The organism is Ottowia beijingensis, from assembly GCF_013423955.1.
In the GTDB taxonomy this organism is placed as follows: Bacteria; Pseudomonadota; Gammaproteobacteria; order Burkholderiales; family Burkholderiaceae_C; genus Ottowia; species Ottowia beijingensis.
Map to the genome: position 1 here is coordinate 2,607,319 of NZ_JACCKX010000001.1, position 56,186 is coordinate 2,663,504.

Here is a 56,186-nt window from a genome sequence, read left to right on the forward strand (position 1 = left end):
TAGACCAGGACGTTGATAGGCTGGGTGTGGAAGTGCAGTAATGCATTAAGCTAACCAGTACTAATTGCTCGTGCGGCTTGACCCTATAACTTTGATCGACGATCAAGGTTGTTATGCCAAGTGACGCATTCAAGATAAGCTGATTTGCTCTATGAATTGGTCGTCCAGCCAAGCACTGCGGTGCGGCTGGATGGCAACAAGTTATGCCTGATGACCATAGCGAGGTGGTACCACTCCTTCCCATCCCGAACAGGACAGTGAAACGCCTTAGCGCCGATGATAGTGCGGATTCCCGTGTGAAAGTAGGACATTGTCAGGCTATTACAGCGAGAAACGCCCAGTCAGAAATGACTGGGCGTTTTCTTTGGGCAACGTTTTGGGTGTCGGCGGAGGGGGCAGAAGTCGCGCGCCAACCGCAAAGAATCCACGCACATCCTACAATCCAGCCATGATTTCCAGAAGCAGCACGATTGAGCGTTTGGCGACGGCTAATGATTTGCTATTGGCGCCATTTGGGTTGACCGAGGTGGATTTAGGCAAGACGCTGGGCATCATCGGACAGCGTCAGATCGATGACGCGGATCTCTACTTTCAGTACACGCGCGCAGAAGGCTGGAGCCTGGAAGAGGGCATTGTCAAGACCGGCAGCTTTTCGATTGACCAAGGTGTGGGCGTGCGCGCGGTAACGGGCGAAAAAACCGCATTTGCGTACGCCGATGACATCTCGGCCGCCTCCCTCAACGATGCGGCGCACACCGTGCGTGCCATCTCGACGGCGGCCCGCAGTGACCGAATCAAGCTTCCACGTCGGACTGTGGCCAAAAGTCGCAGGCTTTATGACTCGCTTGATCCGATTGGATCTCTCGATAGCACAGCCAAGGTCACCTTGCTTGAAAGGGTCGAGCAGATGGCGCGGGCCGTGGACCCACGGATTGTCCAGGTGATGGCCGGCTTGGCCAGTGAGTACGATGTGGTGTTGGTCGCGCGTCTCGATGGAAGCTTGGCAGCCGATGTGCGTCCGTTGGTCCGACTCTCCGTGACCGTGATCGCCGAACAGAATGGTCGGCGCGAAGTTGGTTCATTCGGCGGTGGAGGGCGGTTCGGCCTATCGTATTTCGACGACGCGCTGGTCAAGAGCTATGTGGACGAGGCGGTGACCGCTGCGCTCACCAACCTTGAATCCAGGCCTGCACCTGCCGGTGAGATGACCGTGGTGCTCGGTCCGGGCTGGCCGGGCGTGCTGTTGCATGAGGCGGTTGGTCACGGCCTGGAGGGTGATTTCAACCGGAAGGGGTCGAGCGCGTTCAGTGGCCGCATCGGCCAGCGCGTGGCGGCCAAGGGTGTCACCGTGCTGGATGACGGAACGATTCCTGATCGGCGCGGCAGCCTCAACGTGGACGACGAAGGTCACGCCACGCAGCGCAACGTATTGATCGAGGACGGCATCCTGAAGGGCTACATCCAGGACGCGATGAACGCGCGCTTGATGAGAGTGAAGCCCACCGGCAATGCCCGGCGCGAGAGCTATGCGCACATTCCGATGCCGCGCATGACCAATACCTACATGCTCGGCGGCGACACGGACCCGCGTGAAATCGTGGCCAGCATCAAGAAAGGTCTGTACGCCACCAACTTCGGCGGCGGCCAAGTCGACATCACCAGCGGCAAGTTCGTGTTCTCTGCCAGCGAGGCCTTCTGGGTCGAGAACGGCAAGATCCAGTACCCGGTGAAGGGTGCGACCATCGTGGGCAGCGGCCCCGAGTCGCTCAAGCGCATCACGATGATCGGCAACGACATGCGGCTCGATTCCGGCGTGGGCGTGTGCGGCAAGGAAGGGCAGAGTGTGCCGGTGGGCGTGGGGCAGCCGACGCTGCGGCTGGACGGCCTCACCGTCGGTGGAACGGGTTGAGTTGCATTTTTAATGAATTTGCCCTGAAGCCGTCGACTGTCAAGCGCTTCCAGCTATTAATTTGTGAGTAAGCGACGGTATGTAACCGCCCGGCCCGTGCCCGTCATCGGCCCGTCACGCTGCTTGTGCTACATTCGCTGGGTCATGAAAACGCGTGTCGCTTTCGGTTTTTACTTTTGGTTCTCAGTCCTCGGCGGACGAGAGGCGAACGTGTAACCCAAGCGCACTTCCCGACAAGACCGCCGACGCGATGAGCCCGGCGGTTTTTTGTGCCCGAACACCACCGTCAACACCTATTCATTTCAAAGGAAGAAGCCATGAACGCGAAAGCCGTGCAGGCCGCCGTCGAGGCCTGGCAACCGTCGCAGGAACGCACCAGCCAGACCGACGACCAACGCATCAAGGACATCACCGTGCTGCCCCCACCCGAGCACCTGATCCGCTTCTTCCCGATTCGTGGCACCGCGGTCGAAACGCTGATCGGCGAAACCCGCAAGTCGATCCGCCGCATCATGTCGGGCAAGGATGATCGCCTGCTGGTCGTCATCGGTCCGTGTTCCATCCACGATCCGGCGGCGGCGCTGGACTACGCGCGGCGCGTGAAGCCGCTGCGCGATCTTTACGCCGATTCGCTCGAGATCGTGATGCGCGTGTATTTCGAGAAGCCGCGCACCACCGTGGGCTGGAAGGGTCTCATCAACGACCCCTACCTGGACGAGAGCTACCGCATCGACGAAGGCCTGCGCATCGCGCGCCAGCTGCTGATCGAAATCAACCGCCTGGGCCTGCCGGCGGGCAGCGAATTCCTCGACGTGATTTCGCCGCAGTACATCGGCGATCTGATCAGCTGGGGCGCCATCGGCGCGCGCACCACCGAAAGCCAGGTGCACCGCGAGCTGGCCAGTGGGCTGTCGGCCCCGATCGGCTTCAAGAACGGCACCGACGGCAACATCCGCATCGCCACCGACGCCATCCAGTCCGCCAGCCGCGGCCACCACTTCCTGTCGGTGCACAAGAACGGCCAGGTCGCCATCGTCCACACCGACGGCAACAAGGACTGCCACGTGATCCTGCGTGGCGGCAAGGCGCCCAACTACGATGCCGAAAGCGTGACCGCCGCCTGCAAGGAGCTGGAGGCCGCCAAGCTGCCCCCACGCTGATGGTCGACTGCAGCCACGCCAACAGCAGCAAGCAGCACGAGAAGCAGCTGGACGTGGCGCGCGAGGTGGCTGCCCAGGTGTCGGGCGGCTCGCGCTGCGTGTTCGGCGTGATGGTGGAAAGCCACATCCACGGCGGGGCGCAGAAGTTCACGCCCGGCAAGGATGACGTGAACGCGCTCGAATACGGCAAGAGCATCACCGACGCCTGCATCGGCTGGGACGGCACGCAGACTATCCTGCAAGTGCTGTCGGACGCGGTGCGGGCGCGGCGCAAGCGCTGATCGACGTCAAGGGCGGCCGCTTCGGATCGACTACAGTCACGGGGCGTGCCGCGGTCGCGGGGCGCATGCAGACTGCATCCCCCGCCTTCAGGAGACCCACCGATCATGCAAAGCGAAGTCCGCGTCATCCAGGACGAGCGCACCGAATGGCGCTTCGATCTCGAACCCGCCGCGCCGATGGGCAACGCCGAGGCACGCGACTGGCTCGACGCGCAGTTCACCCAGCTGGGCAGCGAGCCGCTGCGCCCCACCGGCAAGCTGCTGCTGGCCGACAAGGTGCTGGTGGTGGCGCGCGACGCCGGCCCGCGGCTGCTGAACGACCCGCAGTGGAGCCGCGAATTCGCGCGCGCCGCCAGTGCTGCGCTCGACAAGCCCGTGGTGCGCATCGACCTGGGCGCGATGACGGTTTCTTACTGATGCGGCAGCACGCTGCCGAGGCGGCAGGTTCTTGGTCAAATTGGCCGCTAACGCTTGCTGGGTAAGCGCGAGCAGCTATTGTTTTTGCTTGACTATCAAGAAGTCTCAGACCCTGTTGTGGGAGCGGGCTTGCCCGCGATGAGACGTCTCGCCGCAATCAACGCTTGATCGCGGGCAAGCCCGCTCCTGCAACACTGTCTGAGACTCGTTGCTCATCGGTGTTTTTGAAGTTCTTCCATCAGCTTCGTGTGCACGCCGCCGAAGCCGCCATTGCTCATGCACAGCAGGTGGTCGCCCGGGCGCGCCGCGGCGATGACCTGACGCACGATCTCGTCCACGCTGGCGGCCACCTGCGCGTGCGCGCCTAGGGGCGCCAGCGCGGCGGCCGCGTCCCAATCCAGCCCGCCGGTGTGGCAGAAGCTCAGGTCGGCGTGCTCCAGTGACCAGGGCAGTTGCGATTTCATCGTGCCCAGCTTCATCGTGTTGCTGCGCGGCTCGAAGATGGCGAGGATGCGCTCGCTTCGCTTGCCGGCCGCATCCAGCTGGCGGCGCAAGCCGTCCACCGTGGTGCGAATCGCCGTGGGGTGGTGGGCGAATCATCGTACACCGTGATCTCGGCGCCGCCGGCTTGGGCCACGCGGCCACGCACCTCCATGCGGCGGCGCACGTTCTGAAAGCTGGCCAGCGCCGCGCAGGCCTCGGCCGGGGCCACGCCCACATGCTCGGCCGCGGCGATGGCGGCCAGCGCGTTGAGTTGGTTGTGGGTGCCCGACAGATCCCAGCGCACGCGGCCCACGGGCTGGCCACGCAGTTGCACCTCGAAATCCGACGCGTCGCCGTGCGCGGTGAAATCGCTCACCGCCGCACCAAAGCTGCGCTGCCCGCTCCAGCAGCCCTGCGCCAGCACGCGCTGCAGGCTTTCTTCCAGCCCGTTGACCACCACGCGGCCCGAGGGCGGCACGGTGCGCACCAGGTGGTGGAACTGCCGCTCGATCGCCGCCAGGTCGTCGAAGATGTCGGCGTGGTCGAACTCCAGGTTGTTCAGCACCGCCGTGCGCGGGCGGTAGTGCACGAACTTGCTGCGCTTGTCGAAGAAGGCGGTGTCGTATTCGTCGGCTTCAATCACGAACAAGGGCCGTGCGGGAGATGTTGCTCCCTCGCCCCTCTGGGGAGAGCTTGCCCCGGACTTGATCCGGGGCTGGGGTGAGGGCTCGCGGGCGCGGGGGCAAGGCCGTCGGCCCTCACCCCAATCCTCTCCCGCTCCCGGGAGAGGGAGCCAGACCCATCCGATGGGGTGGTGGAGCCCAGCCGTGCGCTGATGCCGAAGTTGAGCGGCACCCCACCGACCAGGAAGCCGGGCGCGAGGCCCGCGCTCTCCAGAATCCAGGCCAGCATCGACGTGGTCGTCGTCTTGCCGTGCGTGCCCGCCACGGCCAGCACGTGGCGGCCCTGCAGCACGTTCTCCAGCAGCCACTGCGGGCCGCTGATGTAGGGCGCGCCGGCGTCGAGAATGGCTTCCATCAGCGGAAACTTCGGTGAACCGTCCGTCAGCCGCGCGCGGCTGACCACGTTGCCGATCACGAACACGTCGGGCTTCAGCGCGATCTGCTCGGCGCCATAGCCCTCGATCAGCTCGATGCCCAGCGCGCGCAACTGGTCGCTCATCGGCGGGTACACGCCCGCGTCGCAGCCGGTGACGGTGTGGCCCGCCTCGCGCGCCAGCGCGGCCAGCCCGCCCATGAAGGTGCCGCAGATGCCCAGGATGTGAATATGCATGGGGCTGGATTCTACGGCTGAATTGCAAGCCTTTTCGGCCTCTGGCGCCCGTGGGGAAAGCGCGAGCAGCTATTCAAAATATAGTGACTGGGATGCGGCAACATGTGCGCCACACGGACTGAGCGACCCTGCGCCTGTGTGCCACGCGGTGGGCGGCTGGCGGGCAATCAGGATGCGCCTGCCGGCCTGCCTTGTGCGGCGCGCGCGGCCGCCTCCTGCGGCGAGATCACCTCGATCGGCACGTCGGCGTCGTTGGTGCGTATCCAGGGCTTTCCAGAACTCAGCATGATGGTTTCAGATAAGTGAATCCTGAAATGCGCCGGGCCGCTGTAACCAGGATCGGCGGTGTAGAAGAATTCATCGTTCTCGCCGCGCACGGCCGTGCCGTGCGTGTGTTCGTGCACCCGGTAATCGGTGATCTTGATGCGATCCAGTTTGTGGAAACCTTCACAGGAACCTTGTATCGAGCACAGCCCCTCGCGCAAATTGAGCCGCGTCTTCTCGCCCGCCACCACCACATAGGCGTTGTGCAGGAGGCGAGGGCCGTGGCTCAGCGGCTTGGCATAGCGCGCGTTCACGTCGCGCACCTGCGCCAGCAACTCGGGCGAGACGGTGCCAGGCTGCATGGGGGCGCCGGCTCGATGCGCAGGCCCTTCGGCACCTTGGCCGACGCGCGCTTGAACCAGCCGTCCCAATAGCCCTGGGGTGGCGCCGGGCCAAAGCTCTCGCCGGGCGGCGGGTCGGTGTACAGCGGGCCTACGCCGAAGGTCATCACGCTGCCGTCGGCGCAGGTGGCTTTCAGTTCGCCCTCCACCACCCACAGGCGGCGCTCAAGGGTGGTCGTCGGGCCGCCGCTCCTGACTTTCACCGTCCGCTGGTGCAATTGGGCCGGGCAGCGCTGCACCAGGTGGTAGAGCTGCCTCTGCACCATTGCGCCCACGCCGCCAGCCACGAAGGTGTTCTTGAATTGCTGCTCCAGATAAGGTGCGGGCTTGGCAGGCAAGGAATGGCGAAAGGCAGTTGTGTCTTCCAGCATGAAGACGCCACTTCCCCTCCCAGCACGAGTTCAGAGCCACAGCGCGGGTCAAGATGTCCATCCTTATTGCGCCAGGATGCCACGCTGACATCGTTGATGGGGTAATAGAACCAGCTACCCGTCTTCAGGCCGACGACGCCGCTTTCGACGTCACAACTGTTCTCCATCTTGAGGCATTTAAAGAAGCGACCGTCTTGGGGTCTGCGGTATCCCACCCAGAACCAGATGGGCCCCATGTCCTTCGTGATCGTCGTGGCGTCCGTATCGAGTATGTACTTGCGCACAGTCACGATGTCGCCAATCTGCACCGCCTCGCCAGCGCCCGCCTGTAGCACGTAGGGTTTCACGAACACGGCGTTGGGTTGGCCGGGGTCGACAACTTCCCACGGCCCGGGTTCTTCGCGGATGCCCGAGACCACCTGCAGGCCATCGGCCTGCAGGCTCTGCCCATCATGAACAACCCCACGGTGTAGGGCCAGAACAGCACGGCCAGGGCGACGGCGACGCCGCTGGCGATGAGCAGGACACGTTTCATGGGGCGGCCAAGGGGTGCATGAACGACGGCGACGCTGAGCAGGGCGTGATTGTCGCGCTGAATCTGGTTCAGAGTCTTTTTGGCCTCTAGCGCCCGCCAATAAAGCGCAAGCAGCTATAAAAACAAGAGTTTGATCTGCTTGCGCGACCCTCGTTCACCGATCGCAAGGCCGCGGAGCAGGCCACGCCAGAACGCCGTGGCCGGACCTGCGCCGGCCACCGGCGTTGTCCCCAGTGGGGGCTGAGGTCTGCGGCTCCAGACCTGCCTGCGCAGGTCTGGACAGACCGAAGAGCCGCCGCCTCTGGCGGCGAGCACGTGGCGTCCAGCGGCTCAGGGGAGCTTATCCAGGAAACTGCTCCCGCAGCTTCAGCTTCCAGAACTTGCCCGTCGACGTGCGCGGCACGGCGTCGATGAACTCGTAGCGCTCGGGCAGTTGCCACTTGGCGAAGCTCCGCTCCAGCAGCCATTCGTTCAGTTCATCCGGCGTGGCCTGCTCGCCGGCGATCAGCACCGCGCAGGCCAGCGGGCGCTCGCTCCACTTCTCGTCGGGGATGGCGATGACGGCGGCCTCGGCGATGGCAGGGTGGGCCATGAGGGCGTTTTCCAGATCGACCGAGCTGATCCATTCGCCGCCGGACTTGATCAGGTCCTTGGTGCGGTCGCTGATCTTGACGAAGCCGAGATCATCCACGCTGGCCACGTCGCCCGTGCGCAGCCAGCCGTCGGGCGTGAACTTGTCGGACGGCGAGCCGACCGCGTAATAGCCGCCGGTGATGAAGGGGCCGCGCACCTGAATCTCGCCCACGCTGCGGCCGTCCCAGGGCTGGTTGGTACCGTCGTCGCCGCGCGCGCAGATCGACCAGCGGCACCGGCGATCCGGCCAGCGCGGCGCGGCGGTACTTCTCGTCGGCGGACATGTCGCGCAACTCGGCGCGCTGGTAGCTGACGGTGGCGATGGGGCTGGTCTCGGTCATGCCCCAGCCCTGCTGGATCCAGATGCCGTGCGCGTCGAAGGCGCGGATCAGGCTCTCGGGCACGGCGGCGCCGCCGACGAACGAGCGCATGCCGCGCGGCAGCTTCCAGCGCCCGGCATGGGGCGAGCCGGGCTTCAGCGAGGCGTCGTAGGTCTGGATCAGCGACAGCCAGATGGTGGGCACGCCCAGCGACAGCGTGGGCGGCTCGGCCGTCATCAGGTCGAGCAGGTCGTCGGGGTGCAGGTGCGGGCCGGGGAAGACCAGCTTGGCGCCCATCATCACCGAGATGTAGGGCATGCCCCAGCTGTTGGCGTGGAACATGGGCGTGACGGGCAGCACCACGTCGGTGGAGCGGACGGCCGCGAAATCGGCCAGGCCGGCGACCAGCGAATGCAGCACGGTGGAGCGGTGCGAGTACACCACGCCCTTGGGCTTGCCGGTGGTGCCGCTGGTGTAGCACATGCTGACCGGGTCGTCCTCATCGTGCGGCACGTACTGGAAGCCGTCCGGGTCGGCGCCGGCCAGCAGGGCTTCGTAGTCGGTGAAGGCCGGCGCAACCGGGGCACCGGAGAAGGGAAACACGATCACCTTGTCGAACTTGTGCAGGTGCTTGAACTTCTCGTACAGCGGCAGCAGCACGTCGTCGATGATGAGAAAGCGGTCCCCGGCGTCGTTGGCGATCCAGCCGATCTCGTCGGGCGCCAGGCGCAGGTTGAGCGTGTGCATCACGCCGCCGGCGGCGGGAATGCCGAAGTAGCACTCCAGGTGCGCGTGGTGGTTCCAGCACAGGGTGGCCACGCGGTCGCCCTTGCGCAGCCCGAGCCTTTGCAGCGCGCTGCCCAATGCGCGCGTGCGGCGATGAAACTCGCCATAGCTGTGGCGCCGCAGCGACTTGTCGGGCAGGCGCGAGACGACTTCGTTGTTCCTGAACAGCATGCCCGCGCGATCCAGCAGGTGGTTGAGCGACAGCGGCACATTCATCATCGTCGTTTGCATGATGGGGAGGGTCTCCTGGCGAGGTTGTGAGTGCGATACAAGCCACTTTACGGCAACGGCTTGCCCTGGCAAGGCAGAATGCGATCCATGGAAACCCTGACGCACGAGATGGCCGCGCACGCTGCGCGCCTGGTGGTGGAAGAGGGGCTGGATTACGGCGCCGCCAAGCGCCGGGCGCTGAAGGTCATGGGCGTGCCGCCGCGCACGGCCTTGCCGGACAACGATCTGGTCGAGTCCGAGGTGCGGGCCTATCTGGCGCTGTTCCATGCCGACACGCAACCGGCCGAACTGGCCGCGCTGCGCCGGCTGGCCCTGTCGTGGATGGAGCGGCTGGCCGAATTCCGCCCCCACATCGCCGGTGCGGTGTGGAACGGCACCGCCACGCGGCTGTCGGACATTTATCTGCAGCTGTTTTGCGACGATCCCAAATCCGCCGAGATCGCCCTCATCGACCATCGGGTGGCCTACCAGCCGCGCAGCGTGGCCGGCTTCAACGGCATGCAGGTGGATGCGCTGAGCTTTTCCAGCCACTGCGCCGAACTGGGTGAGTCCATCGGCGTGCACCTGATGATTCACGACCACGACGATTTGCGCGGTGCGCTGAAGCCCGGGCGCCAGGGGCAGCCGCTGCGCGGCGACCGCCGGGCGCTGGCACATCGGCTGCAGGAGGATGAGCAGACATGAATTCACCCGACGATTTATCGACCCCGCCAGCCGCCGCCGCCAAGGCGGCGCGGCCGACGGGCCGGCGCCTGGCGCTGGCCGCCGTGGCACTGGCCGCCGCGGGTGCCGGTGCGCTGTTCAGCGCGCGCCGGCTGGCACTGGACGAGCCGGACACCACGGGTCTTTGGGACCGCAGCTTTCCAGCTCCGGATGGCAGTGCACTGGCGCTGGCCACGCTGCGCGGCCGCCCGCTGCTGGTCAACTTCTGGGCCACGTGGTGCCCGCCCTGTGTCGAGGAACTGCCGTTATTGAGCAGCTTCTACAACGAAAACAAGGCCAATGGCTGGCAATTGATCGGTTTGGCGGTTGACAAGCCCGAGCCGGTCGCGCGCTTCCTGGCCAAGTCGCCGGTCAGCTTTCCGGTGGCCCTGGCGGGCCTCGAAGGGGTCGAACTAACGCGCGCGCTGGGCAATGCGGCCGGCGGCCTGCCGTTCAGCGTGCTGTTCGACGCCACGGGCCAGTTGCGCGACCGCAAACTGGGCCAGTTGCACGCGCGCGATCTGGCGGCCTGGCGCGACAGGCTCGGCAGGAGCTGAGGGTGCCCTGCGGCATTGGCATAGATTAAATTTCGGTGAAATTGGATTCAAATCGGGGCGATTTGCGGCCAATTTGAGGTAAATTCGCCCCCATTCCCAAAATTTGGATGACTTTGCAATGGATTTGCGCAAACTCAAGACACTGATCGACCTGGTCTCCGAGTCGAACGTGTCGGAACTGGAAATCACCGAAGCCGAAGGCAAGGTGCGCATCGTCAAGGGCGCGCCGCCCGCGCCTGCGCAGGTGGTGTACGCACCCGTGGCACCACCGGTGGCCGCCCCAGGGCCCGCGGCGCCTGCGGCCAGCGCGGCGCCCGCGGCAGAAGCGGCCGCCCCCGCGCCTGCCGAAGAGCCGGCGGGCTTCGTGCTCAAATCGCCCATGGTGGGTACCTTCTACCGTGCATCCAGCCCCGGCGCCAAACCCTTCGTCGAGGTGGGCCAGCAGGTCAAGGAAGGCGACACGCTGTGCATCATCGAGGCGATGAAGATCCTGAACGAGATCGACGCGGAGAAGGGCGGCACCATCAAGAAGATCCTGGGCGAAAACGGCCAGGCGGTGGAATACGGCCAGCCGTTGTTCATCATTGAATGATGGCGCCCTCTGAGTCGCCTTCGGCGCCTTCTCCCGAGGGACGACGCCAGCGGCCGGGCCGCACGCCCGCTGCACGGCATCCTCGCGTGGCCCTCGTGGCCAGCGGCTCCAACGTGTTGATGCGCGGCGCATGACGCCAGCGCACCGTGGATCACTGAACATGTTCAAGAAAATACTGGTCGCCAACCGCGGTGAGATCGCCCTGCGCGTGCAGCGCGCCTGCCGCGAGCTGGGCATCAAGGCCGTGATGGTCTATTCCGAGGCCGACAAAGACGCCAAATACGTCAAGCTGGCCGAAGAGGCGGTGTGCATCGGCCCGGCACCGTCAGGGCAGAGCTACCTCAACATGCCGGCCATCATCTCGGCCGCCGAGGTGACGGACGCCGAGGCGATTCACCCCGGCTACGGCTTCTTGAGCGAAAACGCCGATTTTGCCGAGCGGGTGGAGCGCAGCGGCTTCCAGTTCATCGGCCCCACGCCCGAGTCGATCCGCATCATGGGCGACAAGGTGTCGGCCAAGCAGGCCATGATCAAGGCCGGCGTGCCCTGCGTGCCCGGCTCCGACGGCGAACTGCCCGACGAGCCAGCCGCCATCAAGCGCATCGCCAAGGCCATCGGCTACCCGGTCATCATCAAGGCCGCGGGCGGCGGCGGCGGGCGCGGCATGCGCGTGGTGCACACCGAGGCGGCCCTGCTGGCCGCGGTGCAGACCACCAAGAGCGAGGCCGCCGCGGCCTTCAACAACCCGGCCGTGTACATGGAGAAGTTCCTCCAGAACCCGCGCCACATCGAAATCCAGATCCTGGCCGACAAGCACCGCAACGCGGTGTACCTGGGCGAGCGCGACTGCTCCATGCAGCGGCGCCACCAGAAGGTGATCGAGGAAGGCCCGGCCCCGGGCATTCCGCGCCGCCTGATCGAGCGCATCGGCGAGCGCTGCGTGGCGGCCTGTAAGAAGATCGGCTACCGCGGCGCCGGTACCTTCGAGTTCCTGTACGAGAACGGCGAGTTCTATTTCATCGAGATGAACACGCGCGTGCAGGTCGAGCACCCGGTGACCGAATGGATCACCGGCATCGACATCGTGCGCACCCAGATCATGGTGGCGGCGGGCGAGAAGCTGCCCTTCACGCAGCGGCAGATCCAGATCAGGGGCCACGCCATCGAGTGCCGCATCAACGCCGAGGACCCGTTCAAGTTCACCCCTTCGCCGGGCCGCATCACCTACTGGCACCCGCCGGGCGGGCCGGGCGTGCGGGTGGATTCGCACGTGTACGACAACTACTTCGTGCCGCCCAACTACGACAGCATGATCGGCAAGATCATCGTCTACGGCGACACGCGCGAGCAGGCCATCGCCCGCATGCAGACCGCGCTGTCCGAGACGCTGATCGAAGGCATCAGCAGCAACCTCGCGCTGCACCGCGAGCTGATGGTGGACGCCAAGTTCATGGAAGGCGGCACCAACATCCACTACCTGGAAAAGTGGTTGAGCGAGCATCAAAGGTAGCACCCTGAGTCGTCTGCGGCGCCTTCCCCGGGAGGAGGACAACGCCAGTCGCCGGCGCAGGTCCGGCAACGGCGTTCGCGGATGGCCTGCTCCGCGGCCGCTGGGTGGGCTTGCTGCGCAGCCTTGTTTTCAAGGTTAAATCGTCTCCAGGCCTTGTGTATCAAGCGCAAGCAGCTATTTTTGAAAGCAATGAAACCGTCATGTTCGAGTTGCGCCTGATCTGCCCCGAGGACCGGGTCGAACCGCTGTCCGATGCGCTGGAGGCGCTGGAGGCGTTGAGCGTGTCGGTGGAGGATGCGGACGCCGACACCGATGCCGAGCGCGCGCTGTTCGGCGAGCCCGGCCTGCCGCCCCCGGCGCAGAGCTGGTCGCGCTCGCGCATGGTGACCCTGTTCGGCGACGAGGCGCAGGCGCGCGATGCCGCCCGGCTGCTGGCGCTGCAGGACTTCTGGGAAGGTTGCGAGGTGGCGTCGATCGCGCCCGTGCCCGAACAGGATTGGGTGCGCCTGACGCAGTCGCAGTTCGAGCCCGTGCCCATCACCCGCAGCTTCTGGATCGTGCCGACCTGGCACGAGGTGCCCGCAGGCGCCACCGAGGTGATCCGCCTCGATCCCGGCCTGGCCTTCGGCACCGGCACGCACCCGACCACGCGCATGTGCCTGCGCTGGATCGCCGCGCACCCGCCGCGCGGCCAGCGCGTGCTGGATTACGGCTGCGGCTCCGGCATCCTGGCCATTGGCGCCGCGCTGCATGGGGCCGCCAGCGTCGACGCGGTGGACATCGACGAGGCGGCCGCGCAGGCCACCATCGACAACGCTTCGGCCAACGGCGTGCAGCTGGTGGCTGGCCTGCCGGACCAGGCCAGCGGCGTTTACGACACCGTGCTGGCCAACATCCTGGCCACGCCGCTCAAGGTGCTGGCGCCGCTGCTGGCCGGCCATGTGGCGCCGGGCGGTGCGCTGGTGCTGGCGGGCGTGCTGGAGCGTCAGACGGCCGAGTTGCAAGCGGCGTATCGACCCTGGCTGTCCTTGGAGGTCGCCGATACCGAGGACGGCTGGGTGCTGCTGGTGGCACGCCGCGCCTGACCTGGCGCCCGGCACGCTGCTGCCTACAATCGCCGCACCATGAGCCTGATCACGCGCTGCCCGGCCTGCACGACCATGTTCAAGGTCGTGCCGGACCAGTTGCGCATCTCCGGCGGCTGGGTGCGCTGCGGGCACTGCAACGAGGTGTTCGACGCCGCAGCCCACATGCTGCCGGTCGAGGCCGCCGCGCCGGCCCCGCCAGCGCCGCAGTCGCCTAGCGTGCCGGTGCCGGTGCGCGAACCAGATCGCAGGGCCGCTCCACCTCCCACTCCCGCGCCGGATCCTGCGCCGGCGGTCGTGCTCCTCCGGTTGCGGCACCCTCGCCGGTGCCTGCCGTGCCCATCCGGTCGACGGTGGAGCCCGAGCCCGTTGCAGCGCCGAAGCCATCGCAGACGGCGGCGGCCCGGTTCGACACCTGGCAACCGCCCGCGCCCTGGTCGTCGCGCAAGACCAGTGTTGAAAAAGCGGGGCAGGGCGCGCCAGAACCCCCGCACCGACCGAGGCCGAGCGCTCGCTGCCCAAGGACGACGTCGCGGCGCCGGCGCACGCCACCCTTCCGACTCCTGCCCTGCCCGAGGCCGAAGCCACGGCCGAAGCCGAGCCGGCGCCGGACGGTCCCTGGACCGCGTCGGAGCTGCAAACCTGGCGCGAGTTGACGGCGCCAGACCGTGCTGACCAGCCCGCGCAACCGCCTGCAGACGAGCTGTGGCCTGTGGCGGCGGCACCAGTCCACGACCCATCACCGGCAGACACCGCGGTGCCCGCGGAAGCCCCAGCCAGCCCGCCTGCCACGCCGCCAGTGGATGTCTTGCTGGCCCGCAGGTCGTTCCGCGCCGAGGCACTGGAGCGCGAAGTGCCCCCGCGGCCGATGTCGACTTCGTGCTGAGCGGCGTGGGCGAGGTGGTGGAGCCGCTGGCGCCCGACGCCGCTGCGCCCGCCGCCGCGCCGCCCGTCGACCAGCCCGAGCCCCGCTTCGTCGAGCAGGCGCGGCGCCGCGCCTTCTGGTCGTCGCGCCCGGTGCGCGTGGGCCTGTGGGCGGCGTTGCTGGTGTTGCTGCTGGCGCTGGCCTTGCAGTGGGTGCTGAGTCGGCGCGACTGGCTGGCGGCGCGCGAACCCGCGCTGGTGCCGGCGCTGCAGGCCATGTGCCAGGTCGTTGGTTGCCAGATTGCGCCGTACCGCCAGCTCGAGACCATCGTCATCGACAGCTCCGCCTTCAACCGCGTCAGCGCCAACGCCTTCCGTTTCAGCGTCACGCTGCGCAACACGGCCGACATGCCGGTGGCCACGCCGTCGCTGGAACTGACGCTGACCGACGCCCAAGACCAAGCCCTGGTGCGGCGCGTGGTGAGCGCGGCCGAACTGGGTGCTCCCCGGCGCTTGCCGCGCGGGGCGAGTTCAGCGGCACCAACGCGCTCACCGTGACCAGCATCTCCAATCCGTCGGCCATCGTCGGCTACCGCCTGATGGCCTTTTACCCCTGAGCCGGGTGCGCTGCCGCACGGCAGCCGCCGGCTTCGTCGATCCCTTCACTTCATTACCTGACCTATGGCCACGCTGATTTGCGGCTCGCTCGCCTTCGACACCATCATGAGCTTCGAGGGGCGCTTCGCCGAACAGATCCTGCCGGATCAACTGCACATCCTCAACGTGTCCTTCCTGGTGCCCAGCCTGCGGCGCGACTTCGGCGGCTGCGCGGGCAACATCGCCTACGCCATGCGCCAGCTGGGCGGCACGCCGCTGCCCGTGGCCACGCTGGGCAACGACGGCTCCGACTACCTGGCGCGGCTGCGCCAGCTGGGCGTCAGCACCGAGTTCGTGCGCACCATCGACGACACCTACACCGCGCAGGCCATGATCATGACCGACCGCGACAACAACCAGATCACGGCCTTCCACCCCGGCGCGATGATGCAGGCGCACCGCACGCACATCGTTGCACGCGAGGACATCCGCCTGGGCATCATCTCGCCCGACGGGCGCGACGCGATGCTGCAGCACGCCGAACAGTTCCGCGCCGCCGGCATCCCTTTCGTGTTCGATCCGGGGCAGGGCCTGCCCATGTTCAACGGCGACGAGTTGGCGCACTTTGTCGAACTGGCCACCTGGGTGACGGTGAATGACTACGAAGGCCGCATGCTGTGCGACCGCATGGGCATCGAGCTGGACGAGCTGTCGCGCCGCGTGCAGGGCCTGGTGGTCACGCTGGGCGGCGAGGGTTGCGACATCTGGGAGGCGGGCGTTCGCACCCGCGTGCCGCCGGTGCAGGCAGCGTCCGTGGTGGACCCGACGGGTTGCGGCGATGCCTGGCGCGGTGCGCTGCTGCACGGTCTGGAGCAAGGCTGGCCGTTGGCGCGTTGTGCCGCGCTGGGCAACCGGCTGGGCGCCTTGAAGATCGCCAGCCGCGGACCGCAGAACTACCAGGTGGATGGCGCGGTGCTGGCCGGTATCTGAAGTTGCCTGCCTTGCTCTTTCAACATCATTTGGCCTGAAACGCAGGCTGCATAAGCGCAGGCAGCTCACTTATCGATAGTGAGCGGGGTCTGCCGCACACTCCAAAAGAAGCCCGCGCACGATGACTCGTGTCGCGGGCTGCGAAGGCCCCGGCCGGGTCAAGGCCGGGGCTGGATGCGCCGCTCAGGGCTTGCTGGCCGTCGGGAACGGCCACGCAGCCTGCGGGTTCAGCGTGGTTTGCGCCGCGGGCTTCTTGGGCGCGGCGGCCTTCTTGGCCACGGCTTTCTTGGCCGGTGCCGCTTTCTTGGCGGGTGCCGCCTTCTTCGCTACGGCCTTCTTGGCAGGTGCGGCTTTCTTCGCCACGACCTTCTTGGCCGGTGCCTTCTTGGCGACGGCTTTCTTGGCCGGTGCGGCCTTCTTCGCCACTACTTTCTTGGCGGGCGCCTTCTTGGCCACGACCTTCTTGGCCGGTGCCTTCTTCGCTACCGCTTTCTTGGCCACGACTTTCTTGGCGGGTGCCTTCTTCGCTACGACCTTCTTGGCCGGTGCCTTCTTGGCGACCGCTTTCTTGGCCGGTGCGGCTTTCTTCGCCACGACTTTCTTGGCCGGTGCCGCCTTCTTCGCAGGGGCTTTCTTCGCTGCGGCCTTCTTGGCCGGTGCTTTCTTTGCAGTTGCCATTTTTTCTCCTTGATCAAGTTGAACTATCCATCAACAGCAGGAAACGCTTCGCGCCTGTTGGACACGCAAAGCGATTCATGGCACTGGAGAAAAATCCATCACCATGAACACGGGCGCAAGCCCACCGCACCGCCTGGGTGCCTGGGTGGGGTTGCTGATTCAGTGACTGCACGATAAAGAAAGGGTCGTTTCGGAAAGGCCGCCGGCATCAGTCCCACGACAGGGCGCCGCCGGTCTGGTACTCGATGACGCGCGTTTCGAAGAAGTTGCGTTCCTTCTTCAGGTCGATCATCTCGCTCATCCAGGGAAGGGGTTTTCCTCGTTGGGGAACAGGGCGTCCAGGCCGATCTGCGTGGCGCGGCGGTTGGCGATGTAGCGCAGGTAGCCCTTGAACATGCTGGCGTTCATGCCCAGCACGCCGCGCGGCATGGTGTCCTCGGCGTAGCGGTATTCCAGCTCGACGGCCTTCTCGAACAGGGCCTTGATCTCGGCCTTGAAGGCGGGTGTCCACAGGTGCGGGTTCTCGAGCTTGATCTGGTTGATCAGATCGATGCCGAAGTTGCAGTGCATCGACTCGTCGCGCAGGATGTACTGGTACTGCTCGGCCGCGCCCACCATCTTGTTCTGCCGGCCCAGCGCCAGGATTTGTGTGAAGCCGACGTAGAAGAACAGGCCTTCCATCAGGCAGGCGAAGACGATCAGGCTTTTCAGCAGGGTCTGGTCGGCCTCGGGGTGCCGGTGACGAAGGCCGGATCCATGATGGCGTCGATGAACGGGATCAGGAACTCGTCCTTGTCGCGGATCGACGCCACCTCGTGGTAGGCGTTGAAGATCTCGCCCTCGTCCAGGCCCAGCGACTCGACGATGTACTGGTAGGCGTGAGTGTGGATGGCCTCTTCGAACGCCTGGCGCAGCAGGAACTGGCGGCACTCGGGCGCCGTGATGTGGCGGTAGGTGCCCAGCACGATGTTGTTGGCGGCCAGCGAATCGGCGGTGACGAAGAAGCCCAGGTTGCGCTTGACGATGCGGCGCTCGTCTTCGGTCAGGCCGTTCGGCGACTTCCACAGCGCGATGTCGCGGTTCATGTTGATTTCCTGCGGCATCCAGTGGTTGGCGCAGGTGGCCAGGTATTTTTCCCAGGCCCACTTGTACTTGAAGGGCACCAGCTGGTTGACGTCGGTCTGACCGTTGATGATGCGCTTGTCGGCGGCGTTGACGCGGCGCTGGATGGATGGTGCGGCTTTGGGTGCAGCGGCGCTGATGGACGGTGGCATCAGGGGGCGGCCTGGAATGCCGTGATGCCTTGCGTGGCAGCGGGCGGCAATTCAGCCAGCGGCTGCAAGCGGGGTTGCAGCGTGGCGGGTGTGGCGTCGTCGTCCCAGGTCAACATGGTTTTTCCAATGCTCCGATTATGGGAGCAACGTGATGAAATGCAAAGCATTCCGTCACGTTGCTCGTGGGTTCAAGGGGTGTGAGTGTTGCGGCAAGGCATCGCATGCGATGCCTTGCCGTGATCGCAGTGCGCACGTGGCACGCGCTGCGGTTCATTGGCAGGCTTCGCAGCCCGGGTCGTCGATGGCGCAGAACTTCACGTCGGTGGCCGGCTCGGCCGCCATGGCCAACGGCGCGGCCACTGCGGCGGCATCGCGCGCGCCCATGCCGTGCGCGCCGCCGTTGCCGGTGGGCACGGCGTTGAGCCGGCCCGATTGCACGGTCGACTTCTCGGCCTGCGTGGCGCTGGTGGTGCGCAGGTAGTAGGTGGTCTTCAGCCCTCGCAGCCAGGCCAGCGTGTAGGTGTCGTGCAGCTTCTTGCCGCTGGCGCCGGCCATGTAGATGTTCAGGCTCTGCGCCTGGTCGATCCATTTCTGGCGCCGCGCCGCGGCTTCGACGAGCCATTGCGGCTCGACCTCGAAGGCGGTGGCGTACAGCGCCTTCACGTCGGGCGGCACGCGGTCGATGGGGCGCAGCGAACCGTCGAAGTGCTTCAGGTCCATCACCATCACGTCGTCCCACAGGCCCAGGCGCTTCAGGTCCTTCACCAGGTACTGGTTGATGACAGTGAACTCGCCCGACAGGTTGCTCTTGACCGACAGGTTGCCGAAGCACGGCTCGATGGACGCATCCACGCCGATGATGTTGCTGATGGTGGCCGTGGGTGCGATGGCCACGCAGTTGCTGTTGCGCATGCCGTCGCGGGCGATCTTCTGGCGCAGCGCGTCCCAGTCCAGCGTGGCCGAGCGATCCACCTCCACATGACCGCCGCGCGCCTGCTCCAGCAGGTTCAGGCTGTCGAGCGGCAAGACGCCGCGCTCCCACAGCGAGCCCTTGTAGGACGAATAGCGCCCGCGCTCGGCCGCCAGTTCGGTGCTGGCCCAGTAGGCGTGGTAGCAGATGGCCTCCATGGATTCGTCGGCGAACTGCACCGCCTGCTCTGACGCATAGGGAATGCGCAGCGCGTACAGCGCGTCCTGGAAGCCCATGAGCCCCAAGCCCACCGGGCGGTGCCGCAGGTTGGCGTCGCGCGCTTTCTTGACGGCGTAGTAGTTGATGTCGATCACGTTGTCGAGCATGCGCATGGCGGTCGACACCGTCTGCTTCAGCTTCTCGTGGTCGAGCACCTTGGTAGCGACGCCGTTGGCGTCGGTGCCATCCTTCAGGTGCTGCAGCAGGTTCACCGAGCCCAGGTTGCAGACGGCGGTTTCGGTGTCGCTGGTGTTGAGCGTGATCTCGGTGCACAGGTTGCTGGAATGCACCACCCCCGCGTGCTGCTGCGGGCTGCGCAGGTTGCAGGCGTCCTTGAAGGTGATCCAGGGGTGGCCGGTCTCGAACAGCATCGACAGCATCTTGCGCCACAGGTCCACCGCCGGCAGCGTCTTGCTGGGCTGGATTTCGCCGCGCGCCGCGCGTTCTTCGTAAGCCACGTAGGCGGCTTCGAACTCGGCGCCGAACTTGTCGTGCAGATCGGGCACGTCGCTGGGCGAGAACAGCGTCCACGTGCCCTTGTCCATCACCCGGCGCATGAACAGGTCGGGGATCCAGTTGGCCGTGTTCATGTCGTGCGTGCGGCGGCGGTCGTCGCCGGTGTTCTTGCGCAGCTCCAGAAACTCCTCGATGTCGAGGTGCCAGGTCTCCAGATACGCGCACACCGCGCCCTTGCGCTTGCCGCCCTGGTTGACGGCCACGGCCGTGTCGTTGACCACCTTCAAAAACGGCACCACGCCCTGCGATTCGCCGTTGGTGCCCTTGATGTGGCTGCCCAAGGCGCGCACGCGCGTCCAGTCGTTGCCCAGGCCGCCGGCAAATTTGCTCAGCAGGGCGTTTTCCTTGATCGACTCGTAGATGCCGTCCAGCTCGTCGGGCACCGTGGTCAGGTAGCAGCTCGACAGCTGCGAGCGCCGCGTGCCGCTGTTGAACAGCGTGGGCGTGCTGCTCATGAAGTCGAAGCGCGACAGCACCTCGTAGAACTCGATGGCGCGCGCCTCGCGGTCGATTTCATTGAGTGCCAGGCCCATCGCCACGCGCATGAAGAAGGCCTGCGGCAGCTCGATGCGCTGCTTGCGCACGTGCAGGAAGTAGCGGTCATACAGCGTCTGCAAGCCCAGGTAGTCGAACTGCAGGTCGCGCTCGGGTTTCAGCGCGGCGCCCAGGCGGGCCAGATCGAACTGCAAGAGCCGCTCATCAAGCAGCTCGGCGTCAACACCCTGCTTGATGAACTGCGGGAAGTAGTCCGCATAACGCTCGGCCAGTTCGGGCAGGCTCACGGTCTCGCCCAGCACCTCCTTGGCGATGGTGTGCAGCAGCAGGCGCGCGGTGGCGTAGGTGTAGTCGGGCTCCTTCTCGATCAGCGTGCGCGCGGCCAGGATGGCGGCCTTGTACACCTCATCCACCGGCACGCCGTCGTACAGGTTGCGCAGGGTTTCGGCCAGGATCGGCTCGGGCCGCACCTCGGCATCCAGCTCGGCGCAGGCCTGGCCGAGCAGGGCCTGCAGCGCCGGCAGATCCAGCGCCACGCGCTCGCCGCGATCCAGCACGTGCAGCACCGGCGCGGCGGGCGCGGCCTCGGCCTTCTGCTGCGCGCGCTCCTGCGCGCGGCGCTCGCGGTACAGCACGTAGGCGCGCGCCACCTCGTGGTGGCCGCTGCGCATCAGGCCCAGTTCCACCTGGTCCTGCACGTCCTCGATGTGGAAGGTGCCGCCGCCGGGGCGCGAGCGCATCAGCGCGCGCACCACGGCCTGCGTCAGCTCGTCCACCACCTCGCGCACGCTGGCCGATGCCGCGCCCTGCGTGCCGTGCACGGCCAGGAACGCCTTCATCATCGCCACCGCGATCTTGCTGGGCTCGAAGGCCACCACGGCGCCGTTGCGGCGAATGATCTGGTACTGCGCCAGCGGCTGGCGCGCCGGGGCGCTGGCGGGCATGGCGGGCGGGTGGATGGGCGCGCTGATGGCGGGCGCGGCGCTGCGGGCTGTGGGCATGGGGTCCTCTCGGCAATGGGTGATGGGGCGGGCGTGCGCGGCGCTCAGTGTGAATTCTTGGACGAGCGGCGCCGCGACCCGAGGCACTATATCTAGTGTTCGGCTCTGGTTCAAGCCACTACCTGTAGTGTTTTGGGTGATTGTGGCCGCCGTGCGCGGCCGCGCCCGTCGGGCCGGCGCGCGCCCGCACCGGCGCCCAGCGCGCGTGCGTGCGGGCACGTGCGGCGCAAACCACGGCGGGCAGCGGGCTGTGCGGCGATTTGCCGCCGCAAGCCGCGTGAATGCTGGGCACACGTGGCATGTTTGGGCGCTGCGGCGGCAAAATCAGGCGATAGCCGTTTGGCGGGGTTTGGCGGTTGCAAAAAGAGCTGCTTGCGCCCGATGAACGGGCGCTGAAGGCGTTTTCGATGGTAAAAAAATTCGGGAGGTCCCCCTGTCTTTCGGCCATCGTGGCTTTTGAGGGGCGGGTACTGTTTCGCGCTCCCAAAGACAGCTGCTCGCGCGCGGGCGATGACGAAATGACCTCGCTGCCCTTCGATGACGGCGGCTGCGCCGCCATGACGCCAGCCAAGGGCGGGGCGTGCCGCGCATCACCGGTGCCATTTCGTCATTTCGTCATTCCGTCATCGACGCCGCGCAGCGGCGAAGTCATGGCGTCATCCGTCAAGCGCTGCCGTTTGCAGCGCGCAACGGGATCAGGCCACGCCGGGCGGAAAGCGGTGCGCGGGCCAGCGCAGGGCGCGGCGCAGGCGCGGCCAGTTGAAGCCGGGGCCGGGGTCGTGCTTGCGGCCGGGGGCGATGTGCTCGTGGCCGGCGATGGCGGCAATGGGGTGGCGCGCCGCCAGGGCCCGGCACAGCGGCGCCAGGGCGGCGTATTGCGCCGGCTCGAACCGGCCGCCTTCCAGGCCTTCGAGTTCGATGCCGACCGAATAGTCGTTGCAGTTGTCGCGCCCGCCGAAGCACGAGGCGCCGGCGTGCCAGGCGCGGTCGTCCACGCTGACGAACTGCCACAGCGCGCCGTCGCGGCGGATGAAGAAGTGCGCCGACACCTCGAGCCCGCGAATGGTCTGGAAGTAGGGGTGGGCGTCCCAATCCAGCGTGTTGGTGAACAGGGCCTGCACGTGGTCGCCGCCGAATTCGCCAGGCGGCAGGCTGATGGAATGCACCACGATCAGGTCGATCGCCGTGTTGGCGGGGCGCGGGCCGAAGTTGGGCGACGGCAGGGCGCGGGCGTGGCGGTACCAGCCGTGCTGCCAGAGCGGTCGGCGCGGCTCAGGCGCCGTCGTCATCGGCCTCGCCGTTGGAGGGGCGCTGATGCCCAGGCGCGCCATGCGGTAGCGCATCTGGCGCAGGTTCAGGCCCAGCCGCGCGGCCGCGGCGGTGCGGTTGAAGCCGGTTTCGTCGAGTGCGCGCACCAGGATCAGGCGCTCCTGCGCATCGAGCCAGGCGCCCAGGTCCGCGGGCAGCTCGTTCGCGGCGAGGGCCGCCGCCGGTGCCGGAATCGCGGCGGGCGCCGTGGGCGCATCATCGTGCAACAGCGGGGGCGCCGCGGCGGTGGGCGGCGCGGTGGCCGGCATCAGATCGTCGCCCATCAGGCCCCAGCCGGAATCACCGGCCTCGCCCAGCGCCACGGCGCGGTGCAGCAGGTTCTCCAGTTCGCGCACGTTGCCTTCCAGCGGTGCGCTGCGCAGCTCGTCCAGCAGGCGGGGCGACAGCGTGGGCACGGGGATGCCGGCCTCGGTGGCGATGCGCGTCAGCAGCGCCTGGCACAGCGCGGGCAGGTCGTCGCGGCGCTCGCGCAGCGGCGGCACCACGATCTCGATCACGTTCAGGCGGTAGAACAAGTCCTGCCGGAAGCGCCCGGCCTGCACCTCGGCCGCCAGGTCCTTGTGGGTGGCGCTGACGATGCGCACGTCCACCGGCTCTTCCTGCGTGTCGCCCAGCGCGCGCACGCGCCGCTCCTGGATGGCGCGCAGCAGCTTGGCCTGCATGGCCAGCGGCAGGTCGCCGATCTCGTCGAGAAACAGCGTGCCGCCGCGCGCGGCCTGGAAGAAGCCCTCGCGGTCCTGCGTGGCGCCGGTGTACGAGCCCTTGCGCGCGCCGAAGAACTCGGCTTCGAGCAGGTTCTCGGGGATGGCGCCGCAGTTGACCGGCACGAACGGCCCGTCGCTGCGGTGGCTGCAGCCATGGATGGCGTTGGCCACCAGCTCCTTGCCGGTGCCCGATTCGCCGTGGATGAGCACCGGCGCCATGCTGGGCGCGACCTTGCGGATGCGCTGCTTGACCGAGCGCATGGCGGCGGATTCGCCGATCATGCGGCCCAGCGCACCCTGACCATCGGCGGAGAGCGCGGTGGGCTGGTCCGGCGCCCGTGCGGGCACAGGCGCGGCCGCCGCTGCGGCCGGGTGCGCGGGTGCGGCGGCGGGCGCGGCCTGCAGCGGCGCGGCCGGCGATTGCAGCGCCGAGCTGACCACGCCGCGAAACTGCTTCAGATCGACCGGCTTGGTGAGGTAGTCGAAGGCGCCGCACTTCAGCGCCTCGACGGCGTTCTCGGCCGAGCCGTAGGCGGTGATCATGATGCAGCGCTCGGGGCGCTGGGCCTGCGCCACCTCGCGCAGCAGCTCCAGCCCCAGGCCGTCGGGCAGACGCATGTCGGTGATGACGACGTCGAAGCGCTGCTGGGCCAGCTGCGCACGCGCCTCGGCCAGCGTGCCGGCCGAGGCCACCTGGTAGCCCTCGCGCAGCAGCGTCAGTTCGTACAGGGTTCGCAGATCGGGTTCGTCGTCCACCACCAGCACGCGCGCGGCGCCGGGTGCATTCGCTGAAGCGTTCATGGGAGCGCAGTGTCCTCCAGGTTGAATGTCGAATGCCCGCTGTGTGCGCGCCGAAAGCTGACGAAGAACTCGTTGCCTTCCACGACCTGCCCTGCCTGCTCGCGCGCCGTGCGCTCGTAGGCGATGGTGGCGCCGTGCCGCTCGCACAGCTCGCGGCAGATGAACAGCCCCAGCCCGCTGGAGCGGCTCTCGGACGAGAAGAAGGGCTCGAACAGGTGGCGGCGCACCGCGGGCTCCATGGCGGCCCCGTCGCTCCACACCATCAGCATCACCGGGCCGTGGCGCACGGCGTGGGTGGCGACCTGGATGGCGCCTTCGTGCGCAGAGGCATAGCGGGCGGCGTTGTCCAGCAGGTTGACCAGGATGCGGCGCAGGTGGTCGCGCGCGAACTGCACCTGCACCTCGGGCGCGTTCAGGTCCACGCGCAGGCGCGCACCCGCCGCATGCTGCTGCGCCCATTCGCCGCAGAAGGTGTCGGCTTCCTCGTCCAGCGCCAGCGCATGGGTTTCCAGCGCATCGCCCGGGCCCTGCACGCGCGCCACGTTCAGCACGTCCTCGACGATGTGCTGCAGGCGCTCGGCGTTCTGCCGCACCATGTCGGTCAGGCGGCGCTGCAGGGGCGATTCGAGGTCTTCCTCGAGCAGCGCATTGGCCTGGCTGATGGCGGCCAGCGGGTTGCGGATCTCGTGCGCCACGGCGGCCGACATGCGCCCCATCGAGGCCAGCTTTTCGGTGCGCAGGCGCGCCTCCATCTCGCGCAGGTCCTGCAGGAACATCACGCACAGGCTCACGCCGCTGTCGCCGATGGGCGGCGTGCGCTGCGTGCGCACCTGCAGCCGGCTGGGCATGCGGTCTTCGTGGTGCAGGATCACTTCCGCCGCGTCCACCGGGGTGTCGGCGAAGGTCAGCTGGGCGATGTGCATCAGCTGCAGCCAGGCCGGGTTGTCGTGCAGGCTGAACAGGTGCGGCGTCACCTCCTGGTCCGAGCCCAGCATCAGCCGCGCGGCCGGGTTGGCGGCGCGCACCAGGTGGGTCGAATCCACCACCAGCACGCCATCGGGCAGGGCCTCGATCACCATGTTGTTGACCAGCGACTGCACCTGCGCCTCGATGCGGCTGCGGCGCGCCACCGCTTCCTCGCGCACCAGCCGGCTGGCCAGCTGGTTGGTCAACAGTGCGAGCATCAGCAGGCCGGCGCCCGTCAGGCCGGCCTGCGCCATGTCGGCGGTGTTGGCCCAGGCGCTGGCGCTCACGGTCCAGGCGGCGTAGCCGAGCAGCATCAACGCCGTCAGCGCCGCCGTGCCCAGGGCCAGCGCGCGCGAGCCCAGGATGGCCGCCATCACCACCGGCAGCGCCAGCAGCGGCGTGTAGTTGATGCCCAGGTTGCCCTGCCACTGCAGGGTGGCGAAGAACAGCAGATCGAGCCCCACCGTGGGCAGCCACTGCGCATCGAACGCGCGGCCCGGCCCGCGCGGCCGCAGCGCCAGCCGCGCCGCCGCGGTGACCACCACGAACGCCGTGCAGCAGCCCAGCACCCAGACCGTGACCGGGCGGCCCAGCAGGTGCAGGCCGATGTGCAGGCCCAGCAGCGCCAGCGCGACCAGCACCCGCGCCGACATGAACGCCGTCCACAGCCGGGTGAAGCCGGTGGAGGGCTCCAGCTCGGCCGCGGCGGGCGTGGCGGCCGCCGGCGGGTGCGACGGGCCGAACCAGGTGTGCTGCTCGCGCGCGGCGCCCGGGGCGGCATCAGGCGCCCTCGGATTCGCGGCGGTGGGCGACCGAGCAATAAGCGCCGTCGCGGCCGTTGACCGCGTCGCTGCCCGGCAGGTGCACGCCGCAGTGGTGGCAGCGCACCATGGGCAGGGCCTTGCGTTCGGCGCGCCGGCCGGGCGGCGGCACGCGCCGTCCGCGTTGCCACAGCCACACGGCCGCCAGGATCACCAGCAGCAGCACCAGCAGTTTCATCACGCGCCGCGCCCCAGCATCACTTCCAGCACGAAGCGCGAGCCCGCATAGCCCAGCAGCAGCAGCGCGGCGCCGATGTACAGCACGCGCACCGCGCGCCGGCCGCGCCAGCCGAACTGCGAGCGGCCGACCAGCAGCGTGGCGAAGGCGATCCACGACAGCAGCGTGAACACGCGCTTGTGGTCCCAGCGCCAGCCGGTGTAGGCGCTGCCGTACAACTGCTCGCCGAAGAACATGCCGGCCAGCATGGTCAGCGTCAGCAGCACGAAGCCGGCGCTGACGAAGCGGAACATCAGCCGCTCCAGCGTCAGCAGCGGCACGCCCTCGACCACCCGCGTGGCGTGGCGCATCTGCGCCTCGGCGCGGGTCATCAGCCAGCCGTGCGCCACGGCGGCGGCGAACAGGCCGTAGGCCGAGATGCCCAGCGCCCAGTGCAGTGGCAGCAGCGGCGACGAGGTCTCGGGCAGGCGCGCGCCCGGAAACAGCATGGCCAGCGCAATCGCCAACGTGCCGAAACCGGCCAGCGCCCAGCGCGCGCGCAGCTGCGGGTACAGCTGGCTTTCGACCACGTAGGCCGTCAGCACCAGCCACACCGTGATCGACAGCGCCGGCGCGAAGCCGAAGCGCGGGTGCTGGCCCAGCAGCGTCCAGCCCAGCAGCAGCCCGTGCAGCACCCAGGCCAGCAGCAGCACCCGCCGCGCCGTGACGCCGCCCACGGCGCGTGCCGCCACCGCGGGCACGGCGTAAGCCAGCGCCGCCGCGGTGCCGAGCAGCAAGCCGACAGGGGAGGTGCTGGCTAGAATCATGGTGGAAAGTTTACCCCCGGAAGGATTGTCTCCCCCTGAGGCGCTGACGCGCCTTCCCCTGAGGGGCGCTGCCGGCGGCCGGGCCAAGCCCGTTGCGCGGCAGCCTCGCATGGCCTGCTCCGCGGCCTTCTGTTCCCTGCGTTGCGCGGCTTCCGCGCTGGATAACCCCATGGCCTCCACGCTCACCGACAAACTCTCCGGCCTGGTCAAGAAGATCAGCGGCCAGGCCCGCATCACCGAAGCCAACGTGCAGGACATGCTGCGCGAGGTGCGCATGGCCTTGCTCGAGGCCGACGTGGCGCTGCCCGTGGTGCGCGACTTCATCGCCCGCGTCAAGGACAAGGCCATGGGCCAGGAGGTGCTGGGCAGCCTCAAGCCCGGCCAGGCGCTGGTGGGCATCGTCAACCGCGAGCTGGCGGCCACCATGGGCGAGGGCGTGAGCGACCTCAACCTGTCGGCGCAGCCGCCCGCCGTGATCCTGATGTCGGGCCTGCAGGGTTCAGGCAAGACCACCACCACCGCCAAGCTGGCGCGCCATCTGATCCAGAAGCGCAAGAAGAAGGTGCTGACCGTCTCAGGCGACGTCTACCGCCCGGCGGCCATCGAGCAGCTCAAGACCGTCACCGCGCAGGCCGGGGCCGACTGGTTCCCCTCCACGCCCGATCAGAAACCGCTCGACATCGCCCGCGCCGCGCTCGACCACGCCAAAAGCACTTCTACGACGTGCTGATCTTCGACACCGCCGGCCGCCTGGCCATCGACGAGGCGCTGATGGCCGAGATCAAGGCCCTGCACGCCGTGCTGAACCCGGTCGAGACGCTGTTCGTGGTCGACGCCATGCAGGGCCAGGACGCGGCCAACACAGCCAGGGCGTTCAAGGAGGCGCTGCCGCTCACCGGCATCGTGCTGACCAAGATGGACGGCGACTCGCGCGGTGGCGCGGCGCTGTCGGTGCGGCAGGTCACGGGCGCGCCGATCAAGTTCGCCGGCGTCAGCGAGAAGATCGACGGCCTGGAGGTGTTCGACGCCGAGCGCCACGCCGGCCGCATCCTCGGCATGGGCGACGTGGTGGCGCTGGTCGAGCAGGTGACGGCCAATGTGGACATCGAGGCGGCGAAGAAGCTGGCCGACAAGGTCAAGAGCGGCGGCTTCGATCTGCAGGATTTTGGGCCAGCTGCAGCAGATGAAGCAGATGGGCGGCCTGGGCAGCCTGATGGAGAAGCTGCCCACGCAGATGGCCGGCAAGGCCAGCGACGCCGACCTGGCGCGCGCCGAGAAGGACATCCGCCGCAAGGAAGGCATCATCAACAGCATGACCCCGCTGGAGCGCCGCAAGCCCGAGCTGCTCAAGGCCACGCGCAAGCGCCGCATCGCCGCCGGCGCCGGCGTGCAGGTGCAGGAAGTCAACCGCCTGCTGAAGGAATTCGAGCAGATGCAGGGGATGATGAAGCAGTTCAAGGGCGGCGCACTGGCCAAGATGATGCGCAGGATGGGCGGCGGCAAGGGTGGGCTGGGCGGTCTGCTGGGCGGCGGCATGCCGCCGCTGCCGCCGGGCTTCGGCGGGCCGGGTGGGCCGGGTGGCCCCAAGCGCCCGTTCTGAGGCGCAGGGCGCCAGCGTGGCGGCCCGTACCGCGCACCGCCTGGCTTGCTGAACAGCCGGGGGCGTGCAGAATTTTTCATGCTCCAATAGGCTTCTGGCGCTTGCACAACGGGCGCAAGAAGCTATTTTTGATACTCAAACACGGCGCCAAACCGTTATCGCCTGATTTGGCGCCGCGTGCGTTTCTGGAGGATCGCCCATGCCCCGCCCGCCCTCTGCCGAACGGCCCCGCCCGGCCCCTGGCGCGCCCGTGCGCGTGCTCATGGTCTGCATGGGCAACATCTGCCGCAGCCCCACCGCGCACGGCGTGTTGACGCAGCGCGTGGCCGATGCCGGGCTGGGCGACCGCATCGTCGTCGATTCGGCCGGCACGCACGACTACCACGTCGGCCGCCCGCCCGACGAGCGCGCCCAGCAGCACGCCGCGCGCCGCGGCTACGACCTGAGCGCGCAGCGCGCCCGCCAGCTCAAGGCGCAGGATTTCGACGACTTCGACCTGGTGCTGGTGATGGACGACGCCAACCAGCACGCTGCCCGCGCCCTGTGCCCGCCCGGCCAGCGCCACAAGCTGCGGCGCCTGACCGACTTCTGCACCCGCCACCGCGCCAGCGAGGTGCCCGACCCGTACTACGGCGGCGCCGCCGGCTTCGAGGCCGTGCTCGACCTGGTCGAGGACGCCTGCGACGGCGTGCTGGCCGCCATGGCGCCGCACGGCGCCGGCGCGTGATGCAGGCTGTCACGGCGGCCCCGCGCCACGCCCTGTAATATCAAAGAGGGTCCGGCCGTGGCGCACGCGTGGTGGTCGGGCAGCCCGCATTCCTTCCACCACCAGGAGTCACTGTTCATGACGCGAACCCTTGCTTCGTCCGCCCCGTCCGCCACCCACCCCGCCCGCCGCCGCCTGCTGGCCTCGGCAGCGCCGCCCTGGCCACTGCGCTGTGGACGGCCGCGCCCGCCTGGGCGCAGAAGGAGAACCCCGAGACCTACCAGCCGCAGAGCGGCCAGGCCGGCAAGGACGTGATCTGGGTGCCGACGCCCGACGAGCTGGTCACGCGCATGCTGCAGCTGGGCGGCGTGACCAAGAACGACTACGTGATCGACCTCGGCGCCGGCGACGGCAAGATCGTCATCGCCGCCGCCAAGGAGTTCGGCGCGCGCGGCCACGGCATCGAATACAACCCCGACATGGTGGCCCACGCCACCCGCCGCGCGCAGGCCGCCGGCGTGTCCGACCGCGCCCGCTTCGAGAAGGCCGACATCTTCGAGTCCGACTTCTCCAAGGCCGACGTCATCACCATGTACCTGCTGCCCACGCTGAACCTGAAGCTGCGGCCCACGTTGATGAAGCTCAAACCCGGCACGCGCCTGGTCACGCACGCCTTCACCATGGGCGGCTGGCAGCCGGATGAGACCTCGCGCGCCGGCGGCGCCAACGCCTACCTGTGGCTGGTGCCGGCCAACGTCAGCGGCCAGTGGCAGCTGAACTACTCGCAGAGCGGCCGCCAGCAGAACCTGGCCATGAGCGTCGAGCGCCAGCGCTACCAGTTCCCCGAAGGCACGGTGCAGCTGGGCGCCGCCGACACCTCGCTGCGCGACGCCCGCGTGATGGGCGAGCGCGTGCGCTTCGCCTTCACCGGCACCGACGGCGTGCTGCGCACCTTCGAGGGCAAGGTCAACGGCGGCAAGATCGAGGGTCAGGTGCACGACGGCAAGAAGAGCGAGCGCTTCACCGCCACGCGCAAGGGCGACGGCCCGGCCATCGAGACCGCGGATTGAGCGCCTGAGCCGCGCGCGGCTCCCTTCTGCTTTTCGCAAGGGGCCGGCGCCAGCGGCGGGCAAAGGTCCGGCCGCGGCGCCCGCGCAGGGCCTGCGCCGCGGCCGCTGGTTTCACGGTTTGGCTGCCCTGTCCGCAAACTCCTGCACCCGCTGGCGGCAGCGAACCGGGGTGATGATCGACGAAGTGCCCAGATGAACAGACTTCACACCATCAGCCAGGCGCTGCCGCGCCGCCAGTGGCTGCGCGCCGCCGCGGGCGCGGCCGTGCTGGGCACCGTGCCCGTCTGGGCGCAGCGCAGCCCCGGCTTCGGCACCTACCAGCCCGAACCCTTTCAGGCCGGCAAGGACGTGGTGTGGGTGCCCACGCCCGACGCGCTGGTCACGCGCATGCTGCAGATGGCCGGCGTGACGCGGCACGACCACGTGATCGACCTCGGCGCGGGCGACGGCAAGATCGTCATCGCGGCCGCACGGCAGTTCGGCGCCCGCGCGCTGGGCATCGAGTTCAACCCCGAACTGGTGGCGCACGCCCAGCGCCGAGCCCGGGCCGCCGGCGTGGCCGATCGCGCGCGCATCGTGCAGGGCGACATCTTCGAGGCCGACCTGTCGGCCGCCAGCGTCATCACCCTGTATCTGCTGACCGAGCTGAACCTGAAGCTGCGCCCCACGCTGCTGCGGCTGAAGCCCGGCACGCGGCTGGTGACGCACGCCTTCGGCATGGGCACCTGGCAGCCCGACGAGCATTCGCGCGCCGGCGGCGCCACGGCCTACCTGTGGCTGGTGCCGGCCAACGTGGGCGGGCACTGGCGCCTGAGCTATCCGCGCGACGGGCAGACGGTCAACGTGCAGATGACGGTGGCGCGGCAGGTGTTCCAGTTCCCCGAGGGCACGGTGCACCTGGGCGCGGCCGAGACCTCGCTGCGCGACGCGCGCGTGGCCGGCGAGCGCGTGCGCTGGGCCTTCACCGACACCGATGGCGTGGTGCGCCAGTTCAGCGGCCGGGTCGACGGCGCGCGCATCGAAGGCACGGTGACCGGCGGCGGGGCCAGCGCGCGCTTCAGCGCCGAGCGGCAGGGCGAGGCGCCGGCGATCCTGGTCAGCGCTTGAGTGGATTTCAAGCCAAATCGGCCTCTAGCGCTTGTTGGATAAGCGCCAGTAGCTATCTTTGTAGGAGCGCCCTTGGCCGCGATGGGCGTTGCCATCATCCTGATCCCCATCGCGGGCAAGCCCGCTCCTACAGATGCCTTGACCGCCTCACGCCGCAGTGACCCGCAGGCAGCGCCCCTCGCGCACCAGCGCATCGAACCCCGCCGCCAGCGCGTCCAGCAACTGCCGCACCGCCGGCCGCATGCCCTGGCGGCTGGCGAAGGCGGCCTGCACCAGGCCCGGCGGCGGCGCCCAGCCGGGCAGCACCTCCTGCAGTGCACCGCGCGCCAGCGGCTCGTGCGCCAGCAGGCGCGGCAGGGCGGCGCAGCCCACGCCGGCCAGCGCGGCGCACAGCAGCGCGCCCATGTCGTCGGCCACCAGGCGCGGCGCCAGCGGCACCTCGGCCTGCGCGCCGCCGGGGCCGCTCAGCCGCCAGCGGCCTTCGTCGGGTGAATTGCCCAGGTCCAGCGTGGGCAACTGCGCCAGGTCGGCCGGGGTGGCCGGCGGCGCGGCGCTGGTCAGCAGCGCGGGTGCGGCCACCAGCACGTGCGGGCTCAGCGCCAGGGGCCTGACCACCTCGTCCTGCGGCAGCGCGGCGCCGGGGCGCGCACGCGCAGCGCCAGGTCCACGCCGTCCTGCCAGACGTCGACGTTGCGGTTGGTGGCCTGCAGCTGCACGCTGACCAGCGGCCAGGCGTTGAGAAAGCGCGCCAGCATGTCACCCACGCCGAGCTGCAGCAGCGCCGGCGGGCACGACAGGCGCACCGTGCCGCGCGGGGCGGCGGTCTGCTCGCCGGCCAGCGCATGCACGCTGGCGGCCTCGGCCAGCATGGCGCGCGCGTGCTGCAGCGTGCGCTGGCCGATGTCGGTGAGGGCGAAGCGCCGCGTGGTGCGCTGGATCAGGCGCACGCCCAGCGTTGCCTCCAGCGCGGCGATGCGCCGGCTGAGCTTGCTCTTGGGAATGCCGGTGGCGCGCTCGGCGGCGGCAAAGCCGCCGTGCTCGGCCACGTGGGCGAAGTAGGCCAGGTCGTTCAGGTCGTCCATGGGGAGTTGCCTTGATTTCGATAGCGGGTGTGACACGGCACCGAAAAACCTTCACCGCAGAGACGCAGAGAACGCAGAGGTTCGCAGAGCTTTTCTTGGGCTTTCTCTGCGTCAACTCTGCGTTCTCTGCGCCTCTGCGGTGAAGTCGTTGTCTCGGCCAGTCTCGACCTTGTCGTCCGAAGAAGCGTCCCATCCAGTGACTTGGCACGGACTCATTGTTCCACGAGTGGAACGATATGGTGAATTGACGCCTCTTTAATCCATATTGATCTGTCCATACTATTCAATCATGCGCCGACAGCCCCGCCGGCGCCCCATCTGAAACGAAAGCGAGACTCACCATGACCACCGCCACGCCAACCACCCCCAAGCGCGTTCTCGACATCCGCAGCGCCCCGGTCGCCACTGGGTCGGCGACGGGCTGCCGGTGCACAACCTGTTCGGCTACAACGGCCCCGGCGTGGCCGAGCGCAGCCCGTTCCTGATGCTGGACTACGGCGCGCCCTACGACTTCGGCCCGACGACCAAGCAGCTGGGCGTGGGCCAGCACCGCACCGCGGCTTCGAGACCGTCACCGTGGTTTATTCGGGCGAACTGGCGCACCGCGACAACGCGGGCGGCGGCGGCACCATCGGCCCTGGCGACGTGCAGTGGATGACCGCCGGCGGCGGCATCATCCACGAGGAATTCCACTCGCCCGGCTTTGCGAAAAGCGGCGGCACGCTGGAGATGGCGCAGCTGTGGGTCAACCTGCCCGCTGCGCACAAGATGACACCCGCGGGCTACCAGCCCATCACGGCGGCGCAGATCCCGACGGTCAGCCTGCCGGATGACGCCGGCAGCGTGCGTGTGATCGCCGGTGCCTGGGGCGAGGCCAAGGGCCCCGCCCGCACCTTCACCCCGATCCACATGCTGGACGTGGCGCTGGCCGCCGGCCGCACGGCCGAGTTGCCTCAACCCGAGGGCTGGACGACGCTGGTCGTCGTCGCCTCCGGCAGCGCGTCGGTCAACGGCGCCGAGCCCGTCACCGGCCCGGCCGTGGTCACGCTCTCGACCGCGGGCGAGGGCGTCACCGTGCAGGCCGAGAGCGACGCCAAGCTGCTGCTGCTGGCCGGCGAGCCGATCGACGAGCCGGTGGTCGGCTACGGGCCGTTCGTGATGAACAGCCAGCAGCAGATCGTCGATGCCGTCAACGATTTCAACAGCGGCCGCTTCGGCCAAGGCCTGAACTGAGCCTGCCTGCGGCCATCGCGGCCCAGGCGCGGACGGCTTCGTCCACGCCTGGGCGGGGCCGTGCCCCAAGCTTTCAGCCAGCCACTTCAAACCCAACAAGAAAGGAACCACGACATGAACCACCAACCGAAAATCGCCGTCATCATCAGCAGCACGCGCGACGCCCGCTTCGGCGCCCGCGCCGCCGACTGGCTGATGGGCTTCGCCTGCCAGCGCAGCGACATGGACTTCGAACTGGTCGATCTGAAGACGTTCGATCTGCCCCTGTTCAACGAAAAGGCCTCCAACCTGTGGGCGCCGAGCGAAGACCCGCGCGCCATCGCCTGGCAGCAGAAGATCGCCGAGTTCGACGGCTATGTGGTCGTCACCGCCGAATACAACCACTCGCTCACCGGCGCGCTGAAGAACGCCTTCGACCAGGCCTACGTGGAGTGGAAGCACAAGCCCATCGGCTTCTTCGGCTACGGTGGCGTGGGCGCGGCGCGCGCCATCGAGCACGCGCGCCTGATCGCCGTGGAGCTGCACATGGTGCCGGTGCGCACGGCCACGCACATCGCCGGCGGCGACTTCTTCTCCGTCGTCATGAAGGGCGAGCCGATGGAGAGCATCGCCGGCCACATCGAAGGCAGCACGACCGAGATGCTGGACCAGGTGGCCTGGTGGGCCAAGGCCACGATGGCCGCGCGCGCTTGAGGGCCCAAGGCGGCGGGCTGAACGCGGCTGTGCCACGATGCGGCCGTCGCGCGAACACCATCCACGGGCCTGACCAATGACCGACTTCACCCGCATTCCCGCCCGCACCGCCGAGATCGGCGGCGGCGTCGCCGTGGCGCGCACGCTGCCGTCGCGCCTCAAGCGCACCATCGGCGCCTGGTGCTTTCTCGACCACGCCGGGCCGGCCACGTTTGCCGACGGCGCGGGCATGCGCGTCGGCCCGCACCCGCACACCGGCCTGCAGACCTTCACCTGGATGCTGGAAGGCGAGGTGCTGCACCGCGACAGCCTGGGCAACGAGCAACTCATCCGCCCCGGCCAGGTTAACCTGATGACGGCCGGCCACGGCATCGCGCACACCGAGGAATCGGCCCCCGGCCAGACGCGCATGCACACCGCGCAGCTGTGGATCGCGCTGCCCGCGCGGGTGGCCGACATGGCGCCGCGGTTCGATCATTACCCCGATCTGCCCCGCTGGCAGGAGGGCGGTGCCGAGCTCGTGCTGCTGGCCGGTGCATGGCAGGGCCGCCGCTCGCCCGCGCTGGTGCACACGCCGCTGATGGGCGCCGACGTGTTCGCCGCCGAGGGCGCGCGGCTCACGCTGCCGCTCGATCCGGCCTTCGAATACGGCCTGATGCCGCTCACCGGCCCCGCCACCGCGCAGGGCCAGGCGCTGGCGGCCGACGAACTGCTCTACCTGCCGCCGCGCGGCACCGAGCTGGCGCTGGAGCTGGCCCCCGGCACGCGCGCCATCCTCATCGGCGGCGAGCCGTTCGACGAGGACATCACCATCTGGTGGAATTTCGTCGGCCACGGCAAGCCTTACATCACCCAGGCGCAGCGCGACTGGCAGGCCGGCAGCGCGCGCTTTGGCGAGGTGCATGGCTTCGACGGCCCGCGCCTGGAGGCGCCGCCGGTGCCCTGGGCAAGCTGAGCCGGTCATGACGCCCGAGCCACTCGTCGCTTCCATCATGCAATACGCCCCCTGGCTGGTATTCGGCAACGTGCTGCTGCAGCAGCTCGGCCTGCCGGTGCCGGTGTGGCCCACGCTGCTGGTGGTGGGCAGCCTGGCGGCGGGCTGGCCGCAGCTGGCGCTGGCCCTGGTGGCGGCGGTGGGCGCGGCCATGGTGGCCGACCGCTTCTGGTACTGGCTGGGCCGGCGCTACGGCTACAAGGTGCTGGCGCTGCTGTGCCGGCTGTCGCTGAACCCCGGCAGCTGCGTCACGCAGACCGAGCAGCGCTTTGGCCGCTGGGGCGCGCCGGCGCTGCTGGTGGCCAAGTTCGTGCCCGGCTTTTCGGCCGTGGCGGCGCCGGTGGCGGGGCTGTCGCGCATGCCGGTGGCACGCTTCACGCTGGCGGCCGCCTCGGGCGCCGCGCTGTGGGCCGGCGCGGGCCTGCTCACCGGCTGGCTGCTGCGCGGCGAGGTGGGCCAGGCGCTGGCCTGGATGCGCACGCACGGGCCGCTGGCGCTGCTGGGGTTGGGCGCCGCGCTGGCGCTGTGGCTGGGCGCCAAGGCCTGGCGGCGCCACCGCTTCAGGCAGATGGCGGCCATGCCGCACATCGACATTGGCGATCTGCGCGCCGCACTGGCCGGCGCTGCGCCGCCGCGGCTGCTGGACTTCCGCAGCCCGGCGCTGATCGCGGCCGATGGCCCCATCGCGCCCGCGCGGGCGATGCAGTTGCGCGGGCTGGCGCGCCACGCGCGGGGCTGGCCGCGCGATGCCGCCATCGTCACCCTGTGTGCCTGCCCCGAGGACGCCACTGCCATCCGTGCCGCGCACGCGCTGCGGCGCATGGGCTTTGCCCAGGTGCGTCCGCTGCGCGGCGGCTACGACGCCTGGCGCGCGGCCGAGGCGGTGTCGCTGGCGCGCGCGGATGCGTTGGCGCCGCAAGCCGCACCGGCGTGAAACGATGCGAGCGCGGACCGCATCCACTGTGTGGGAGCGGGCTGCCCGCGATCAGGCGTTGGTGGCGACGAATCGCCTCATCGCGGGCAAGCCCGCTCCCACAACAGGGTCTCAGGCTTCTTGATGGTGAAGCGAATTTGATAGCTGCCTTCGCCCATCTGTTGGGCGCTGCAGCCCTGAAAGGCTTGAAATGAACCACGACGCCCGCATCGACCTGAACCGCCGCGCCCTGCTGGGTGCTGCCCTGGCCAGTGCCGCGGTGCCTGTCTGGGCGCAGGCGCCCGCGGCCGATGCACCTGCCTTGCTGAAGGCGCTGCAGGCGGGCGGGCTGGTGGTGTATTTCCGCCACGGCGCCACCAACCAGGGCGGGGTGGACCGCATCGACTGGCCGCGCAGCCGCCAGCGCCTGCTCTCGGCCGAGGGCGAGACGCAGGCCCGCACCGTGGGGCAGGTGTTTCAGCGCCACCGGCTTGGCGTCGACGAGGTGCTGGCCAGCCCCTTCGCGCGCTGCCACGACTTCGCGCAGATCGCCTTCGGCCGCGTGCAGGACGACCGGCAACTGCTGGGCCTGCTGTCGCAGGACAGCGGGCGCCAGCAGCGCATCGACCATTCGCTGGCGCTGCTGCGCCGCGCCGTGGTTGCGGAGCGAAACCGTGTCGTGGTGGGGCACAGCTCCAACATCCAGCAGACCACGGGCGTGTTCCTGCCCGAAGGTGGCGCCGTGCTGGTGCGGCCCGACACGAAGGCCGAGCGCGGCTTCAGCGTGCTGGGGGAGTTGCGTCCGGCGGATTGGGCGGCGCTGGCCCAGGCGGCGTGACGACCGCAACCTTGTGGGAGCGGGCTTGCCCGCGATGGCGGCGCCGCGTCGGTCAGCCATGGATGCTATCGCTACGATAGCTGCCTGCGCTTGCCACACAAGCGCTGTAGCCCGAAATGGCTTGAAAATCAACCCTGCTGCCGCCAGCCCCACACGATGATCAGCATGCCGGCCAGTGCCACCGCGCTGCCCGTCAAATCCCACGGCGTCGGCCGCACCCCATCCACCAGCCACAGCCAGACGATCGCCGTGGCCACGTACACCCCGCCGTACGCCGCATACACCCGTCCCGAGGCCGTGGGGTGCAGCGCCAGCAGCGCCACGAAGGCCGCCAGCGCCAGCGCCGCCGGCAACAGCACCCAGGCACCCGCTTTGCCGCGCAGCCACAGATAGGGCAGGTAGCAGCCCAGGATTTCCATCACCGCCGTGAGCACGAACAGCGCAGTGGTGGCAAGGGGGTGCGAGGGCAGGGGCATGGCGGGGCTTTCGGCAAAAGGCTTGGCAATCTGCGGATGCTATACATAAAATAGCTTTCGGCGCTTATCCGGCAAGCACGAGAGGCCTGAAATGAGCATGACTTCGTCGCCCGACACATCCGCCCCACGCCGCCATCTGCTGGCCGCCCTGGCCGTGGGCGCGTTGCTGGCCGGTTGTGCCAGCAAGCGGCCGGCACCGGCAGCGCGTGGTCGGGTGGCGCCCGGCGGCAGCGTGGCGCGCCGCGCGCCCTCACAGCCGGTGCCACCGTCGCAGACGCCGCTGGCGCTCCATCCCGCTGGGCGCGAGGCCAGCGTGGCGCAGGCCATGCTGCTGGTGAACACGCCCTACCGCTATGGCGGCAACACGCCGGAGGGCGGGTTCGACTGCAGCGGGCTGGTGCATTACGTGTACGGCCAGGTGGCGGCCGGTGCGGCGCGCCTGCCGCGCAGCACGGCGCAGTGGGCGGCCGCCACCATGCCGGTGAGCGAATCGGCGCTGCAGCGGGGCGATCTGGTGTTCTTCAACACCACGGGCACGCCGTTCTCGCACATGGGGATTTATGTGGGGGCGATCAGTTCGTGCACGCGCCGTCGACGGGGGGACGGTGCGGCGGGACAGCTCGACAACCGCTACTTCGCGCCGCGGTATCTGGGGGCGCGGAGTGTGTTTGCGGTTTGACGGTGTGGGGTTGGATGCGCTGCTGGCCGGGATGTGCGCCCGGCGGCGCAGTCACTTTCTTTTGTCTCGCCAAAAGAAAGTAACCAAAGAAAAGCGACCCCGCTGGCCGTGTCCCCTGCGCTTCGCTTCGGGGCAACCTGCGATGCTCGGGCATGGAGCGGCGCTGCGGAACTCGCTTTGTTCGCTGCGCTCACGCCGCTCAAACATCCGCAGCAAGTCAGAGCACGAAGCATGGGCTTGCTGCGCAGCCCATGCCCGCCCCACGCCCTGCGCTTCTCGGCACGGCCAGAGGGGATGGGAAGTCCGCACGGGCCATCGCTGCGCTCGGCCTTGGTTTCGTCAGGTCGCTGCTTCGAGCGGCTGCCTTCTTGCTCCCTCTCCCTCTGGGAGAGGGTGGGGGTGAGGGCCACCCTGCTCGAAAAACCATAGCTGCTTGCGAACGTCATACGGTTATTTCAAGCCATTTTTTATCTGAAACCCTGATGTATCCGGCGCAAGCAGCTATCAAAAATAACCCGCCCGTGCTTCCCAGCAGGGGCGGGTGTGGCGCGAAGCCGGCTGTTCTTACACGCCGGCGGCCGCCTTCAGTGCAGCAGCTTTGTCGGTCTTTTCCCAGCTGAACTCCGGCTCGTCACGCCCGAAGTGGCCGTAGGCGGCGGTCTTCTGGTAGATGGGGCGCAGCAGATCCAGCATCTGGATGATGCCCTTAGGGCGCAGGTCAAAGTGTTCGCGCACCAGCTTGGCGATCTGCTCGTCGGCAAGCTTGCCCGTGCCTTCGGTGTAGACGGTGATGTTCATCGGCTCGGCCACGCCGATGGCGTAGGCCAGCTGGATCTGGCACTGGCGCGCCAGGCCGGCGGCGACCACGTTCTTGGCCACGTAGCGCGCGGCGTAGGCGGCGCTGCGGTCCACCTTGGTCGGGTCCTTGCCGCTGAAGGCGCCGCCGCCGTGCGGGCAGGCGCCGCCGTAGGTGTCGACGATGATCTTGCGGCCCGTCAGGCCGCAATCACCCTGCGGGCCGCCGACGACGAAGCGGCCGGTGGGGTTGATCAGGTACTTGGTGTCCTGCAGCCACTCCTTCGGCAGCACGGGCTTGATGATTTCATCGATGACGGCTTCGGTGAAGCTGGCCTTCATCTTCGTCTGCGTCTCGCTTTGGTCGGGGCTGTGCTGGGTGGAGAGCACCACGGTGTCGATGCTGTGCGGCTTGCCGTCGACGTAGCGCATCGTCACTTGGCTCTTGGCGTCGGGGCGCAGGAAGGGCAGCTTCCGCTCTTGCGCAACTGCGCCTGGCGCTCGACCAGGCGGTGCGCGTAATAGATGGGCGCCGGCATCAGCGTGTCGGTCTCGTCGCAGGCGTAGCCGAACATCAGGCCCTGATCGCCGGCGCCGGTGTTCAGGTGATCGTCTGACGCATGATCCACGCCCTGGGCGATGTCGTTGCTCTGCTTGTCGTAGCAAACCATGACGGCGCAGCCCTTGTAGTCGATGCCGTACTCGGTGTTGTCGTAGCCGATCTTCTTCAGCGTGTCGCGCGCCACCTGGATGTAGTCGACCGTGGCGTTGGCGCTGATTTCGCCCGCCAGCACCACCAGGCCGGTGTTGGTCAGCGTCTCGGCGGCCACGCGGGCGCGCGGGTCCTGCGCCAGGATGGCGTCGAGGATGGCGTCGGAAATCTGGTCCGCCACCTTGTCGGGGTGGCCTTCGGAAACGGATTCAGAGGTGAAGAGAAAGCTGTTCGCCAGTTCCATTGAATAAACTCCTTGGGTTTGAACAATCGCGTTGCCAAACTTCTTGGGGAGCACTGGCGAACGCTTTAGCAGCATTTTTACGTCGCCCTGCAAGTAGTTCCGTAACTCGGCGACCCGCGCATTTTAACCAACCCGTCATGCTTGCCCTGTACCGCTTTGCATCGCGCTGGCCGCTGGGGCTGCTGCATGCGCTGGGCGCGGCGCTGGGCTGGCTGAGCTGGGCGGCATCGCCCACCTACCGCCGCCGCATCACCGAACACGCGCGCGGGGCCGGCTACCGCTTTGACGAGGTGCGCGCCAGCGTGGCCCACGCCGGCCGCATGGCGCTGGAGACGCCGCGCCTGTGGTTCGGCGCGCCGGTACCGGTGGAGTGGCGCGGCGCCGAGCATCTGGACCAAGCCTACGCCGCGCGCCGCGGCATCGTCTTCATGACGGCACACCTCGGCTGCTTCGAGATCGTGCCCCAGGCCGCGTCGGCGCGGCACCACGCCGAATACGGACCGGTCACCGTGCTGTACCGCCCCGCGCGCCAGGCCGCGCTGGCCGAGGTGGTGGCCATGGCGCGCCGCCGCGAAGGGCTCGGACGGCACCCACCACGCTGGCCGGCGTGCGCCAGATGATCAAGGCGCTGCGCGCCGGCCGCGCCGTGGGCGTGCTGCCCGACCAGGTGCCGCCCGACGGGCTGGGCGTGTGGTCGCCGTTCTTCGACCGCCCCGCCTACACCATGACGCTGGCCGCGCGCCTGATCCAGCAGACCGGCGCCACGCCGCTGCTGGGCTGGGGCGAGCGGTTGCCGCGCGCGCAGGGCTTTCGCGTGCACATCCTGCCGTTTCCGGAGCCGCTCAGCGCCGATCTCGACACCGCCGTGGCGCAGATCAACCGCGCCATGGAGGGGCTGATCCGCCAGCGGCCCGATCAATACCTGTGGGGCTACGGCCGCTACAAGACGCCGAGAGCCCTGACCCCATGACCCATCACGGCATTCTGTTCATGCGCGCGCTGGCGCCCTGCCGCTGGGGGTGGTGCGTGCGCTCGGCAACGCGCTGGGGCGCTTGCTGTTCGTGGCCGCGCGGCCGCGCCGGCGCATTGCGCTGACCAACCTGCGCCTGTGCTTTCCGCACTGGACCGAGGCCGAGCGCGTGGCCCTGGCGCGGCGCAACTTCGTTTATTTCACGCAGGCGTTCCTCGATCGATCCTGGCTGTGGCACGGCGACCCGGCCGTGGTGCGCCAGCGCCTGCGCATCACCGGCGCGGTGGACGACCTGACGCGCGAGGGTGCGGTGGTGATGTTCGCGCCGCACTTCTACGGCATGGACGCGGGCGGCAGCGCCGTGATGCAGCAGATCGACCGGCCGGCCTGCACCATTTATTCGACCCAGCCCAACGCCGCGCTGGACGAATGGATGCAGCGCGGCCGCCAGCGCTTTGGCGATGCCACGCTGCTGTCGCGCACCGAAGGCGTCAAACCCATCGTGCGCGCGCTGCGCGAGGGCAAGATGCTGTACCTGCTGCCCGACATGGACCTGGGCCCGCACGAATCGGTGTTCGTGCCGTTCTACGGCGTGCCGACGGCAACGGTGCCCTCGCTGTCGCGCTTTGCCAGGCTGGGCCACGCGCGCGTGGTGCCGGTCATCACGCGGCTGACCGACTTCGGTTACGAAGTGAAGGTGCACCCGGCCTGGCCCGACTACCCCACGGCCGACGCCACGGCCGATGCGGCGCTGATGAACCGGCACCTGCAGGACTACATCGACGAGATGCCCGAGCAGTACTACTGGGTGCACAAGCGCTTCAAGACGCGGCCGCCGGGCGAGCCGTCGCTTTATTGACGTTCATTCCGAGGACGGCAGGGCCGACGACCAGGCGGCCCAGTCGACCGGCGCGCGCGTGTCGATCCGCAGCGCGTGGCTGGCTTCCTCATCGGTCAGCGCATCGCGGTGCGCAAGCTGGCCTTGCAGCACCGCCACATCGGCCTCGGATGCATCGGTGCCCGCCGCGTGGCGCTGGCGCACGCGTTCGCGCAGCACGGCTTCGGGCGCATCGAAGGCCAGGATGCGCCAGGGCACGCCCAGCGATTCGGCCAGCGCGATGAAGGGTGCGCGCCGCTCCCGGCGGATGAAGGTGGCGTCGACCAGCACCGGCTGGCCGGCCTGCAGCGCATCGCGCGTCACCTGCAGCAGGCGGGCGAACACGCGGTCGCTGGTGGCCTCGCTGTAGATGCCGCCGGGCACATGGGCGCTGCTGGCCTCGGGCGCCAGACCGAACAGGCGCTTGCGCTCCACGTCGGCGCGCACGCGCACCAGGCCGCGCTGCTCGATCAGCGGCTGCGTCTGGCTGCTCTTGCCCGAGCCGCTGACGCCCATGGTGAGCGCCAGCCACGGCTGGCGCGGTGCGGCCAGCTGGGCGGCCAGTTGCACGTAGCGGTCAGCCTCCTGCCGCGCTGGCTGGCGTTGCGTATCGTCGTCGCACTGGCCGGCGCGCAGGGCGGCCACTTTGGCGCGCACCAGGGCGCGGTACACGGCGTCGTAGGGCAGGCGGGGCAGGGCGCCGTAGTCGCCGGTGCGCTCCAGCCAGGCGTTCAGAAAACGCCAGGCCAGCGCCGGCTGGCCATGGGCGTGCAGGTCCATGAACAGGAAGGCGATGTCGCAGGCCACGTCGATCCAGCGCAGGCGCGGGTTGAACTCGATGGCGTCGAACAGGCGCGCACGGCCCTCCAGCCACAGCAGGTTGCCCAGGTGCAGGTCGCCATGGCCTTCGCGCACCCGGCCTTCGGCGCGGCGGGTGGCCATCAGCGGCGCCAGGTGGGCGCTTTCGGCCTGCATCCATTGCTGCAATTGTTCTAGCTGCTGGCGCTTGACTGGCGGCGGTTCGAGGTCGAAAAGAGGCTTGAAATTGTCCTCGGCCAGTCGGGCCAGGTCGCCGGCATCGCCGTACGGGCTGTCGGCCGGCGCCACGGCCGCCTGCGCCTGAAAGCCGGCGATCTCGCGCGCCAGCGCATCGATGTGGGCTGGCTGCAGCTCGCCACGGGCGGCGCGCTCGGCCAGCAGCGCACCGGCCGGAAAGCGGCGCATGTGCACCGCCCAGTCGATGGCCTGCGCCGCGTCGCCGCCCAGGCGCGGCGCCGCGGGCGTGCCGGTGATGGGCAGCACGCCCAGGTAGATGTCGGGTGCGGTGCGGCGGTTGATGCGCAGCTCTTCGGCGCAGGCGGTGCGGCGCTGCGCCAGCGTGCCGAAGTCGAGGAAGTCGAGCGTGAGCGGCTTCTTCAGCTTGTACGCGTGCTCGCCCGACAGCAGCAGCCAGGAGATGTGGGTTTCGATGCGCTCGGTGTCGGGCCCGAGCACGCGGCACAGGCCGTCGATCAGCGCTGCGTGGGGCTGCACGGCCGGCGCGTGCGTCACAGCGTGGCCGCCAGCTGGCGCAGGAACTGCTCGCACTGCCGCAGCTGGTCGATCTCGACGAACTCGTCGGCCTTGTGCGCCTGCTCGATGTTGCCCGGCCCGCACACCACGGTGGGAATGCCCGCGCCCTGGAACAGTCCCGCCTCGGTGCCATAGGCCACCTTGCGCACGTCGCGGTCCTGTGTCAGCGCGCGCACAAGCTGCGTGATGGCGGCCTGTTCGCTGGCCTCCAGACCCGGCGCGGCGGCCAACTTGTCGATCTCGACGCGTGCTTCGGGAAATTCGCGCTGCATGCGCGGCAGCAGTTCGTCCTGCACGTAGCGCTGGATGCGGGCCTGCACGTCCTGCGGCGGCACGCCGGACAGGTTGCGGAATTCGTAGACGAACTCGCAGGCATCGGCAATCGTGTTCATGGCGATGCCGCCCGAGATCTGGTTGGTGGTGATGGTGGTGTAGGGCACGTCGTAGAAGGCGTCGAACGGCCCTTCGGCGCGCCACAGCTCGGCCAGGTCGCGGATATGGCAGATCAGCCGCGCCGCGTGCTCGATGGCGTTGCAGCCGCGCGGCGTGAGCGACGAATGCGCCGCCTTGCCGTGCACGCGGCAGCGGTAGGCGTTCAGGCCCTTGTGCGCCACCACCGGCTTCATCGACGTCGGCTCGCCCACCACACAGCCGTCGATGCGGATGCCGCGCTGCTGCAGCTCGGCCAGCATGAAGGGCGCGCCGAGGCACGACACTTCCTCGTCGTACGACAGCGCCAGATGCAGCGGCTGGCTGCGCGGCAGCGCCAGAAACTCGGGCACCAGCGCCAGGCTGGCGGCGATGAAACCCTTCATGTCGCAGGCGCCGCGCGCATACAGCTTGCCGTCCTGCTCGGTCAGCTTGAAGGGGTCGGTGGCCCAGTCCTGCCCGTCCACCGGCACCACGTCGGTGTGGCCCGACAGGGCGATGCCGCCCTGGGTGGCGCCGTCCTGCGCCGGCAGGGTGCAGAACAGGTTGGCCTTGGTGCCCTCGGCGTTCAGGTTCAGCCACGGATCGAGCCCGTGGCGCTTCAGCGCGTCGCGCACGGTCTCGATCAGGCCAAGGTTGCTGTGGCGGCTGACGGTGTCGATGGCCGTCAGGCGGTCGAGCCAGGCGAGGGTGTTCATGAATCGATCGGGCAGGCGGTGGTCAGGCGGCCAGTGTAGGACGAAGCCGACAGTTGGGCCCGCTGCAAGGGCTGCGCCGCCCGGCGGGGAAAGCCACGGAACCCGGCCGCTTGAATATGCTCCAATCGCGCGTACTTAATCATGGCCCGGCCGCGCCGGGTGCCTGCAAGAACTTTCCGAGGGAATCGATGAAACGTATCCTGTTGTTCGTCATGACCAACATCGCCGTGATGGTGGTGGTCGGCATCGTCACCAGCCTGCTGGGCGTGGGGCGCTACACCGGCACCAACACCGGGCAGCTGATGATCTTCTCGCTGGTGGTCGGCTTCTCCGGCGCCATCATCTCGCTGCTGATGAGCAAGTCCATGGCCAAGATGAGCATGGGCGTGAAGATCATCAACCAGCCCGCCAATGCCGACGAGGCCTGGATCGTCGACACCGTGCGCAAGTTCGCCGACAAGTCCGGCATCGGCATGCCCGAGGTCGGCATCTACGAGGGCGAGCCCAATGCCTTCGCCACCGGGGCGTTCAAGAACTCGGCCCTGGTGGCCGTCTCCACCGGCCTGCTGCGCGGCATGACGCGCGAGGAGGTCGAGGCCGTCATCGGCCACGAGGTGGCGCACGTGGCCAACGGCGACATGGTGACCATGGCGCTGATCCAGGGCGTGATGAACACCTTCGTGGTGTTCGCCAGCCGCCTGATCGGCTCGCTGGTCGACGGCTTTCTGCGCCGCGGCAGTGACAGCAGCGGCCCCGGCATCGGCTACTACGCCACCACGATCGTGCTCGACATCCTGTTCGGCGTGCTGGCCGGCATCATCGTGGCCTGGTTCTCGCGCCAGCGCGAGTTCCGCGCCGACCGCGGCGCCGCCCAGCTGATGGGCCAGCCGCAGTCCATGATGAACGCCCTGGCGCGCCTGGGCGGCATGCACGCGCAAGGCCAGGAGATGCCCAAGAACATGGCCGCCATGGGCATCGCCGGCAGCATCGGCAAGCTGTTCTCCACACACCCGCCGATGGAAGAGCGCATCGCGGCGCTGAAGGCCTACCAGGGCTGATTGAGTGTCAAATCGGCCTCCGGCGCTTGCTGCATAAGAGCAAACAGCTATAAAAACCGTAGCATCCGCAAGGGGCTGCGGTTTTTTCATGCCCTGTGGGAGCGGGCTTGCCCGCGATGCGGCGCTTGCCGTGGCGGATGCGCTGCCATCGCGGGCCAGCCAGCTCCCACAAGAAAAGGAAAAGCGTCAGCCCTGCGCCGCGCCCAGCACGGCCAGCGCCACGGCCTCGCCCACGCGGATGCCGTCGATGCCCGCCGACAGAATGCCGCCCGCATAGCCCGCGCCTTCGCCGGCCGGGTACAGGCCGCGCACGTTCAGGCTTTGCAGGTCGTCGCCACGGCGGATGTTGAGCGGGCTGGAGGTGCGTGTTTCCACGCCCGTCAGCACCGCGTCCGGCATGTCGTAGCCCCTGATCTTGCGGCCGAAGGCGGGCAGTGCCTCGCGCATGGCGGCGGTCACGAACGGCGGCAGCGCGGCGTGCAGGTCGGTCCAGTGCACGCCGGGCTTGTACGAAGGCAGCACCTCGCCCGGCCCGCTGCTGGGCCGCTGCGCCAGAAAGTCGCCCACGCGCTGCGCCGGCGCGGCGTAGCGGCCGCCACCCAGCTGGTAGGCCCCCACCTCCAGCTGGCGCTGCAGCACGATGCCTGCCAGCGGGTGCACCTGGCCTTCGGGCAGCGCTTCGACACCGAACGAATCGCCCAGCGCCTCGACGAAGGCCGCCGCGTCGCGTGGGTAATCGGCCGGGTCGATGCCCACCACCATGCCGGCGTTGGCGTTGCGCTCGTTGCGGCTGTACTGGCTCATGCCGTTGGTCACCACGCCGCCCGGCTCGCTGGCGGCGGCCACCACGGTGCCGCCGGGGCACATGCAGAAGCTGTACACGGTGCGGCCCGCGCCCTCGCCATGCTGCGCGTGGTGCACCAGCTTGTAGTCGGCCGCGCCCAGCAACGGATGGCCGGCGTGCTGGCCCCAGCGCGCGCGGTCGATCACGCCCTGCGGGTGCTCGATGCGCACGCCGATCGAGAACGGCTTGGCCACCATGTCCACGCCGTGGCGGTACAGCATGCTGAAGCTGTCGCGCGCGCTGTGGCCCAGCGCCAGCACCACGTGGCGTGCGGGCAGTTCCTCAACGTCGCCGGTCTCGAGGTTTTCGACCGCCAGCGCCCGAATGGCGGGCGCCGGCAGCTCCTGATCCAATAGCACATCGACCACCCGACGCTGAAAGCGAATCTCGCCGCCGAGCGCCACGATCTGCTCGCGCAGGTTCTCCACCACCTTCACCAGCTTGAAGGTGCCGACGTGGGGTGCGCGACGTAGAGGATTTCTTCCGGCGCGCCCGCGTCGACGAACTCCTGCATCACCTTGCGCCCCAGGTGGCGCGGGTCGCGCACCTGGCTGTAGAGCTTGCCGTCGCTGAACAACCCCGCGCCGCCCTCGCCGAACTGCACGTTGCTCTCGGGGTTCAGCGCGCGCTTGCGCCACAGCCCCCAGGTGTCCTGCGTGCGCTCGCGCACCGGCTTGCCGCGCTCCAGCACGATGGGCTTGAGCCCGATCTGCGCCAGCACCAGCGCGGCGAAGATGCCGCAGGGGCCAAAGCCGACCACCACCGGGCGCTCGCCGTTCCAGTCAGCGGGCGCGGTGACGGGCGGGCGCCACGCCATGTCGGGCGTGGGCTGCACGTGCGGGTCCTTGTCGAAGCGCGCCAGCAGCGCGGCTTCGCTGGCTGGGTCGGCCAGTTCGATATCGACGATGTAGACCGCCAGCAGTTCGGCCTTGCGCGCGTCGAAGCTGCGCTTGAACACCGTCAGCGTGGCGATGTCGGATTCAGGAATCGAGAGCTTGGCGGCCGCGGCGGCGCTCAGCGCGCTTTCAGGCGCTTCGGCCTGCGCCAGCGGCAGGCGGAGTTCGGAGAGGCGGATCATGGCTTGTGTCGATCAAGCAAAAGGCATGATAACGAGCCATGATTCGTCAAAAGAAACGATCGGAAGGAATATCCACGCACTTCAAGCGTGAGGCGCTGATCATGGCTGCCTTGCCATGGGCGCTGGCGCTGATTGCCCTGCTCGCAGGACTGTTGGTGCCATGGCTCCTTTTTTGACCGGAGGCGCACTGGACGGCGATGGCGTCAGAACAAGGCATCATTTGCGACTGCCCGTCAGCAGGGTTACCGTGCAAATGATGTCCGGCACCTTGCGCACGACACCCGCCTCAACGAGGCGCAGAGGGCTGACAGGTCACGCCGGCAGATACCCCTCGACCGACAGATAGCGCTCGCCGGTGTCGTAGTTGAAGCCCAGCACCTTGGCGCCTGCGGGCAGTTCGGGCAGCTTCTGCGCGATGGCGGCCAGGGTGGCGCCCGAGCTGATGCCGACCAGGATGCCCTCTTCGCGCGCACTGCGGCGGCCGTACTCGCGCGCGGCTTCGGCCTCGACCTGGATCACGCCGTCGAGCACGCTGGTGTCGAGGTTCTTGGGGATGAAACCGGCGCCGATGCCCTGGATGGGGTGCGGTGCGGGCGCACCGCCGCTGATGACGGGCGACTGCGTGGGCTCGACGGCGAACACTTTCAGGTTGGGCCACTTCGCCTTCAGCACCCGCGAGCAGCCGGTCAGGTGCCCGCCGGTGCCGACGCCGGTGATGAGCACGTCCAGCCCGTCGGGGAAGTCGGCCAGGATTTCCTGTGCGGTGGTCTGCTCGTGCGCCGTCACGTTGGCCGGGTTGTCGAACTGCTGCGGAATCCACGCGCCGGGTGTCTGCGCCGCCAGTTCCTCGGCGCGGGCGATGGCGCCCTTCATGCCCTTTTCGCGCGGCGTCAGGTCGAACGTGGCGCCGTAGGCCAGCATCAGGCGGCGGCGCTCCACGCTCATGCTGTCGGGCATCACCAGAATCAGCTTGTAGCCCTTGACGGCGGCCACCATGGCCAGGCCCACGCCGGTGTTGCCGCTGGTGGGCTCGATGATGGTGCCGCCGGCTTTCAACTGGCCAGACTGCTCGGCCGCCTCGACCATGCTGAGGGCGATGCGGTCCTTGACCGAGCCGCCGGGGTTGGCGCGCTCGCACTTGACCCAGACGTTGGCGCCGGCGCCGAACAGGCGGTTGATGCGCACGTGCGGCGTGCGGCCGATGGTGGCGAGGATGTTGTCGGCTTTCATGCGTTGCTCCGGTGTTGCGGGATGGAAGGCATTCTGGCGCAAGGCTTCAACACGAACGCGCATATGGATATGCTGGGATAATTGACAGTGTGAAGCCCGCCAGACCGCCGCTGGTGCAAGTTGGGAAACCACGCACTGGAGGAACGTCCGGACTGCACAGGGCAGCGCAGGAGCTAACGGCTCTCCACCGCGAGGTGAGGATCAGAGCAACAGAGACGAGCCGATTGAGTTCGGGTGAAACGGGCAATCTCTGCGCGCAGCAACACCAAGTAGGCCAGCGATGAGGCGGCCCGCTGAGCTGGCGGGTAGGTGGCACCGAGCCGGGTGGGCGACCCCGGCCCAGATTGATGGCGGTCACGTTGAGGGCAACTTCAACGCACAGAATCCGGCGTATCGGCGGGCTTCACACTTTTTTCGCGGGGTCGATGTTCATGCATGAAATCGGCCTGCAGCGAACTTCTGGCGGGCGCAGACAGCTATATTAATAATAGCTTTGACGCGTCATGCCCGGCTCCAGGGGTAGGAGCGGCGGAAGCCGCGAAAGGGCCTGCCAGCTGCGCAGGGGACGTTGATTCGCGGCTTCCGCCGCTCCTGCACCGTATAGAGGTTGGTCCAGCGCGCTGACCGCCTGCGGCCTCAGCCGCAATCCGGTGCCTGCCCGGCCTTCAGCCGCTGGGCGCGGCCCACGGTGTCGGGGTGGGTGCTGAACCAGTCGGCCTGCGGCTGGCGCGCCGCGGGTTCGGCGGGCTTGGCGGCATCGGTGGGTGCGCTGGCAGCGCCGGCCTTGCCGCGCAGCTCGACCTCCATCTGCCGCTCGATGCCCAGCAGCAGGTCGGCCATGGGCGTGGTGGGCAGGCCGGCCTTGGCCATCATGGCGATGGCGTAGCAGTCGGATTCGGTCTCGTGGTTGCGGCGGTAGGCCAGGCCGGTGAGCAGCGAGGCGCCGCTGCTGACCAGCGTGGACACATCCCCCAGCGCCAGCCCCAGCCCGATGTTGAGCACGCCTTGCTCCACCACCATGCGCGTGGTGTGGCGGTGCGCCACGTGGCCGATTTCGTGCGCCAGCACGCCCAGCAGCGCCGGCTCGCCGGTGTTCGGGATCAGGCGCGCCTGCTCGACCATGGCGTCGGTCATCACGATGGTGCCGCCGGGCAGCGCAAAGGCGTTGGGGCCCATGCCGGAGCGGAACTCCAGCCGGTACCGCGGCCGGTAGCCGGGGTAGCGCTGCAGTTCGGGGCCGATCAGCCCCACCAGCCGGTCGAAGCCGGCGCGCAGTTCGGCCTGGCGCTCGGGCGCCAGCTTGCTGGGCTTGACATAGCTGCCGTCGATCTGCGCCATGGCCTGCTCGGTCAGCGCCAGCTCCCAGCTCAGCGGCACGTGGCGCGTGACCTGCGTGGCGGCCCAGGGCGTGCCCCAGCGGTAGAAGGCCCACACGCTGGCGCCGGCCAGCAGCAGCACGGCCAGCAGCACCGGCAGCCGCGTCTGCATGCGCTCGGCCAGCGAGGTGCGGTGGCTGACCTGGCCCAGCGCCGCCTGCCAGCCGGCCACGTCGTCGATCTGCAGGCTGCCGTGCGCACCCAGATCGACCGCCACGCGCGGCGGCGCCCGGCCGGTGCCCCAGCGCTCGGGCCAGCCGACCTGGGGTGGCCCAGGTCCAGCGCCTCGCCCGCGCCGTCGAGCGCCTTCAGTTGCAGCCGCGTGCCGCCCGGCCCGGCCAGCAGCCGCACCCGCGCCGGCCGCGCGCGCGAGCTGCGGCCGTCGAACCAGTGGGCTTGCAGGGGCGATGAGGTGGTGGGGGCATGTCAGTGACTCAGGGGGACGGCGTGGCGCAAGCAAGCTATCTGATACTCCCTGTATGCGGCCGTACAGCGCCCGTCCATCATGCGATGAAGATGCATACTCCCTGCATAGGCGCCATGATCTTGGTCTGGGTTCGGCATCGTCATCCGATCAGGTCCAGCCCCATCATGTCGGCCGCCGCATCGCCAAAGGCGCCCTGCTGCTTCACCAGTTCGCCCGCCAGTTGGTCGGTGCCGCCCTTGATGTGCAGCGTGACCGAGCCGACCTTGGCCGCGTATTCGCTGGCCACGGCGAACGGCCGGTAAAAGCCCAGCGTGAGCACCGTCAGCAGCATGTTTTTCACGCGCAGCCCCACGAAGGCGGCGGTGCGCAGGCTGGTCTTGCTGCGCGCGATGTGGCTGAAGCCGACGTTGTTCCACACCAGCTGGAACATGCGCGCCTCGCGGTAGGCGCGCGCCGGCAGGCTGGCCAGGATCACGAACAGCAGCGTTGCGATCAAGCTCAGCACGATAACGAAAATAACCCCCGCCGCGCCCGCCTCGAACATGCCTTTGACGAAATGCGGCAGCACCAGCATGGAGCCGCCGGCCACCAAACCCAGCAGTGCCAGCAGCGCGACGACGCACAGCAGAAAGAAGCCCACCGTGGCCAGCCACACCTTCACGAAGTCCGCGTACACCGGCTTCCAGCGGCCCACCTGCCCGCCAATGCGTGCGCGCGCCACCAGCAGGCGGCGGTAGTTGTATTCGAGCCGGATCACGCACAGCAGCGTGAGCAGCACCGCCAGGCCGAACAGCGCGAAGGTGCTGGCTTGAAGGGCGGGCAGCTTGGGCACGCTGCCCGGCTCCTGGGCGATGCCGGTGGGCATGTCGGGCGACAGCGCGGCGGCGCCGAAGAACACCGCCGTCCAGATCGCCGCGATGGCAAACACCGGCCAGCTGGCGATGTAGACCTCCTTCCAACTCGCGGTGAAGGCCAGCCGGATGCCGCGCCAGCGCGTGGCGCCCAGCCTGAAGCGCATGGCGCTGGCCCACAAGAAGGGCGCCAGCACCGCGAAGCCGAAGAACAGCAGGCCGGCGGCCAGCTGCTGCCCCGTCTCCAGCGCCATCTGGTAGGCCAGGTACAGCCCGGCGAAGGCCAGAAAGCCGAACACCATGCGCCGCGTCTCTGCCACGAACTCCAGCGGGCTGCCGGCCACGTGCGTGTGGCTGTAGAAGTACTGCGCCGTGCGCCGCCGCGCCCACGGCGTGTAGAGGCCGAGCGTGACGATGGACAGCAGCAGGTTGACGATCCAGACGCGGAAATACTCGCGCCCCGAGCCGGTGAACTCGACCGGGTGCGCGACGATGGCGGGGCGCGCGGTGCGGCGCTCGCGCGGGGCGCTGTCTGTCAACGCGGTGACCATGCCAAAGACCCCTTCCTTCCTCTGCTGTGTACTTTGGGCCGCAGTGTAGCGGCTGGCAGGGCGGTCAGGCGGTGGTCGGGTGGTTTGGGTTCGAATCGGCCTCTGGCGCTTGGTGGACAAGCGCAAACAGCTATGGTTCAGGTAGCAAGAAAGCGCCCGATCGACGCCGCCACGCGCTGCGGCTGCTCGTGCACCACCCAGTGCGTGGCGCGCTCGATGCGTTCGACTTGCAACCGTGGCACCCAGCGCTCCAGGCCATCGAGCAGGCCGGGCAGCAGGGCGCTGTCCTGCATCGCCCACAGCACCAGCGTGGGCAGGGCGACGGTGAAGGCCTCGGGCGGCAGCGTCACGCCGGCGGCGGCCGCATCGCCGGCGCGCGGCGGGCGCAGGGGCGAGGCGCGATAGTAGTTCAGCCCGCCCGTCAGCCCCGCGCCGGGGCGGCTGCCGTCGCCCGACCACACGGCGCGGTACTGGGCGCGCAGCGCGTCGGTCATCCAGCCGGCGCCGTCGGGCAGGACGGGCGCGTTCGCCTCATCGCCGGGCCGGGCCGCATCGCCCGCCAGCGCGGTGGCGGCCTGCTGCATGGCGGCCGCGCCGCTGGCGCCCATCCCGTCGAAGAAGGGCCACAGGCGGGCGAAGTCGCGCTCGGCCAGCAGCGCCTCGGCGTCGGGGCGGATGAGGAAGTTCATGTAGGCGCTGGCGGCCTGCTGGGCGGGGCTGCGCTGCAGCTCGCGCGCGAAAGTCTGCGGGTGCGGCGAGTTGATGATGACCAGGCGCTGCATCAGCTTGGGCCGCGCGGCGGCCAGGTTCCAGGCCAAGGCGCCGCCCCAGTCGTGCGCCACCAGCGCGGCCAGTTGGCCGCCTTCACCACATTCCGCGGCGATGAGGGCAGCGATGTCCTGCAGCAGTTGCCTGGGGTGGTAGGCGGCCACGTCGGCGGGGCTGCTGGAGTGCTCGTAGCCGCGCAGGTTGGGCGCCACGCAGCGGTAGCCGCCGTGCTCGGGCCGGGCGAAGTGGACCAGCAGTTCGTCCCACGCAAACGCCGCCTCGGGGAAGCCGTGCAGGAACAGCAGCACCGGCCGGCCGCGCGCGCCAGCGCTGCGGCAGCTGAGGGTGATGCCGTGCGGCAGGTCAGCGGTCCAGGTGTCGATCATGGGCGGGCTCCTCGGGCGGTCGGGGTGTGTCAGGGCGCTTCAGGCAGCGGAATTGGGCGATAGCCTGTTGGCGCCAATGTGTGGTATCAATAAAATAGCTGCTTGCGCACTGCAATCGGGCGCTAGGCGCCATTTTGATGGTGAGAAAAATTTTCCAAGTTCCCCCTCCTTGTCTGTGCGGCGGGGCGGGGCAGCGTTTATCGTAAGCCCGTGCCGGGCCGCGCGCTGTCGCGTCAAGGTCTGGGGTTTCGCGGCGCAGCCGTTCAGACACAAGGAGATGGCGCCATGAGCATCCGCATCGTCCGCCTGGGCACCCCGCGTGCGAAAGACGAAGGCCTGCGCATCGGCACCGTGCGGCGCCCGCCGCGCGGCGTGCCCAAGGCGCGCTTTGCCGCCGACGACTGGTACGACGTGTGGTACCCCAACCTGTCGCCCAGCCCCGAACACATGAAGCTGGCCCTGTCGACCCACACCGAGCCCGATGCGGCCAAGGCGAAGAAGGACTGGGCGCTGTTCACGCGCCTGTTCCGCAAAGCCATGGCCGAGCCCGATGCCGCCCGCACGCTGGACGTGCTGGCGGCGCTGTCGCACCAGACCAATTTCTCGATCGGGTGTTACTGCGAGGACGAGGCGCGCTGCCACCGCTCGGTGCTGCGCGAGCTGCTGCAGGAGCGCGGCGCGGCGCTGGCCTGAGCACGGTTTTTGTGGGAGCGGGCTTGCCCGCGATGCAGCGCGTCATACGCACGGCAGCCCCATCGCGGGCAAGCCCGCTCCTACAGAAAACGCAGCGCCTGGCGCTGACGGGTCAAGCCTCGGCGGCCGATTCCTCATCCGGCGCGGCATCCGCTACCAGTTGCCGCAACCACAGCGCCGCGTCTTCCACGCCCTGCCGCTTGAGGGCCGAGAACAGCATCACCTCACCCCCGCCCGCCTGCAGGCGCGTGATCTGCAGCGCCTTGGCCTGCTCGGTGCGGTTCAGCTTGTCGGCCTTGGTCAGCAGGATCAGAAAGGGCAGGCCGTCCTCGACGCGCGGGCGGATCACTTCGAGCAGCGCCTCGTCCAGCTCCTTCAGCCCACGGCGCGGATCGGCCAGCATCACGATGCCGGCCAGGTTGCGGCGCGACACCAGGTAATTGGCCATCACGCGCTGCCAGCGCACCTTGTCGGCCAGCGGCACCGCGGCGTAGCCGTAGCCGGGCAGGTCGGCCAGCACCGCGTCGGTGGTGCCCTGGCGGCCGACGGCAAACAGGTTGATGTGCTGCGTGCGCCCAGGCTTCTTGGAGGCGTAGGCCAGCTGCGTCTGCTGCGTCAGCGTGTTGATGGCGGTGGACTTGCCGGCGTTGGAGCGGCCGACGAAGGCGATCTCGGGCACCTCGAGCGGCGGCAACTGGTGCAGTTGCGCGGCGGTGGTCAGAAAGCGCGCCGTGTGCAGCCAGCCCAGCGCCTCACGGCCGGCGGCCGATGCGGGGCTGGCCGACGACGCACGCGGGCGGGAGGGGCAGGAGGTGGGTTGGGCATGCGGGACAGCCACGGCGGCGCGGCGCAGGGACATTGGGGGTGACCGGGAGTGGGCATTGTAGAATCGCGGGGTTCAGCGTCCCACGACCATTCTTCAAGAAGACGATCGCCCATGAAGTCGCTTGCCGCCCTCCTGACCGCCTCGCTGCTCGCAGCTTCCGCCCACGCCGCCGACGCACCGGCCGCACCGAAGGTCGACCTGGCCAAGGGCGCCGCCAGCTACGCCGCCGTGTGCGTGGCCTGCCACGCGGCCGACGGCAATTCCACCGTGCCCCTGCAGCCCAACCTGGCGCAGCAGCACCCCGAGTACCTGCACAAGCAGATGGTCGAATTCAAGAGCGGCGTCCGCAAGGACCCGATCATGCAGGGCTTCGCCGCCGCGCTGAGCGAAGAGGATTCGCGCAACATCGCCCACTGGCTGGCGTCGCAGAAGGCCAAGCCCGGCTTCGCCAAGGAGAGAGAACTGGTGCTGATGGGCGAGCGCATCTACCGCGGCGGCATCCCCGACCGCCAGATTCCGGCCTGCGCCGGCTGCCACAGCCCCAACGGTGCCGGCATCCCGTCGCAGTACCCGCGCCTGTCAGGCCAGCACGCCGACTACACCGTCAAGCAGCTGGTGGCCTTCCGCGATGGCACGCGCACCAACAACGCGCAGATGACCGGCGTGGCCGCCAAGATGAACGACCGCGAGATCAAGGCGGTCTCGGACTACATTGCCGGCCTGCGCTGAGCGCGGACCGGACTCCCGCCAGCCGCCGAGCCGCGTCCGGTCCAGCCGGCGCGGCTTTTGTTTTTCTCAGGCTTTTCACGTGATCCAGGTCAAAAAATCGCGCCGGCGACTGAACCGAACACGCGGCAGGGCCTCCAACGACCGGCGCGCTGTGTCTCGCGCGCCAGGCTTTTTGATTGCGCATGACCGCCACCACCAGCACCGAAGGATACGAACCCCAGCGCGGCTCCGCCGTCTGGCGCTCCGGCATGGAGCTGCTGTCGTCGATGCGCTTCGCCATCGCGCTGCTCACCGTCATCTGCATCGCCTCGGTCATCGGCACGGTGATCAAGCAGCACGAGCCGGCCGTCAACTACACCAACCAGTTCGGGCCGTTCTGGGCCGATCTGTTCCTGGCGCTCAAGCTCAACGCGGTGTACAGCGCGTGGTGGTTCCTGATCATCCTGGCGTTCCTGGTCATCAGCACCAGCCTGTGCATCCTGCGCAACACGCCCAAGTTCCTGGCCGACATCCGCAACTACAAGGAGAACATCCGCGAAGGCAGCCTGAAGGCCTTCCACCACAAGGCCGAAGGCCCGCTGGCGCAGGCGCCCGAGGCCGAGGCCCAGCGCATCGGCCAGATGCTGGCCGGCGGCGGCTGGAAGGTGAAGCTGCAGGAGCGCGACACCCCACCGGCAAGGGCTGGATGGTGGCGGCCAAGGCCGGCGCGGCCAACAAGATCGGCTACATCGCCGCGCACAGCGCCATCGTGCTGATCTGCCTGGGCGGCCTGTTCGACGGCGACCTGTTCGTGCGCGCGCTCACCTGGTTCGGCGGCAAGACGGTCTATTCCGGCGGCGGCTTCGTGTCGGAGGTGAAGCCCGAGCACCGCCTGCCGCCCAGCAACCCCACCTTCCGCGGCAACCTGGTGGTGTCGGAAGGCACGGTGTCCAGCACCGCCAT

The 56,186-nt window shown here is 68.6% G+C and carries 45 protein-coding genes, 2 rRNA genes, 1 other RNA gene and 11 pseudogenes (2 of these 59 only partly in view); 32 read left to right on the plus strand and 27 right to left on the minus strand.

Annotation, left to right across the window (positions count from 1 at the left end; translation table 11 throughout):
- The 5 genes and pseudogenes from H0I39_RS13110 to H0I39_RS13130 all read left to right on the plus strand — a co-directional run.
- A 23S ribosomal RNA gene (locus tag H0I39_RS13110) occupies positions 1-85 on the plus strand (it extends 2,776 nt beyond the left edge of the window).
- A gap of 121 nt (positions 86-206) precedes the next feature.
- Positions 207-319: ribosomal RNA gene (rrf, locus tag H0I39_RS13115) — 5S ribosomal RNA — on the plus strand.
- 129 nt (positions 320-448) lie between these two features.
- Complete coding sequence (gene tldD, locus H0I39_RS13120; protein WP_180550796.1) at positions 449-1,909, plus strand: metalloprotease TldD; 1,461 nt, start codon at positions 449-451, stop codon at positions 1,907-1,909.
- A 317-nt stretch (positions 1,910-2,226) separates the two neighbouring features.
- Positions 2,227-3,350, plus strand: a pseudogene (locus H0I39_RS13125) (3-deoxy-7-phosphoheptulonate synthase).
- Positions 3,351-3,455: 105 nt separating this feature from the next.
- On the plus strand, positions 3,456-3,767 hold the full coding sequence (locus H0I39_RS13130; protein WP_180550797.1) for a hypothetical protein: 312 nt from the start codon (positions 3,456-3,458) through the stop codon (positions 3,765-3,767).
- A 212-nt stretch (positions 3,768-3,979) separates the two neighbouring features.
- Here the strand turns inward: H0I39_RS13130 and mpl are convergent.
- The 7 genes and pseudogenes from mpl to H0I39_RS13165 all read right to left on the minus strand — a co-directional run bounded on the left by mpl (position 3,980) and on the right by H0I39_RS13165 (position 9,084).
- Positions 3,980-5,543 (minus strand): annotated as a pseudogene (gene mpl, locus H0I39_RS13135) (UDP-N-acetylmuramate:L-alanyl-gamma-D-glutamyl-meso-diaminopimelate ligase).
- A 167-nt stretch (positions 5,544-5,710) separates the two neighbouring features.
- Positions 5,711-6,142 carry a hypothetical protein gene (locus tag H0I39_RS13145; protein ID WP_180550798.1) on the minus strand — a complete coding sequence of 144 codons (432 nt, stop codon included), beginning with the start codon at positions 6,140-6,142 and terminating at the stop codon, positions 5,711-5,713.
- On the minus strand, positions 6,118-6,411 hold the full coding sequence (locus H0I39_RS13150; RefSeq protein ID WP_180550799.1) for a hypothetical protein: 294 nt from the start codon (positions 6,409-6,411) through the stop codon (positions 6,118-6,120). Before H0I39_RS13150 ends, H0I39_RS13145 begins: the two co-directional genes overlap by 25 nt.
- Positions 6,408-6,932 (minus strand): hypothetical protein, encoded by a 525-nt coding sequence (locus H0I39_RS13155; RefSeq protein WP_180550800.1) that lies wholly within the window; start codon positions 6,930-6,932, stop codon positions 6,408-6,410. Before H0I39_RS13155 ends, H0I39_RS13150 begins: the two co-directional genes overlap by 4 nt.
- Entirely contained in the window at positions 6,923-7,114 is a 192-nt protein-coding gene (locus tag H0I39_RS13160) for a hypothetical protein (protein WP_180550801.1), read from the minus strand. Before H0I39_RS13160 ends, H0I39_RS13155 begins: the two co-directional genes overlap by 10 nt.
- 340 nt (positions 7,115-7,454) lie before the next feature.
- Positions 7,455-7,904: an AMP-binding enzyme gene (locus tag H0I39_RS24185; RefSeq protein WP_373368299.1), complete on the minus strand. Its 450-nt coding sequence runs from the start codon at positions 7,902-7,904 to the stop codon at positions 7,455-7,457.
- The gene (locus tag H0I39_RS13165; protein ID WP_373368300.1) at positions 7,798-9,084 is read right to left on the minus strand and encodes an AMP-binding protein; all 1,287 of its coding nucleotides are present in this window, start codon (positions 9,082-9,084) and stop codon (positions 7,798-7,800) included. Before H0I39_RS13165 ends, H0I39_RS24185 begins: the two co-directional genes overlap by 107 nt.
- Before the next feature lie 87 nt (positions 9,085-9,171).
- On the opposite strand from H0I39_RS13165, the gene H0I39_RS13170 reads away from it, so the two are divergent.
- The 8 genes from H0I39_RS13170 (at position 9,172) to H0I39_RS13205 (ending at position 15,981) form a co-directional block, all read left to right on the plus strand.
- Positions 9,172-9,768, plus strand: a complete 597-nt coding sequence (locus tag H0I39_RS13170) for a hypothetical protein (protein ID WP_180550802.1) — start codon at positions 9,172-9,174, stop codon at positions 9,766-9,768.
- A complete protein-coding gene (locus H0I39_RS13175; RefSeq protein WP_180550803.1) occupies positions 9,765-10,343 on the plus strand; it encodes a TlpA family protein disulfide reductase in 579 nt (192 codons plus the stop codon). The genes H0I39_RS13170 and H0I39_RS13175 overlap by 4 nt, the downstream gene beginning before the upstream one ends.
- Before the next feature lie 118 nt (positions 10,344-10,461).
- Positions 10,462-10,935, plus strand: coding sequence for an acetyl-CoA carboxylase biotin carboxyl carrier protein (gene accB / locus H0I39_RS13180; RefSeq protein WP_180550804.1), 474 nt, complete (start codon positions 10,462-10,464; stop codon positions 10,933-10,935).
- A 160-nt stretch (positions 10,936-11,095) separates the two neighbouring features.
- Entirely contained in the window at positions 11,096-12,445 is a 1,350-nt protein-coding gene (gene accC / locus H0I39_RS13185) for an acetyl-CoA carboxylase biotin carboxylase subunit (RefSeq protein ID WP_180550805.1), read from the plus strand.
- 200 nt (positions 12,446-12,645) lie between these two features.
- The gene (prmA, locus tag H0I39_RS13190; protein ID WP_180550806.1) at positions 12,646-13,530 is read left to right on the plus strand and encodes a 50S ribosomal protein L11 methyltransferase; all 885 of its coding nucleotides are present in this window, start codon (positions 12,646-12,648) and stop codon (positions 13,528-13,530) included.
- 75 nt (positions 13,531-13,605) lie between these two features.
- Complete coding sequence (locus H0I39_RS24190; RefSeq protein ID WP_444547278.1) at positions 13,606-14,205, plus strand: zinc-ribbon domain-containing protein; 600 nt, start codon at positions 13,606-13,608, stop codon at positions 14,203-14,205.
- A 204-nt stretch (positions 14,206-14,409) separates the two neighbouring features.
- Positions 14,410-14,952, plus strand: a complete 543-nt coding sequence (locus tag H0I39_RS13200; protein WP_180550807.1) for a DUF3426 domain-containing protein — start codon at positions 14,410-14,412, stop codon at positions 14,950-14,952.
- A gap of 123 nt (positions 14,953-15,075) precedes the next feature.
- Positions 15,076-15,981 (plus strand): carbohydrate kinase family protein, encoded by a 906-nt coding sequence (locus H0I39_RS13205; RefSeq protein WP_180550808.1) that lies wholly within the window; start codon positions 15,076-15,078, stop codon positions 15,979-15,981.
- Between the two features lie 183 nt (positions 15,982-16,164).
- Here the strand turns inward: H0I39_RS13205 and H0I39_RS13210 are convergent, their stop codons facing one another.
- From H0I39_RS13210 to H0I39_RS13245, 8 genes and pseudogenes are all read right to left on the minus strand, one after another.
- Complete coding sequence (locus H0I39_RS13210; RefSeq protein WP_180550809.1) at positions 16,165-16,659, minus strand: histone H1-like DNA-binding protein; 495 nt, start codon at positions 16,657-16,659, stop codon at positions 16,165-16,167.
- A gap of 208 nt (positions 16,660-16,867) precedes the next feature.
- Positions 16,868-17,933: pseudogene (locus tag H0I39_RS13215) on the minus strand (ribonucleotide-diphosphate reductase subunit beta).
- Positions 17,934-18,203: 270 nt separating this feature from the next.
- Entirely contained in the window at positions 18,204-21,134 is a 2,931-nt protein-coding gene (locus tag H0I39_RS13220) for a ribonucleoside-diphosphate reductase subunit alpha (protein ID WP_180550810.1), read from the minus strand.
- Between the two features lie 118 nt (positions 21,135-21,252).
- On the minus strand, positions 21,253-21,705 hold the full coding sequence (locus tag H0I39_RS13225) for a hypothetical protein (RefSeq protein ID WP_180550811.1): 453 nt from the start codon (positions 21,703-21,705) through the stop codon (positions 21,253-21,255).
- Between the two features lie 124 nt (positions 21,706-21,829).
- Positions 21,830-23,968 carry a 1,6-anhydro-N-acetylmuramyl-L-alanine amidase AmpD gene (ampD, locus tag H0I39_RS13230; protein ID WP_180550812.1) on the minus strand — a complete coding sequence of 713 codons (2,139 nt, stop codon included), beginning with the start codon at positions 23,966-23,968 and terminating at the stop codon, positions 21,830-21,832.
- A complete protein-coding gene (locus H0I39_RS13235) occupies positions 23,965-25,587 on the minus strand; it encodes a two-component system sensor histidine kinase NtrB (protein WP_180550813.1) in 1,623 nt (540 codons plus the stop codon). Before H0I39_RS13235 ends, ampD begins: the two co-directional genes overlap by 4 nt.
- A gap of 127 nt (positions 25,588-25,714) precedes the next feature.
- Positions 25,715-25,933, minus strand: coding sequence for a PP0621 family protein (locus H0I39_RS13240; RefSeq protein ID WP_180550814.1), 219 nt, complete (start codon positions 25,931-25,933; stop codon positions 25,715-25,717).
- Positions 25,933-26,739: a cytochrome C assembly family protein gene (locus H0I39_RS13245; protein ID WP_180550815.1), complete on the minus strand. Its 807-nt coding sequence runs from the start codon at positions 26,737-26,739 to the stop codon at positions 25,933-25,935. Before H0I39_RS13245 ends, H0I39_RS13240 begins: the two co-directional genes overlap by 1 nt.
- A gap of 169 nt (positions 26,740-26,908) precedes the next feature.
- Between H0I39_RS13245 and ffh the strand changes: the two are divergent.
- The 4 genes and pseudogenes from ffh to H0I39_RS13265 all read left to right on the plus strand — a co-directional run bounded on the left by ffh (position 26,909) and on the right by H0I39_RS13265 (position 31,222).
- Positions 26,909-28,339, plus strand: a pseudogene (gene ffh, locus H0I39_RS13250) (signal recognition particle protein).
- A gap of 199 nt (positions 28,340-28,538) precedes the next feature.
- A complete protein-coding gene (locus H0I39_RS13255) occupies positions 28,539-29,066 on the plus strand; it encodes a low molecular weight protein-tyrosine-phosphatase (RefSeq protein ID WP_444547272.1) in 528 nt (175 codons plus the stop codon).
- A 71-nt stretch (positions 29,067-29,137) separates the two neighbouring features.
- Positions 29,138-30,115 carry an SAM-dependent methyltransferase gene (locus tag H0I39_RS13260; protein WP_180550816.1) on the plus strand — a complete coding sequence of 326 codons (978 nt, stop codon included), beginning with the start codon at positions 29,138-29,140 and terminating at the stop codon, positions 30,113-30,115.
- A gap of 192 nt (positions 30,116-30,307) precedes the next feature.
- A complete protein-coding gene (locus tag H0I39_RS13265; RefSeq protein WP_180550817.1) occupies positions 30,308-31,222 on the plus strand; it encodes a class I SAM-dependent methyltransferase in 915 nt (304 codons plus the stop codon).
- A gap of 147 nt (positions 31,223-31,369) precedes the next feature.
- Here H0I39_RS13265 and H0I39_RS13270 read toward each other — a convergent pair.
- Positions 31,370-32,304 (minus strand): annotated as a pseudogene (locus H0I39_RS13270) (LysR substrate-binding domain-containing protein).
- A 341-nt stretch (positions 32,305-32,645) separates the two neighbouring features.
- Here H0I39_RS13270 and H0I39_RS13275 point away from each other — a divergent pair.
- The 5 genes and pseudogenes from H0I39_RS13275 (at position 32,646) to H0I39_RS13295 (ending at position 36,975) form a co-directional block, all read left to right on the plus strand.
- Positions 32,646-33,537: pseudogene (locus H0I39_RS13275) on the plus strand (pirin family protein).
- Positions 33,538-33,651: 114 nt separating this feature from the next.
- Positions 33,652-34,230, plus strand: coding sequence for an NADPH-dependent FMN reductase (locus H0I39_RS13280; protein ID WP_180550818.1), 579 nt, complete (start codon positions 33,652-33,654; stop codon positions 34,228-34,230).
- 76 nt (positions 34,231-34,306) lie between these two features.
- Complete coding sequence (locus H0I39_RS13285) at positions 34,307-35,185, plus strand: pirin family protein (protein ID WP_180550819.1); 879 nt, start codon at positions 34,307-34,309, stop codon at positions 35,183-35,185.
- Positions 35,186-35,192: 7 nt separating this feature from the next.
- Positions 35,193-36,158 (plus strand): VTT domain-containing protein, encoded by a 966-nt coding sequence (locus H0I39_RS13290; protein WP_180550820.1) that lies wholly within the window; start codon positions 35,193-35,195, stop codon positions 36,156-36,158.
- 190 nt (positions 36,159-36,348) lie between these two features.
- Positions 36,349-36,975: a histidine phosphatase family protein gene (locus H0I39_RS13295; protein ID WP_180550821.1), complete on the plus strand. Its 627-nt coding sequence runs from the start codon at positions 36,349-36,351 to the stop codon at positions 36,973-36,975.
- A 128-nt stretch (positions 36,976-37,103) separates the two neighbouring features.
- On the opposite strand, the gene H0I39_RS13300 is transcribed toward H0I39_RS13295, so the two are convergent.
- Positions 37,104-37,451, minus strand: coding sequence for a YnfA family protein (locus tag H0I39_RS13300; protein ID WP_180550822.1), 348 nt, complete (start codon positions 37,449-37,451; stop codon positions 37,104-37,106).
- A 91-nt stretch (positions 37,452-37,542) separates the two neighbouring features.
- On the opposite strand from H0I39_RS13300, the gene H0I39_RS13305 reads away from it, so the two are divergent.
- The gene (locus H0I39_RS13305) at positions 37,543-38,130 is read left to right on the plus strand and encodes a C40 family peptidase (protein ID WP_180550823.1); all 588 of its coding nucleotides are present in this window, start codon (positions 37,543-37,545) and stop codon (positions 38,128-38,130) included.
- Between the two features lie 564 nt (positions 38,131-38,694).
- On the opposite strand, the pseudogene metK reads toward H0I39_RS13305, so the two are convergent.
- Positions 38,695-39,956 (minus strand): annotated as a pseudogene (metK, locus tag H0I39_RS13310) (methionine adenosyltransferase).
- A gap of 62 nt (positions 39,957-40,018) precedes the next feature.
- Here metK and H0I39_RS13315 point away from each other — a divergent pair.
- Together H0I39_RS13315 and H0I39_RS13320 are read left to right on the plus strand one after the other, a co-directional pair.
- Positions 40,019-40,851: pseudogene (locus H0I39_RS13315) on the plus strand (lysophospholipid acyltransferase family protein).
- Positions 40,852-40,900: 49 nt separating this feature from the next.
- On the plus strand, positions 40,901-41,710 hold the full coding sequence (locus H0I39_RS13320) for a lysophospholipid acyltransferase family protein (protein ID WP_308645850.1): 810 nt from the start codon (positions 40,901-40,903) through the stop codon (positions 41,708-41,710).
- A 3-nt stretch (positions 41,711-41,713) separates the two neighbouring features.
- Here the strand turns inward: H0I39_RS13320 and H0I39_RS13325 are convergent, their stop codons facing one another.
- Both H0I39_RS13325 and argE read right to left on the minus strand, forming a co-directional pair.
- Entirely contained in the window at positions 41,714-43,261 is a 1,548-nt protein-coding gene (locus tag H0I39_RS13325; RefSeq protein ID WP_180550824.1) for a bifunctional aminoglycoside phosphotransferase/ATP-binding protein, read from the minus strand.
- Between the two features lie 14 nt (positions 43,262-43,275).
- On the minus strand, positions 43,276-44,427 hold the full coding sequence (gene argE, locus H0I39_RS13330; RefSeq protein WP_180550825.1) for an acetylornithine deacetylase: 1,152 nt from the start codon (positions 44,425-44,427) through the stop codon (positions 43,276-43,278).
- Between the two features lie 188 nt (positions 44,428-44,615).
- Here argE and htpX point away from each other — a divergent pair, with 188 nt between their 5' ends.
- Positions 44,616-45,485: a protease HtpX gene (gene htpX, locus H0I39_RS13335; protein WP_180550826.1), complete on the plus strand. Its 870-nt coding sequence runs from the start codon at positions 44,616-44,618 to the stop codon at positions 45,483-45,485.
- 186 nt (positions 45,486-45,671) lie between these two features.
- Here the strand turns inward: htpX and H0I39_RS13340 are convergent.
- A pseudogene (locus tag H0I39_RS13340) lies at positions 45,672-47,407 on the minus strand (NAD(P)/FAD-dependent oxidoreductase).
- 38 nt (positions 47,408-47,445) lie between these two features.
- On the opposite strand from H0I39_RS13340, the gene H0I39_RS13345 reads away from it, so the two are divergent.
- Positions 47,446-47,583, plus strand: coding sequence for a hypothetical protein (locus H0I39_RS13345; protein ID WP_180550827.1), 138 nt, complete (start codon positions 47,446-47,448; stop codon positions 47,581-47,583).
- A 136-nt stretch (positions 47,584-47,719) separates the two neighbouring features.
- Here the strand turns inward: H0I39_RS13345 and cysK are convergent, their stop codons facing one another.
- Entirely contained in the window at positions 47,720-48,637 is a 918-nt protein-coding gene (cysK, locus tag H0I39_RS13350) for a cysteine synthase A (RefSeq protein WP_180550828.1), read from the minus strand.
- Positions 48,638-48,728: 91 nt separating this feature from the next.
- Here cysK and rnpB point away from each other — a divergent pair.
- Positions 48,729-49,046: RNase P RNA component class A (rnpB, locus tag H0I39_RS13355), an RNA gene on the plus strand.
- Between the two features lie 227 nt (positions 49,047-49,273).
- On the opposite strand, the gene H0I39_RS23400 is transcribed toward rnpB, so the two are convergent.
- From H0I39_RS23400 to H0I39_RS13370, 4 genes and pseudogenes are all read right to left on the minus strand, one after another.
- Positions 49,274-50,230: a M48 family metallopeptidase gene (locus H0I39_RS23400; RefSeq protein WP_308645851.1), complete on the minus strand. Its 957-nt coding sequence runs from the start codon at positions 50,228-50,230 to the stop codon at positions 49,274-49,276.
- Positions 50,231-50,340: 110 nt separating this feature from the next.
- Positions 50,341-50,415, minus strand: a pseudogene (locus H0I39_RS24640) (DUF7092 domain-containing protein); the annotation flags it as partial.
- A 164-nt stretch (positions 50,416-50,579) separates the two neighbouring features.
- The gene (locus H0I39_RS13365) at positions 50,580-51,842 is read right to left on the minus strand and encodes a YjgN family protein (RefSeq protein ID WP_180550829.1); all 1,263 of its coding nucleotides are present in this window, start codon (positions 51,840-51,842) and stop codon (positions 50,580-50,582) included.
- 137 nt (positions 51,843-51,979) lie between these two features.
- Positions 51,980-52,996 carry an alpha/beta fold hydrolase gene (locus H0I39_RS13370; RefSeq protein WP_180550830.1) on the minus strand — a complete coding sequence of 339 codons (1,017 nt, stop codon included), beginning with the start codon at positions 52,994-52,996 and terminating at the stop codon, positions 51,980-51,982.
- A 285-nt stretch (positions 52,997-53,281) separates the two neighbouring features.
- Between H0I39_RS13370 and H0I39_RS13375 the strand changes: the two genes are divergently transcribed.
- Complete coding sequence (locus H0I39_RS13375) at positions 53,282-53,689, plus strand: DUF488 domain-containing protein (protein ID WP_180550831.1); 408 nt, start codon at positions 53,282-53,284, stop codon at positions 53,687-53,689.
- Positions 53,690-53,801: 112 nt separating this feature from the next.
- Here the strand turns inward: H0I39_RS13375 and yihA are convergent, their stop codons facing one another.
- Positions 53,802-54,548, minus strand: coding sequence for a ribosome biogenesis GTP-binding protein YihA/YsxC (gene yihA / locus H0I39_RS13380; protein WP_180550832.1), 747 nt, complete (start codon positions 54,546-54,548; stop codon positions 53,802-53,804).
- 78 nt (positions 54,549-54,626) lie between these two features.
- Between yihA and H0I39_RS13385 the strand changes: the two genes are divergently transcribed.
- The 3 genes and pseudogenes from H0I39_RS13385 to H0I39_RS13390 form a co-directional block, all read left to right on the plus strand.
- Positions 54,627-55,244 (plus strand): c-type cytochrome, encoded by a 618-nt coding sequence (locus H0I39_RS13385; RefSeq protein WP_180550833.1) that lies wholly within the window; start codon positions 54,627-54,629, stop codon positions 55,242-55,244.
- Between the two features lie 266 nt (positions 55,245-55,510).
- A pseudogene (locus tag H0I39_RS22330) lies at positions 55,511-55,705 on the plus strand (cytochrome c biogenesis ResB family protein); the annotation flags it as partial.
- 11 nt (positions 55,706-55,716) lie between these two features.
- Positions 55,717-56,186, plus strand: the 5' portion of a protein-coding gene (locus H0I39_RS13390) for a cytochrome c biogenesis protein ResB (RefSeq protein WP_308645852.1). Its footprint extends 1,357 nt past the window's final position; only the first 470 of its 1,827 coding nucleotides appear in the window; it begins with the start codon at positions 55,717-55,719; its stop codon lies beyond the right edge, outside the window.

What these genes read in the sequence shown, in the direction of transcription:
- tldD (WP_180550796.1), top strand. Translation starts at nt 449, where the DNA reads ATGATTTCCAGAAGCAGCACGATTGAGCGTTTGGCGACGGCTAATGAT.
- H0I39_RS13130 (WP_180550797.1), top strand. Translation starts at nt 3,456, where the DNA reads ATGCAAAGCGAAGTCCGCGTCATCCAGGACGAGCGCACCGAATGGCGC.
- H0I39_RS13160 (WP_180550801.1), bottom strand. Translation starts at nt 7,114, where the DNA reads ATGAAACGTGTCCTGCTCATCGCCAGCGGCGTCGCCGTCGCCCTGGCC.
- H0I39_RS13165 (WP_373368300.1), bottom strand. Translation starts at nt 9,084, where the DNA reads ATGCAAACGACGATGATGAATGTGCCGCTGTCGCTCAACCACCTGCTG.
- H0I39_RS13170 (WP_180550802.1), top strand. Translation starts at nt 9,172, where the DNA reads ATGGAAACCCTGACGCACGAGATGGCCGCGCACGCTGCGCGCCTGGTG.
- H0I39_RS13175 (WP_180550803.1), top strand. Translation starts at nt 9,765, where the DNA reads ATGAATTCACCCGACGATTTATCGACCCCGCCAGCCGCCGCCGCCAAG.
- accB (WP_180550804.1), top strand. Translation starts at nt 10,462, where the DNA reads ATGGATTTGCGCAAACTCAAGACACTGATCGACCTGGTCTCCGAGTCG.
- accC (WP_180550805.1), top strand. Translation starts at nt 11,096, where the DNA reads ATGTTCAAGAAAATACTGGTCGCCAACCGCGGTGAGATCGCCCTGCGC.
- prmA (WP_180550806.1), top strand. Translation starts at nt 12,646, where the DNA reads ATGTTCGAGTTGCGCCTGATCTGCCCCGAGGACCGGGTCGAACCGCTG.
- H0I39_RS24190 (WP_444547278.1), top strand. Translation starts at nt 13,606, where the DNA reads ATGTTCAAGGTCGTGCCGGACCAGTTGCGCATCTCCGGCGGCTGGGTG.
- H0I39_RS13205 (WP_180550808.1), top strand. Translation starts at nt 15,076, where the DNA reads ATGGCCACGCTGATTTGCGGCTCGCTCGCCTTCGACACCATCATGAGC.
- H0I39_RS13210 (WP_180550809.1), bottom strand. Translation starts at nt 16,659, where the DNA reads ATGGCAACTGCAAAGAAAGCACCGGCCAAGAAGGCCGCAGCGAAGAAA.
- H0I39_RS13220 (WP_180550810.1), bottom strand. Translation starts at nt 21,134, where the DNA reads ATGCCCACAGCCCGCAGCGCCGCGCCCGCCATCAGCGCGCCCATCCAC.
- ampD (WP_180550812.1), bottom strand. Translation starts at nt 23,968, where the DNA reads ATGAACGCTTCAGCGAATGCACCCGGCGCCGCGCGCGTGCTGGTGGTG.
- H0I39_RS13235 (WP_180550813.1), bottom strand. Translation starts at nt 25,587, where the DNA reads ATGTCGGCGCGGGTGCTGGTCGCGCTGGCGCTGCTGGGCCTGCACATC.
- H0I39_RS13240 (WP_180550814.1), bottom strand. Translation starts at nt 25,933, where the DNA reads ATGAAACTGCTGGTGCTGCTGCTGGTGATCCTGGCGGCCGTGTGGCTG.
- H0I39_RS13245 (WP_180550815.1), bottom strand. Translation starts at nt 26,739, where the DNA reads ATGATTCTAGCCAGCACCTCCCCTGTCGGCTTGCTGCTCGGCACCGCG.
- H0I39_RS13255 (WP_444547272.1), top strand. Translation starts at nt 28,539, where the DNA reads ATGCCCCGCCCGCCCTCTGCCGAACGGCCCCGCCCGGCCCCTGGCGCG.
- H0I39_RS13265 (WP_180550817.1), top strand. Translation starts at nt 30,308, where the DNA reads ATGAACAGACTTCACACCATCAGCCAGGCGCTGCCGCGCCGCCAGTGG.
- H0I39_RS13280 (WP_180550818.1), top strand. Translation starts at nt 33,652, where the DNA reads ATGAACCACCAACCGAAAATCGCCGTCATCATCAGCAGCACGCGCGAC.
- H0I39_RS13285 (WP_180550819.1), top strand. Translation starts at nt 34,307, where the DNA reads ATGACCGACTTCACCCGCATTCCCGCCCGCACCGCCGAGATCGGCGGC.
- H0I39_RS13290 (WP_180550820.1), top strand. Translation starts at nt 35,193, where the DNA reads ATGACGCCCGAGCCACTCGTCGCTTCCATCATGCAATACGCCCCCTGG.
- H0I39_RS13295 (WP_180550821.1), top strand. Translation starts at nt 36,349, where the DNA reads ATGAACCACGACGCCCGCATCGACCTGAACCGCCGCGCCCTGCTGGGT.
- H0I39_RS13300 (WP_180550822.1), bottom strand. Translation starts at nt 37,451, where the DNA reads ATGCCCCTGCCCTCGCACCCCCTTGCCACCACTGCGCTGTTCGTGCTC.
- H0I39_RS13305 (WP_180550823.1), top strand. Translation starts at nt 37,543, where the DNA reads ATGAGCATGACTTCGTCGCCCGACACATCCGCCCCACGCCGCCATCTG.
- argE (WP_180550825.1), bottom strand. Translation starts at nt 44,427, where the DNA reads ATGAACACCCTCGCCTGGCTCGACCGCCTGACGGCCATCGACACCGTC.
- htpX (WP_180550826.1), top strand. Translation starts at nt 44,616, where the DNA reads ATGAAACGTATCCTGTTGTTCGTCATGACCAACATCGCCGTGATGGTG.
- H0I39_RS13345 (WP_180550827.1), top strand. Translation starts at nt 47,446, where the DNA reads ATGATTCGTCAAAAGAAACGATCGGAAGGAATATCCACGCACTTCAAG.
- cysK (WP_180550828.1), bottom strand. Translation starts at nt 48,637, where the DNA reads ATGAAAGCCGACAACATCCTCGCCACCATCGGCCGCACGCCGCACGTG.
- H0I39_RS13365 (WP_180550829.1), bottom strand. Translation starts at nt 51,842, where the DNA reads ATGGTCACCGCGTTGACAGACAGCGCCCCGCGCGAGCGCCGCACCGCG.
- H0I39_RS13370 (WP_180550830.1), bottom strand. Translation starts at nt 52,996, where the DNA reads ATGATCGACACCTGGACCGCTGACCTGCCGCACGGCATCACCCTCAGC.
- H0I39_RS13375 (WP_180550831.1), top strand. Translation starts at nt 53,282, where the DNA reads ATGAGCATCCGCATCGTCCGCCTGGGCACCCCGCGTGCGAAAGACGAA.
- yihA (WP_180550832.1), bottom strand. Translation starts at nt 54,548, where the DNA reads ATGTCCCTGCGCCGCGCCGCCGTGGCTGTCCCGCATGCCCAACCCACC.
- H0I39_RS13385 (WP_180550833.1), top strand. Translation starts at nt 54,627, where the DNA reads ATGAAGTCGCTTGCCGCCCTCCTGACCGCCTCGCTGCTCGCAGCTTCC.